Source organism: Bacillus sp. TE9106W, from assembly GCF_054062215.1.
On sequence record NZ_JBSSFA010000020.1, the window covers coordinates 1 to 57,017 of the forward strand.

At 34.9% G+C, this 57,017-nt stretch carries 63 protein-coding genes, 1 pseudogene and 1 riboswitch; of the genes and pseudogenes, 14 read left to right on the plus strand and 50 right to left on the minus strand.

Features of this window, described 5'->3' with window-relative positions; genetic code table 11:
• Window positions 1-126 precede the first annotated feature (126 nt).
• The 6 genes from ACVWY7_RS24680 to ACVWY7_RS24705 all read right to left on the minus strand — a co-directional run bounded on the left by ACVWY7_RS24680 (window position 127) and on the right by ACVWY7_RS24705 (window position 3,802).
• Complete coding sequence (locus ACVWY7_RS24680; RefSeq protein ID WP_101194574.1) at window positions 127-771, minus strand: alpha/beta family hydrolase; 645 nt, start codon at window positions 769-771, stop codon at window positions 127-129.
• 21 nt (window positions 772-792) lie between these two features.
• Window positions 793-1,260, minus strand: a complete 468-nt coding sequence (locus ACVWY7_RS24685; RefSeq protein WP_017561329.1) for an NUDIX hydrolase — start codon at window positions 1,258-1,260, stop codon at window positions 793-795.
• A 364-nt stretch (window positions 1,261-1,624) separates the two neighbouring features.
• Entirely contained in the window at window positions 1,625-1,918 is a 294-nt protein-coding gene (locus ACVWY7_RS24690) for a YfzA family protein (protein ID WP_000202081.1), read from the minus strand.
• A 29-nt stretch (window positions 1,919-1,947) separates the two neighbouring features.
• Window positions 1,948-2,565: an ABC-2 transporter permease gene (locus ACVWY7_RS24695; protein WP_000933348.1), complete on the minus strand. Its 618-nt coding sequence runs from the start codon at window positions 2,563-2,565 to the stop codon at window positions 1,948-1,950.
• Window positions 2,553-3,425: an ABC transporter ATP-binding protein gene (locus tag ACVWY7_RS24700; protein WP_431174692.1), complete on the minus strand. Its 873-nt coding sequence runs from the start codon at window positions 3,423-3,425 to the stop codon at window positions 2,553-2,555. The genes ACVWY7_RS24695 and ACVWY7_RS24700 overlap by 13 nt, the downstream gene beginning before the upstream one ends.
• Window positions 3,413-3,802 (minus strand): GntR family transcriptional regulator, encoded by a 390-nt coding sequence (locus tag ACVWY7_RS24705; RefSeq protein WP_001167463.1) that lies wholly within the window; start codon window positions 3,800-3,802, stop codon window positions 3,413-3,415. Before ACVWY7_RS24705 ends, ACVWY7_RS24700 begins: the two co-directional genes overlap by 13 nt.
• A 195-nt stretch (window positions 3,803-3,997) precedes the next feature.
• Between ACVWY7_RS24705 and ACVWY7_RS24710 the strand changes: the two genes are divergently transcribed.
• Window positions 3,998-4,195, plus strand: a complete 198-nt coding sequence (locus ACVWY7_RS24710; protein ID WP_001269543.1) for a hypothetical protein — start codon at window positions 3,998-4,000, stop codon at window positions 4,193-4,195.
• A gap of 61 nt (window positions 4,196-4,256) precedes the next feature.
• Here ACVWY7_RS24710 and ACVWY7_RS24715 read toward each other — a convergent pair whose 3' ends face one another.
• From ACVWY7_RS24715 to ACVWY7_RS24760, 10 genes are all read right to left on the minus strand, one after another.
• Entirely contained in the window at window positions 4,257-4,688 is a 432-nt protein-coding gene (locus ACVWY7_RS24715; RefSeq protein ID WP_000265813.1) for an SMI1/KNR4 family protein, read from the minus strand.
• 54 nt (window positions 4,689-4,742) lie between these two features.
• The gene (locus ACVWY7_RS24720) at window positions 4,743-5,768 is read right to left on the minus strand and encodes an SDR family oxidoreductase (RefSeq protein ID WP_105989929.1); all 1,026 of its coding nucleotides are present in this window, start codon (window positions 5,766-5,768) and stop codon (window positions 4,743-4,745) included.
• 137 nt (window positions 5,769-5,905) lie between these two features.
• Window positions 5,906-6,577 carry an ABC transporter ATP-binding protein gene (locus ACVWY7_RS24725; protein WP_105989928.1) on the minus strand — a complete coding sequence of 224 codons (672 nt, stop codon included), beginning with the start codon at window positions 6,575-6,577 and terminating at the stop codon, window positions 5,906-5,908.
• Complete coding sequence (locus ACVWY7_RS24730) at window positions 6,577-7,839, minus strand: ABC transporter permease (protein WP_105989927.1); 1,263 nt, start codon at window positions 7,837-7,839, stop codon at window positions 6,577-6,579. Before ACVWY7_RS24730 ends, ACVWY7_RS24725 begins: the two co-directional genes overlap by 1 nt.
• A 5-nt stretch (window positions 7,840-7,844) precedes the next feature.
• Entirely contained in the window at window positions 7,845-8,930 is a 1,086-nt protein-coding gene (locus ACVWY7_RS24735; RefSeq protein WP_105989926.1) for an FtsX-like permease family protein, read from the minus strand.
• A gap of 65 nt (window positions 8,931-8,995) precedes the next feature.
• Window positions 8,996-9,364 carry a hypothetical protein gene (locus ACVWY7_RS24740; RefSeq protein WP_000838690.1) on the minus strand — a complete coding sequence of 123 codons (369 nt, stop codon included), beginning with the start codon at window positions 9,362-9,364 and terminating at the stop codon, window positions 8,996-8,998.
• Window positions 9,365-9,571: 207 nt separating this feature from the next.
• Window positions 9,572-10,519 carry a serine hydrolase domain-containing protein gene (locus ACVWY7_RS24745; RefSeq protein WP_281102610.1) on the minus strand — a complete coding sequence of 316 codons (948 nt, stop codon included), beginning with the start codon at window positions 10,517-10,519 and terminating at the stop codon, window positions 9,572-9,574.
• Window positions 10,520-10,543: 24 nt separating this feature from the next.
• On the minus strand, window positions 10,544-11,434 hold the full coding sequence (locus ACVWY7_RS24750; protein WP_431174694.1) for an AraC family transcriptional regulator: 891 nt from the start codon (window positions 11,432-11,434) through the stop codon (window positions 10,544-10,546).
• A gap of 48 nt (window positions 11,435-11,482) precedes the next feature.
• Window positions 11,483-11,953: a GNAT family N-acetyltransferase gene (locus ACVWY7_RS24755; RefSeq protein WP_073523392.1), complete on the minus strand. Its 471-nt coding sequence runs from the start codon at window positions 11,951-11,953 to the stop codon at window positions 11,483-11,485.
• Window positions 11,954-11,970: 17 nt separating this feature from the next.
• On the minus strand, window positions 11,971-12,378 hold the full coding sequence (locus ACVWY7_RS24760; RefSeq protein WP_000610470.1) for a DUF3980 domain-containing protein: 408 nt from the start codon (window positions 12,376-12,378) through the stop codon (window positions 11,971-11,973).
• A gap of 96 nt (window positions 12,379-12,474) precedes the next feature.
• Between ACVWY7_RS24760 and ACVWY7_RS24765 the strand changes: the two are divergent.
• Window positions 12,475-12,940, plus strand: a pseudogene (locus ACVWY7_RS24765) (NUDIX hydrolase).
• 19 nt (window positions 12,941-12,959) lie between these two features.
• Here the strand turns inward: ACVWY7_RS24765 and ACVWY7_RS24770 are convergent.
• The gene (locus ACVWY7_RS24770) at window positions 12,960-13,871 is read right to left on the minus strand and encodes a DMT family transporter (protein WP_073523381.1); all 912 of its coding nucleotides are present in this window, start codon (window positions 13,869-13,871) and stop codon (window positions 12,960-12,962) included.
• A gap of 126 nt (window positions 13,872-13,997) precedes the next feature.
• On the opposite strand from ACVWY7_RS24770, the gene pdxR reads away from it, so the two are divergent.
• Together pdxR and ACVWY7_RS24780 are read left to right on the plus strand one after the other, a co-directional pair.
• The gene (gene pdxR, locus ACVWY7_RS24775) at window positions 13,998-15,440 is read left to right on the plus strand and encodes a MocR-like pyridoxine biosynthesis transcription factor PdxR (RefSeq protein ID WP_456524023.1); all 1,443 of its coding nucleotides are present in this window, start codon (window positions 13,998-14,000) and stop codon (window positions 15,438-15,440) included.
• Window positions 15,441-15,521: 81 nt separating this feature from the next.
• On the plus strand, window positions 15,522-15,962 hold the full coding sequence (locus tag ACVWY7_RS24780) for a YaiI/YqxD family protein (RefSeq protein ID WP_000708756.1): 441 nt from the start codon (window positions 15,522-15,524) through the stop codon (window positions 15,960-15,962).
• 76 nt (window positions 15,963-16,038) lie between these two features.
• Here ACVWY7_RS24780 and ACVWY7_RS24785 read toward each other — a convergent pair whose 3' ends face one another.
• The 6 genes from ACVWY7_RS24785 to ACVWY7_RS24810 form a co-directional block, all read right to left on the minus strand.
• Window positions 16,039-16,353 (minus strand): DUF3892 domain-containing protein, encoded by a 315-nt coding sequence (locus tag ACVWY7_RS24785; protein WP_105989925.1) that lies wholly within the window; start codon window positions 16,351-16,353, stop codon window positions 16,039-16,041.
• A gap of 80 nt (window positions 16,354-16,433) precedes the next feature.
• Complete coding sequence (locus tag ACVWY7_RS24790) at window positions 16,434-17,258, minus strand: DUF2785 domain-containing protein (protein ID WP_001006687.1); 825 nt, start codon at window positions 17,256-17,258, stop codon at window positions 16,434-16,436.
• Window positions 17,259-17,386: 128 nt separating this feature from the next.
• On the minus strand, window positions 17,387-18,058 hold the full coding sequence (locus ACVWY7_RS24795; RefSeq protein WP_073523367.1) for a nucleoside/nucleotide kinase family protein: 672 nt from the start codon (window positions 18,056-18,058) through the stop codon (window positions 17,387-17,389).
• Between the two features lie 172 nt (window positions 18,059-18,230).
• Window positions 18,231-18,974, minus strand: coding sequence for a metallophosphoesterase family protein (locus tag ACVWY7_RS24800; protein WP_073523365.1), 744 nt, complete (start codon window positions 18,972-18,974; stop codon window positions 18,231-18,233).
• A 13-nt stretch (window positions 18,975-18,987) separates the two neighbouring features.
• A complete protein-coding gene (locus tag ACVWY7_RS24805) occupies window positions 18,988-19,914 on the minus strand; it encodes an aminoglycoside phosphotransferase family protein (protein WP_000392081.1) in 927 nt (308 codons plus the stop codon).
• A 14-nt stretch (window positions 19,915-19,928) separates the two neighbouring features.
• On the minus strand, window positions 19,929-20,726 hold the full coding sequence (locus ACVWY7_RS24810; RefSeq protein ID WP_000943355.1) for a VOC family protein: 798 nt from the start codon (window positions 20,724-20,726) through the stop codon (window positions 19,929-19,931).
• 98 nt (window positions 20,727-20,824) lie between these two features.
• Here ACVWY7_RS24810 and ACVWY7_RS24815 point away from each other — a divergent pair, with 98 nt between their 5' ends.
• Window positions 20,825-21,835 (plus strand): sulfite exporter TauE/SafE family protein, encoded by a 1,011-nt coding sequence (locus tag ACVWY7_RS24815; RefSeq protein ID WP_002003023.1) that lies wholly within the window; start codon window positions 20,825-20,827, stop codon window positions 21,833-21,835.
• A 20-nt stretch (window positions 21,836-21,855) separates the two neighbouring features.
• Here ACVWY7_RS24815 and ACVWY7_RS24820 read toward each other — a convergent pair whose 3' ends face one another.
• A complete protein-coding gene (locus tag ACVWY7_RS24820) occupies window positions 21,856-22,317 on the minus strand; it encodes a GNAT family N-acetyltransferase (RefSeq protein ID WP_000764622.1) in 462 nt (153 codons plus the stop codon).
• A gap of 322 nt (window positions 22,318-22,639) precedes the next feature.
• Window positions 22,640-22,832: riboswitch (Lysine riboswitch) on the plus strand.
• Between the two features lie 112 nt (window positions 22,833-22,944).
• Here ACVWY7_RS24820 and ACVWY7_RS24825 point away from each other — a divergent pair.
• The 3 genes from ACVWY7_RS24825 to ACVWY7_RS24835 all read left to right on the plus strand — a co-directional run bounded on the left by ACVWY7_RS24825 (window position 22,945) and on the right by ACVWY7_RS24835 (window position 25,634).
• The gene (locus ACVWY7_RS24825) at window positions 22,945-24,411 is read left to right on the plus strand and encodes an amino acid permease (RefSeq protein ID WP_001083374.1); all 1,467 of its coding nucleotides are present in this window, start codon (window positions 22,945-22,947) and stop codon (window positions 24,409-24,411) included.
• A gap of 113 nt (window positions 24,412-24,524) precedes the next feature.
• A complete protein-coding gene (locus tag ACVWY7_RS24830; protein ID WP_001026183.1) occupies window positions 24,525-24,830 on the plus strand; it encodes an iron-sulfur cluster biosynthesis family protein in 306 nt (101 codons plus the stop codon).
• A 33-nt stretch (window positions 24,831-24,863) separates the two neighbouring features.
• Window positions 24,864-25,634, plus strand: coding sequence for a DNA alkylation repair protein (locus tag ACVWY7_RS24835; RefSeq protein WP_017561755.1), 771 nt, complete (start codon window positions 24,864-24,866; stop codon window positions 25,632-25,634).
• Window positions 25,635-25,781: 147 nt separating this feature from the next.
• Here the strand turns inward: ACVWY7_RS24835 and ACVWY7_RS24840 are convergent, their stop codons facing one another.
• A complete protein-coding gene (locus ACVWY7_RS24840) occupies window positions 25,782-26,549 on the minus strand; it encodes a MerR family transcriptional regulator (protein WP_000710814.1) in 768 nt (255 codons plus the stop codon).
• A 341-nt stretch (window positions 26,550-26,890) separates the two neighbouring features.
• Here ACVWY7_RS24840 and ACVWY7_RS24845 point away from each other — a divergent pair, with 341 nt between their 5' ends.
• Window positions 26,891-27,652: a class I SAM-dependent methyltransferase gene (locus ACVWY7_RS24845; RefSeq protein WP_073523345.1), complete on the plus strand. Its 762-nt coding sequence runs from the start codon at window positions 26,891-26,893 to the stop codon at window positions 27,650-27,652.
• Between the two features lie 148 nt (window positions 27,653-27,800).
• On the opposite strand, the gene ACVWY7_RS24850 is transcribed toward ACVWY7_RS24845, so the two are convergent.
• Window positions 27,801-28,322, minus strand: a complete 522-nt coding sequence (locus ACVWY7_RS24850) for an NUDIX hydrolase (protein WP_073523343.1) — start codon at window positions 28,320-28,322, stop codon at window positions 27,801-27,803.
• Between the two features lie 157 nt (window positions 28,323-28,479).
• Here ACVWY7_RS24850 and ACVWY7_RS24855 point away from each other — a divergent pair, with 157 nt between their 5' ends.
• Complete coding sequence (locus tag ACVWY7_RS24855; RefSeq protein ID WP_266987284.1) at window positions 28,480-29,103, plus strand: cephalosporin hydroxylase family protein; 624 nt, start codon at window positions 28,480-28,482, stop codon at window positions 29,101-29,103.
• 33 nt (window positions 29,104-29,136) lie between these two features.
• On the opposite strand, the gene lepB (ACVWY7_RS24860) is transcribed toward ACVWY7_RS24855, so the two are convergent.
• Together lepB (ACVWY7_RS24860) and ACVWY7_RS24865 are read right to left on the minus strand one after the other, a co-directional pair.
• A complete protein-coding gene (gene lepB, locus ACVWY7_RS24860; protein ID WP_000806883.1) occupies window positions 29,137-29,658 on the minus strand; it encodes a signal peptidase I in 522 nt (173 codons plus the stop codon).
• Window positions 29,659-29,740: 82 nt separating this feature from the next.
• Window positions 29,741-31,894: a peptidoglycan D,D-transpeptidase FtsI family protein gene (locus ACVWY7_RS24865; RefSeq protein WP_073523342.1), complete on the minus strand. Its 2,154-nt coding sequence runs from the start codon at window positions 31,892-31,894 to the stop codon at window positions 29,741-29,743.
• A gap of 248 nt (window positions 31,895-32,142) precedes the next feature.
• On the opposite strand from ACVWY7_RS24865, the gene ACVWY7_RS24870 reads away from it, so the two are divergent.
• On the plus strand, window positions 32,143-32,724 hold the full coding sequence (locus ACVWY7_RS24870; protein ID WP_017561750.1) for a hypothetical protein: 582 nt from the start codon (window positions 32,143-32,145) through the stop codon (window positions 32,722-32,724).
• Window positions 32,725-32,778: 54 nt separating this feature from the next.
• Here ACVWY7_RS24870 and ACVWY7_RS24875 read toward each other — a convergent pair whose 3' ends face one another.
• From ACVWY7_RS24875 to ACVWY7_RS24920, 10 genes are all read right to left on the minus strand, one after another.
• On the minus strand, window positions 32,779-33,507 hold the full coding sequence (locus ACVWY7_RS24875; protein WP_139242254.1) for an NAD-dependent protein deacylase: 729 nt from the start codon (window positions 33,505-33,507) through the stop codon (window positions 32,779-32,781).
• A gap of 75 nt (window positions 33,508-33,582) precedes the next feature.
• Window positions 33,583-34,230, minus strand: a complete 648-nt coding sequence (pcp, locus tag ACVWY7_RS24880) for a pyroglutamyl-peptidase I (RefSeq protein WP_073523333.1) — start codon at window positions 34,228-34,230, stop codon at window positions 33,583-33,585.
• Between the two features lie 16 nt (window positions 34,231-34,246).
• On the minus strand, window positions 34,247-35,209 hold the full coding sequence (locus ACVWY7_RS24885; RefSeq protein ID WP_029438821.1) for a DUF979 domain-containing protein: 963 nt from the start codon (window positions 35,207-35,209) through the stop codon (window positions 34,247-34,249).
• A 1-nt stretch (window position 35,210) separates the two neighbouring features.
• Window positions 35,211-35,906, minus strand: coding sequence for a DUF969 domain-containing protein (locus ACVWY7_RS24890; protein ID WP_000239804.1), 696 nt, complete (start codon window positions 35,904-35,906; stop codon window positions 35,211-35,213).
• 23 nt (window positions 35,907-35,929) lie between these two features.
• Entirely contained in the window at window positions 35,930-36,691 is a 762-nt protein-coding gene (gene pxpA / locus ACVWY7_RS24895) for a 5-oxoprolinase subunit PxpA (RefSeq protein ID WP_073523324.1), read from the minus strand.
• Window positions 36,692-36,709: 18 nt separating this feature from the next.
• The gene (locus ACVWY7_RS24900; protein ID WP_073523322.1) at window positions 36,710-37,699 is read right to left on the minus strand and encodes a 5-oxoprolinase subunit C family protein; all 990 of its coding nucleotides are present in this window, start codon (window positions 37,697-37,699) and stop codon (window positions 36,710-36,712) included.
• Window positions 37,690-38,403: a 5-oxoprolinase subunit PxpB gene (gene pxpB, locus ACVWY7_RS24905; protein ID WP_073523300.1), complete on the minus strand. Its 714-nt coding sequence runs from the start codon at window positions 38,401-38,403 to the stop codon at window positions 37,690-37,692. Before pxpB ends, ACVWY7_RS24900 begins: the two co-directional genes overlap by 10 nt.
• A 14-nt stretch (window positions 38,404-38,417) precedes the next feature.
• Complete coding sequence (locus ACVWY7_RS24910) at window positions 38,418-39,170, minus strand: IclR family transcriptional regulator (protein WP_073523298.1); 753 nt, start codon at window positions 39,168-39,170, stop codon at window positions 38,418-38,420.
• A 140-nt stretch (window positions 39,171-39,310) separates the two neighbouring features.
• A complete protein-coding gene (lepB, locus tag ACVWY7_RS24915; RefSeq protein ID WP_000662493.1) occupies window positions 39,311-39,862 on the minus strand; it encodes a signal peptidase I in 552 nt (183 codons plus the stop codon).
• Window positions 39,863-39,885: 23 nt separating this feature from the next.
• Window positions 39,886-40,563 carry a copper homeostasis protein CutC gene (locus tag ACVWY7_RS24920; protein WP_046947285.1) on the minus strand — a complete coding sequence of 226 codons (678 nt, stop codon included), beginning with the start codon at window positions 40,561-40,563 and terminating at the stop codon, window positions 39,886-39,888.
• Between the two features lie 169 nt (window positions 40,564-40,732).
• Between ACVWY7_RS24920 and ACVWY7_RS24925 the strand changes: the two genes are divergently transcribed.
• Window positions 40,733-41,209, plus strand: a complete 477-nt coding sequence (locus tag ACVWY7_RS24925; protein ID WP_017561743.1) for a hypothetical protein — start codon at window positions 40,733-40,735, stop codon at window positions 41,207-41,209.
• Between the two features lie 84 nt (window positions 41,210-41,293).
• Here ACVWY7_RS24925 and spoIIP read toward each other — a convergent pair whose 3' ends face one another.
• Window positions 41,294-42,424 carry a stage II sporulation protein P gene (gene spoIIP, locus ACVWY7_RS24930; protein ID WP_105989924.1) on the minus strand — a complete coding sequence of 377 codons (1,131 nt, stop codon included), beginning with the start codon at window positions 42,422-42,424 and terminating at the stop codon, window positions 41,294-41,296.
• Window positions 42,425-42,626: 202 nt separating this feature from the next.
• A complete protein-coding gene (locus ACVWY7_RS24935) occupies window positions 42,627-43,331 on the minus strand; it encodes an ArsR/SmtB family transcription factor (protein WP_105989923.1) in 705 nt (234 codons plus the stop codon).
• Between the two features lie 69 nt (window positions 43,332-43,400).
• On the opposite strand from ACVWY7_RS24935, the gene ACVWY7_RS24940 reads away from it, so the two are divergent.
• Window positions 43,401-43,871, plus strand: a complete 471-nt coding sequence (locus ACVWY7_RS24940) for a DinB family protein (RefSeq protein ID WP_105989922.1) — start codon at window positions 43,401-43,403, stop codon at window positions 43,869-43,871.
• Between the two features lie 196 nt (window positions 43,872-44,067).
• Here ACVWY7_RS24940 and ACVWY7_RS24945 read toward each other — a convergent pair whose 3' ends face one another.
• From ACVWY7_RS24945 to ACVWY7_RS24980, 8 genes are all read right to left on the minus strand, one after another.
• Window positions 44,068-45,216, minus strand: coding sequence for an acyl-CoA dehydrogenase family protein (locus ACVWY7_RS24945; RefSeq protein ID WP_001218389.1), 1,149 nt, complete (start codon window positions 45,214-45,216; stop codon window positions 44,068-44,070).
• Window positions 45,217-45,368: 152 nt separating this feature from the next.
• On the minus strand, window positions 45,369-46,001 hold the full coding sequence (locus ACVWY7_RS24950) for a YdcF family protein (protein ID WP_000662215.1): 633 nt from the start codon (window positions 45,999-46,001) through the stop codon (window positions 45,369-45,371).
• A gap of 330 nt (window positions 46,002-46,331) precedes the next feature.
• Window positions 46,332-46,919: a GNAT family N-acetyltransferase gene (locus ACVWY7_RS24955; RefSeq protein ID WP_105989921.1), complete on the minus strand. Its 588-nt coding sequence runs from the start codon at window positions 46,917-46,919 to the stop codon at window positions 46,332-46,334.
• 600 nt (window positions 46,920-47,519) lie between these two features.
• On the minus strand, window positions 47,520-48,848 hold the full coding sequence (locus tag ACVWY7_RS24960; protein ID WP_456524024.1) for a YjiH family protein: 1,329 nt from the start codon (window positions 48,846-48,848) through the stop codon (window positions 47,520-47,522).
• Between the two features lie 112 nt (window positions 48,849-48,960).
• The gene (locus ACVWY7_RS24965) at window positions 48,961-49,839 is read right to left on the minus strand and encodes an aminoglycoside phosphotransferase family protein (RefSeq protein WP_105989919.1); all 879 of its coding nucleotides are present in this window, start codon (window positions 49,837-49,839) and stop codon (window positions 48,961-48,963) included.
• 3 nt (window positions 49,840-49,842) lie between these two features.
• Window positions 49,843-50,358, minus strand: coding sequence for a GNAT family N-acetyltransferase (locus ACVWY7_RS24970; protein WP_000440841.1), 516 nt, complete (start codon window positions 50,356-50,358; stop codon window positions 49,843-49,845).
• Window positions 50,359-50,384: 26 nt separating this feature from the next.
• Complete coding sequence (locus tag ACVWY7_RS24975; protein ID WP_105989918.1) at window positions 50,385-50,852, minus strand: DUF2691 family protein; 468 nt, start codon at window positions 50,850-50,852, stop codon at window positions 50,385-50,387.
• Between the two features lie 150 nt (window positions 50,853-51,002).
• Entirely contained in the window at window positions 51,003-52,184 is a 1,182-nt protein-coding gene (locus ACVWY7_RS24980) for a YhgE/Pip domain-containing protein (protein WP_456524025.1), read from the minus strand.
• 171 nt (window positions 52,185-52,355) lie between these two features.
• Between ACVWY7_RS24980 and ACVWY7_RS24985 the strand changes: the two genes are divergently transcribed.
• Window positions 52,356-52,973, plus strand: a complete 618-nt coding sequence (locus ACVWY7_RS24985; protein ID WP_001205695.1) for a TetR/AcrR family transcriptional regulator — start codon at window positions 52,356-52,358, stop codon at window positions 52,971-52,973.
• A gap of 55 nt (window positions 52,974-53,028) precedes the next feature.
• Here the strand turns inward: ACVWY7_RS24985 and ppsA are convergent, their stop codons facing one another.
• Both ppsA and ACVWY7_RS24995 read right to left on the minus strand, forming a co-directional pair.
• Entirely contained in the window at window positions 53,029-55,635 is a 2,607-nt protein-coding gene (ppsA, locus tag ACVWY7_RS24990; protein WP_429670184.1) for a phosphoenolpyruvate synthase, read from the minus strand.
• Window positions 55,636-55,787: 152 nt separating this feature from the next.
• Window positions 55,788-56,990, minus strand: a complete 1,203-nt coding sequence (locus ACVWY7_RS24995) for a macrolide family glycosyltransferase (RefSeq protein WP_429670185.1) — start codon at window positions 56,988-56,990, stop codon at window positions 55,788-55,790.
• Window positions 56,991-57,017 lie beyond the last annotated feature (27 nt).

Here is a 57,017-nt window from a genome sequence, read left to right on the forward strand (position 1 = left end):
AGAAAAACTTCACGGCCTTTCCCCGATAGAATATCGGGAAAAGGCCGTGGCATAATACTCTTTTTATGACTGTCTACTTGACAGGGAGATGACCAATTCGCACCTCTTTTTGCATGTGTTGATAGGCTAGTTTGGCCTAACAACTTCTTTAAGTTTTTCTATTACTTTCGCTATCGCTTCAATTGAATTCTCTGTTTCAAATCCTCCAACATTTAAAGAATGGTTTGCGTTTTTGATGACATCGATTTTCAAATTCGTTTTATATAACTGATCAATTTGATTTGCATTATAATGGTGATCTTTATCCCCAATAACTAAAAGCCCGTCGTGACGACTATGTAAGATCGAATCAAAAATGGAATCAAAATTTAGTAAAGGTGTAAGTACTATCATTTTTGACTGCGTGAATTCTTCTTTCTTCATTAAATCATTCGCAATTGGAATTGTTCCGAGTGATTTCCCTAAAAACATCGATTTGCTGTATTGTTCATTTTTCAACACTTCATTTATTACGGGATTAATATCATCCATCATTACTTTCGTTACTTCTTCTATTGGTTTATTCATTACTTGTTCGTCGTAAGAATAATGAATATGCACAACATCTATTTTCTTTTCTAGCATTAACATCGTTGCATAATAAAATAACGGCTTATCGTAATTATATCCTGAACCTGAGAACATAAAGCAAACCGTACTAGAACCTTTTTCGATATGTGTGTAACGAATTACTTTGTCATTTATATGTATCTCTTTTTTAGTTTCCTTCATCGTTTCTCCCTCCGAATACATTTACTTTTGTAATACGATATGTTCTGTGTGAACTGATACATCCTTTACTTTCTCTTTTATAAATGCAGGCTGTAAGTTATATGTATGCAGTTCTTCTACTGGCACCCATCTAAACAAATACGTTCTACCCTCTTCTTCCAAAATATATTGATCCGCTCCATTTGCAGGTAATTCATGTAGCTCTACTTCATAATAAAAACTAATCTCATGAAACTTTCGCTCAGAAAGTGTAAAGAAATTTTCTACTGACCATATTAACCTCTTCCCTTTAATAGGAACAGCTAGTTCTTCTGCAAGTTCTCGTTTTAACGCGTCTTCACTATTTTCTAGCATTTTCACTCTTCCGCCTGGTACATACCAAAAATCTTCACCGTCACCTTGCAGAATAAGTATTTTATGATCCTGTTTACAAATTGCTCCGACGCGGTAGTTAAAACATGTTTCCTCAACTTTGAACGTAAGATCCACAACGATTGCCCCCTATACTTCATTTAAAAATCGCTATAAAACTATTATGTATGTATCGTACAAATAAGATTACTAAATTTTTCTAGTTTGTTTAATAACTTTCGAACTTTCCAAAAATTATACACATTATTTGTCATCACAAGTATAAATACATATGTCACAATTATTGCGCACACTTTGGAAGCATTATGGGGGACGAATGCATCTATCTCAACCAATATACAAAACTGAAAAATCAAATATTTTTTAAGAAATCATTGTAAAAGATAAAGTGAAACATCAATAAATGGAGTTTTTATCCTTTTCCTGTTATTTTTAAATATAGTTAAGACATTATTAAAAAGATGCAAGGTTAACTTATGTGCTAATTAATTCTTTTTCTAGAAAAAGCGTCTTTTATTGCACTTGTTACTACATTTAGGAATAATAAAATAGCCATAACTGCCGTTAGTACATTAAATTGCTTTGTTTTATAAGGAGCGAACCATTCCGTAAAGAACTCTGAATTAACGAGACGATCCCCAACTCCTCCTTCCTTGAAGTTCGGTATCCACGAATTCATGTCAAGGATGATAAAAATTAGTTGCATAACGAAAAATGCTCCAATAGTTTTCAGCCAATTTCGTATTTGACTAGGACGCTCTTTTTTTGATGTCATTTAAACCATCCTCCTTTTAGACATTGCTATTAAAGAGCCTTGTTCTGATAGATACGAATAGATAATATCCATGAAACCCCATAGCACCCCACTGCTATGACAGCAAATAAAAGAAATAATTTCAAATCTGAAATCTCTTTTAAAAAGGTCAGTACGCCATTAGCATATTTATTTAATAAATATGGAGTATTTCGCATTAAATATATAACTCCAATAGATAAAAATATAAAGACTGGTACAAGTGTTTTCACTTTAAATGCAACAAAAAATGGGATGTAAAATGCTGTTATCAGCATGACTGCCAAGAAGCCTAGTATGTAACTTTCTATGGAAAGTTGAAATTCCATGCTGTCTAAAATGAAATATTTTCCAACTAAACAAAATGGGATGATTACTATTGTAAAAAGTAAAGTTCCAACGTATTTTGAACTTATAATTTCCTTCCTAGTATACGGTAATGAGTTTACTAAAATATTAGCATTATCTTTATCATCAGATTGATATGTGTTAATTACAAAAACGGCACTACAAATGATTATGACATATGCTACATCCATGCCGGCCCACAAATAGGTAACTAGAAATAAGAGATAAGCAGGCAAGAAAGTTTTTTGTAAAATCAAATCCTTTTTAATTAAATTAAGCATCTTGAATTCCCCTTTTTCATGAAATACATAATATCCTCTAAACTTGGTTTTTCAATCACCACATCCTTATCAAATAAATTTTCGATAGAATGTGCATTTTCAATCAATCCCTCGAAACCTGTATTTGCCTTACGTACAGAAATAAATTCACGCTCAGTATCAAACTTTAACAAATCTAGTGGTCCTTTGACTAAAACATAATCCTCTGCAATGGCATAAATATCTTTTGTGAAAATATGCTTCCCATTTTGAATAAATGTAATATAATCGGCAATGCGGTCTAAATCCGTTGTAATATGTGATGAGAAAAAGATAGTTTTCTCTCCATCCTGCATAATATTTTGTAGAACATCCAATAATTCTCTTCTGAATACAGGGTCAAGTCCAGATGTAGGTTCATCCATAATAATTAGTTCAGCATGATGTGAAAGGGCAATTGCGAGAGAGGCTTTCATTTTCATTCCTTTGGAGAATGTTTTCATTTTTTTATTTAATGGTAATTCGAACAGCTCTTTATAATATGTAAATTGGTTAAAATCCCATTTTTTATAAGCAGGCGCAATGATTTTAGTAATTTCCTTTAATGTGAGTTCATCATAAAACACATTATCGTCATAAACGAAGCCAATTCTTTCTTTAATTCGTTTCGCATCAGTCGAATAGTTCATGCCAAATAAGGAGACGTTTCCACTATCCGGGTTTATTAGATTCATAATCATTTTAATCGTTGTAGATTTACCTGATCCATTTCCTCCAATAAAACCTGTAACAAATCCTTTTTTTACTTCCATCGAAAAATTTTTAATTTGAAATCCTTTAAAAGATTTACTGACATTTTGAAGTTCTATTACGTTTTCCAAGAGTTTTCCTCCTCGTATAAAATTGTAAGCATTTCTTTTAGCTCATTTAAAGAAACATCCATTTGCTTAGCATTTTGAATCGCTTCACATAACTTTTCTTCAACTGTTTTTAATTTTTCTTCTTTCATAGTTTCAATGTTTTGTTCTGCTACAAAGGACCCTCTTCCGACAATTGAATTAATAAAACCGTCTTTTTCCAGTTCTTCATATGCTCTTTTCGTTGTAATAATACTTACTCGTAAATCTTTTGCTAACTGACGCATTGAAGGAAGAGCATCTCCTTGTTTTAAATCACCTAGTAAAATAAGCTTTTTTATTTGGGCACTAATTTGTTCATAAATAGGTTCCTTTGAAGTGTTCGTAATAGTGATTTGCATGCAAATACCTCTTTTTAAAAATATTGTATATATACTTTATATACAATATATACTATCGTACATTGTAAATCAACAGAAAATTTCCAAAATATAGTCGCAAACACAATCTAATAATAAATGTAATTCATACAACTTATTTTTACGGGTCTTCCTCGTATTTGCTCGATTTTGAGGTGGATGTCTTACTGCTATCTAATGCGGTATAAAGACTACGTTGTGTTTTACGGAGAAATTGGCACAGCTGGTATTGTGAAAGCAAAAGAGTTTGAAACAGAAGAACATTCTGAGGAAGTTGATATCAAGTTAGACTGGTATGAAGATGACGAGGAAGGATTGAAAAAGATGTTTCCTATGCTATGGGAAATGTATGGAGAAAAACCGATTGAGTGGTAGATTTATATACGAAAAACGCCTTGTTTCTTTATTAACAAGGCGTTTTTTCTTGATACTATGTTTAAATTGTTATCTTTCCACTCTCCCACCACACCATAAAAATCTTTAAAGAAGGCGCAACCCACGTTCTGCTATCATTTTCATGATTCCATACATATATATCATCTCTTTGCACGATTCCGTTCAAAATGGAATAACCAAACAAATCACCATTTCCGCCATCAGCAAAAAATAATAAACAGTCAAAAGGCATATATAAATCCTTGAAATCAACTATATTTCTCATATTTATATTTTCAGTTTTAATTTTTGAAGCAGACCATATAAAGTCCCCGTATTCACCTTCTACACCGTTTGTTTCCTGTAATAATTGATGTAAATCATTCGGCAACTCCACATGTAAACAGTTTTGTATATCAGTTAGTTCATCCGTCATAGCTGGTTGTTTCAAACTTAAGTTTGGTGAGATACTGTGAATGGTGTTTTTCCACATCACCTTTTCTCCTCCTTATGTGCAATCAAGTATATTCAAAGAGCTCATCTAAATTTATTGATACCACTTTTCTAACAACTCTTTCTCCCTCTCGCCTGAAATACCTGCTTTTAATTCCCATTCGTCCACACTCTTCATCCACTCATACACGTCTGTAACTGTATGTTCTAACCTTTTAAAAGTAAGCCCTTCTTTCACAGCACTATCTATACTAATAGAAAAACCACCTTTCCACGGCTTCGTTTCACCTTCTAATGAAAAAGTTTCTGGAATCCATAAAGGCATCTCTGTCCAAGGCTGCACATTATGTTCACTCATAAACGATTCGTCTACCCAAACAAATTCAGCATCACTATTCGTAACCTTTTTACACGTATTTAATAGCTCTTCCATCGTCAATTCATCATTCGGACCTGTTACATTGAATATACCTGCTTTATTGTTTTCTGCCATATTTAGTCCCCAGTTTGCGACGTCTTTTATATCAACTATTTGCACTGGACGGTCTTTTCTTCCTGGAACTAACACCTTACCTCCTTTTGCTACACGCTGAATCCAATATGGAAGACGATCTGTATAATCAAATATTCCTGAAAGAAGTCCTGCTCTTACGTGTAAAACATGCCCAGGCCAATACTTCTCTGCTTCTTTTTCACATAATACTTTCAGCGCACCGTAATACTCATAAGGAGATACTTCACCATTCTCTACAGTCTTTATTTGCTCAGCCGTCGGTTCAGGTTGTAATATATAGTCTTCTTTTATATGATGCGGAATCCAATCTTTATATACAGAAAGGCTTGAGATGAATATATAGTGTTCAATATTATCTTTAAGCACTTCTCCAACATTTCTAATGTGATGTGGAGAAAAACCACATGTATCTACGACAACATCCCATTTTCGATTTTCTAAACTTGATACATCACCATTTCTGTCACCGATAAGCTGCTCCACTTCAGGAAAGATTTCTTTGTTTGTTCCGCGGTTAAATGATGTAACTTCATGCCCTCTGTTCAAAGCCTCTTCTACAAATGCTCTGCCTAAAAATCGTGTACCACCTAGTATTAGAATTTTCATGGTTCTCCCCCATTCATCATTAAAAATCCTTTCTTTTGTTAAACGAATTTCTATCATAAAAAGTTACGGGGGATTTGTTGTTTTACTTTAATTCTACAAGTAAAAAGCAATTGTTTTGATGTACCTTGGTTGAATTACTAAACCCGTACAATTTCCCCATCAACTAACTCAATGATTCTATTACACTTATTCGCTACTTCCATATCATGCGTTACAATAATAATTGTTCGTCCTTCTTCATTCAGTTGTAATAGCAAATTCATAATTTCTTCTCCTGTTTTTCTATCTAAATTTCCGGTCGGTTCATCTGCCAATATTAATTCTGGTTCACCTACTAACGCTCTTGCAATTGCGACGCGCTGCTGTTGTCCACCTGATAGCTCGTCGGGTGTTTTATACATATGTTCTTTTAAACCTACTTTTTCTAAATAGAACTTCGCCTTATTTTCTCTTTCTCGTCGCTTTAGCTTTCTATATGTGAGTGGTAGCACTACATTATCCAGTACAGTATGTTCTTTTAACAATGCAAAATATTGAAAAATAAATCCGATCATTTCATTTCTTGTTTTATGAACTTTATTTGCTCTAATTTCAGTTAATGATTTTCCATTTAACGTATATTCACCCTCATTTGGCATATCAATTAACCCGATAACATTTAGTAATGTACTCTTCCCTGAGCCTGATCGCCCCATTACCGCTATAATTTCGCCCTTATATATCGTTAAATTTATACCGTTTAACGCGAACGTATTGTGATTCTTATTACTATACACCTTCTTAATATCTTTTAGTTCAATTAACCCCATTATTCCATCCCACCTATTAATGTTTTCGGTTCAAGCTTTCTAATAAACAAGAAGACAGTTACATTCGAGACAATGATAATCAATAATAAGAAAAGAAATACTAAAAACAATATAGGCGTATCCAATTTAAAGTCTAATACCGTTGCTTCCTTTAAATCCTTCGACATTTGTAATAGAACCCCATACCTCCATGAAAAGTAAGCTATTGACATTCCTAAGCCAGTTATTGCTACAATAATGTTCTCTAAAACAATTTGAATAAACATACCAAATTTACTTTCGCCAAAAGCTATTTTTATACCAAATTCCCGCTTTCTCATCAAGATAGAAACAATGGTCGTTACTACAATTCCGACAATCGAGAATACAATGAATAAGATTCCTACTATAAGTTGAGGTATTTCAGAATAGCCATTAAGAGTAACATCTTCATTTATTTCATCACCTAAACTTTTTAAATGAAACGTACCGCCGTTTCCTTTAAGCTGAATTGATTCTTCTAGTTTCTTTACATCTGCACCTTTTTGTAAATATAAAACTGTACTTTGATGTAGCCTTAAAAACATTGCTTCATATTTTTCAAATCTATCAAATGACATAGGCATTATCATTGCGTAATCCAACTTCAAATATGTGTTCGTCGTATTATTATTTACGATAAATTTATTTTCTGGCAAAAACCCTGTAATTGTATATTGATTATTAATTGTATCCCCAACTTGAAAATATTTCTTAAAGTAAGAACCCATTAAAACTTTTGTTTTTTCTTCACTATTTTTTTGAAAGTCATCATAGGAGAAACCTTCTTCAGGTTTTAAAGGTAAATGTAACATTTTATAGTAATTTTCATCTACAAAAATTGTTTTAATAGTAGGTCTTTCGTCGTGAAACGTTTTATGTTTCAAATCAGTAATCATACTGTTTTGAAATGGTCTATTACTTGACTCTATTTCAATAACTCGCTCCTCGTATGTACCATACGAAATCACATCTTTATTTTGATGAATTGTATTATAAACCGCTTGAATTTTCTCTTTATTAAATTGATTGCTTTGTAATCTATCTATCGTCCTTTCAAAAGTAACTAAATATGTTTTATCCACATTTAATACGGAGCTGGATTTATCGTTTAGATGGTGTAAATTATAAAATACATTAATTGAACTCGTTATAGTTGCTAATCCAAACGTAATCTGTATTAGAAGAAGTACGGAAAATAGAAATCTCTTTTTTAATGCTATGAACGCACTTTTTATTCTCATCGTTTTTACTCCTTTAATGCTTTAGCAGGTTCACTTTTAAGCACATATACAAATGGTATGACAGAGAGAATGAAAGCTATAGTAAGTGAAAGAAATACACACATTACAATATGAGTAGACTGTAAACTAATATTATAGCTTGTAAATTCTATAATATTTTCACTCAAAATGCTAAAAATCCATTGTATGCATATTGCACAGGCTGATGCAGTGATTGCACATAAAAATAATTGACTAAATATAAAAATAAAAAGATTTATATTACTTGCTCCCAAAGCTTTCCTTAACGACAAACTTTTTTTCTTCGTATAAATCCAATAATAACTTACTATGATACTAGTAATGAAAGCTATACATAAAAGCCTATATGGAAAACTGAGTAACTCTTCTACAGCTTCACTTGAGTTTTTTTCCTTCTCATAGTTCTCTTTTTCACTAATTACTTTGGCATTTATATCTTTATTGTTCTGTTTCATATGCTGTATGAAAGTTTCTATTTCCTTGATAGGGTTTGCGTTAGAACGAACAATCATTTGGAATGTATTATCTTTTTGTATCATCTGTTTCACTTCATCTGGCATGTCATTTAGAGAGACGTAAATTTTAATATTATACTCATATCCAGTATTTTCTCCAGCTACGCCTTTAACTGTATATTCCTTATTAAATAATTTTATTGTTTCCATATCCTTATAAATTTTCTTCCCCACTATTACACTATTTTTTTCATCTTGTCCTATCTGAGAACCTTTTAGCAAAGGTGGAGACCAATTTTTATTAAGGAGACCATTCATTATTACGTGGCCGATATCCGGAATAGTAATACGAATATCATTTGTAATCACACTAGCGTTTTTAAAATCAGATTCTACTAACGTCTGAAATTGTTCGAAATTAATTTCCCCCATATTAGTAAGTTGAACAGAATAGTAATAATTAAAATAACCATTTTTACTATCATAAAATTTCTCATCATAATAATCTCGCGTCGACATTGCGATCAGGATTGGCCATATTGTCAATACAAATCCAATAAATAACATAATGAATATTGTTTTGTTCACCACTATTTCTTTTAATACTAGATTCATATATCCTCCTCATTTTAAAAACCGTGAAAAAGGTATTTATCCTTTTTCACGGTTTTTGTTGATTTTCATTTAATTACCATTTCCTTAGAAGTGTACGCACTATCCCCTACCATTATCCATTCATGACCCGAATAACCTCTGGTCACCGGTCCTTTGGATGCAACGCTAACGTTTATACGATCTGACGTTTTAGCATCATACAATGCTAACTCTTTAGAAGTCCCATCATCAAAGCTAGCTCTTACAGTCATCTTGTAAAAATGAGGTTCGTTCTTTTTCGCAGTATAGGCAGTTGCCTTAGCTTTTGCTCCGCTTCCTGTCCACGTTGCATCATTATCCCAACTAATCGAAGCAAATGAAACGGAAGAAACCATACCTAATAAAGAAGCAGTTAATCCTGTAACAGCTAAAGTTTTTTGAAGTAGGCTTTTCATATATTCTTAATCTCCCTTTTTAAAATATTCACTTAAATATTTAAGTATTTTTAGGCCTTGTCCTCATTATACATAAAAAAAATAACTACATATCTATAAAACCTAATATTTACATTTATTAACGAAATTCTTACATTCCCCTGAACTTTCCGTCATAAAATAAAAAGATGATATGAAACTCCAATTCACACCATCTTTTTACTAAAATTATTTATTTAACCGTATACAAGGAAGAATATATTTCACAATCAATTCCCATCTATCCCGTGCATTCGGCATAGCTTCAGAAGCAATTACTACAACCAATTCCTTCTCTGGAATACAACAAATCATATTCCCACCGTCACCCATAGCACAGTATGAAAAGATTCCATCTTCTTCTCGTAACCACCATAAGTAACCATATTGATTTGTGTTCATTTCTGTTGATTCTTTTATCCATGATGTTGATAGAATTTGTTTTCCATTATGAGTACCTTCATTCAAATACAGCTGTCCAAACTTAGCCATATCTTTAACTGTTAACGCTAGTCCCCATCCGCCCGTTGAAATACCATTTGGATCGTGAACCCATCCCTTTACACCTTTTCCAAATAAGTCATCGAATCCAAATGCTTTCATATTGTAGTTTGGAATTTCTCTCATACCGAGTGGCCGAAATAGCTGTTCATTCGCAAATTCACGCGCACTTTTTCCTGTTGCACTCGTGATAATTGCTGATAGTACATGCGCTCCTGCAGATGAATATTTAAAAGTTCCAATCTCTCCGCCGTTCCCCATTCTATGAAGTGTATACTGTACCCAGTCTGGTTGTGTACATAATTCTTCTAACGGTTCCTGCCAGTCTACAAAAGGATATGGAGCTGTCATTGTAAGTAAGTGTCGCACTGTTATTTCAGATTCCTTACGTTTATATTCAGGAAAAAACTCTATTACTTTTTGATCAACGCTTTTTATATAGCCTTTATCTATACATATCCCAATTAGGGCCGAGATTATCGTTTTTGTGACTGACGCTACATGAAATGCATCATCTGGACCATGCCCGTTATAATAGTTTTCAAAAATAACATTACCTTTCTGCACTACTAACATACCATTCATGTTTTTATATTCTTCTTGTATAATCTGATCTAACTTTTCAGCAGTTTTCATTATTCCTTCCCCTTTAACCTATAATTAAAAAGGTTCAATAGGTACATATATATCAACTATATGTTTATTTTCTGGGTGCTGCCTTGGGTCATTTTTATACATTTCAAAAGGATACGCATCTCTCGGTTTATATCCGCTATTTGGTAGCCATTCACCGTATAAAAAATTCCATGCTCCTTTATATTCATCTTGTTGTATTTCAAAATGACTTACCGCATACTTTCCAGAAGGTATTACCATTATTCCAATGTCGCTCGTTTCTACTGCGGATTCATCCGGAATTGTTATACATAAACTAGTCCTTAACTGATAGTCCTCTGTAAATTCATGATGATCGTGGTAAATGGTTAATACTTTCGTATCCTCAAATACATGATAGTTTTGCTCAACTGCGTAATGAAATAGTTTCTCTATCATTTTTGGAAAAGCTATAGTTAACTCTTCATATGTACCTGTATGTCTTATGTATGCGACGTTTATATCATCCACTGTTACAATTTCAACATTCCCTCGAACCTTCTTACATTCATTGTATTGAGAAGTTCTTCTTACGTCTTTGCAATTCTTGCTATTATAGTTTCGATATTGAGACGGACTTACTCCGTAATAATTTTTAAATGTACGGGAGAAAACTGCCGAATCTGTGAAACCAAAATGGTAAGCGATGTCAGTAATCGTCATATCCGAACGGTATGTAAGAAGGTTTGTTGCCCTTTCCAGTTTCAATCGGTTTACATACCGAGATAATGGTTCATCTACTATCCCTTTAAAAATTCTATGAAAATGATACTTTGAAAATCCTGCTATATCCGCTAACTCTTCAATGGATAGTGAATCATTTATGTGTAATTCTATATAATTTTGTACTTTGTATATGCACTGGAAATACTCATTTCTACTTTGTTTATTCTCCATACTTCTATCTCCTCACAACAAAAAGGCTAACTTTGTGCTAGCCTACTTTTACACATGTTTCAAAAATAAAACTCTACTACCGCCGTTCCCGTCATAATTTGTATGTACTGATACACCCTCTATCTCATCATCCCCAGCCTCTATTCGAAAGCCTATCTCCCTATGAAACTGTATCGATTTTTTATTAACTGGTGATGTGATTGCTTTTACAACTTTACGGTTATTTGCACGAGCGACATCAAAGAAATAAGAATACAATGTCGATGCGATTCCTCTTCTTCTATACTTCGGATTTACCCCGATAAAATGAACGTACGCTTCCTCTTTATGCGTTTGCGAAAGGAATCCGCATAAGAAACCTAACGTTTCGCCATCTTCTTCAATGATAAAACTCGTTTCTTGAAAGTGAACGAAAAACAATTTTGGCAACATGTCAGCCATGTCTCTACCGCCCCACCAATCATTTAAAATAGAATGAATCTTTACATAATCTTCCCCTTGAATGTTTCTTACTCGCATATGTTTCTCCCTCTCACTCACTTCATTTTTTCATAAATTTTAATGACCGTTTCTACTAAAAGGATGAATACCCATATCCCGCAAAATACGAGAACTGATTGAAATATAGAACCTAGCATAACAATACTTATTAAACCTAATTCTGATCCTGAAATGGATATTTCATCAAACCCAAGATTATGTATAAATGGACCAGTAGAAAAAGCCATTAAAATAGATCCTATTAAATAAATCACACTCATTATTTTTAATATTTTTATAGAAAGATATGAAGTTTGTTTTTCTTCCACTTGTGATAATTCGATTTCTCCACTCGCAATTCCTTTTTGCAAACAGTCCTCACATAGAAATTCTTCCTTAATTTTTTTACCACCATGCAATGTACCTGTTATTTCTTTACATCTTTCACATTTTCGATTTATCATGTTGTTACCACTCCAATCTCGTAAGATTATACTTATACAATTCTATTTTTACCTTATTATCCCTTTTATGTATTTTATAGAAAGGTGACGTGTTTTATGATATCTAAACTTATTTTTGGCTATAAAAAGCCTACTGAGCAATATGTATTACGACCTAGTTGTTATGCAATTATTTTTAACTCCACTTCTTCAAAGATTGCTGTTATCCAAAAAAGAGACCGCTACTTTTTACCCGGCGGTGGTATAGAAGGTACTGAAACAAAAGATGAATGCTTACATCGTGAACTACTAGAGGAATTAGGATGGGAAATTGAAATTGATCAGTATATCGGTAATGCAATGCGATATTTTTTCCGAAAAAGAAGATACTTATTATTTAAATGACGGGTTCTTTTATATCGCGAACATGGTGCAGAAACAAACTGAAAACTGTGAGGAAGATCATGTTTTAAGATGGATGTCTCCATTGCATGCTGTGGAACTTCTCATTCACGATCATCAAAAATGGGCGATTGAACAAGCACTTTTATTACGAAATGAAAAAGGATCTCCTTCTATATGAAAGAGATCCTTTTTTACTGTTAACTTACTTTTTTCAAATTGAGAGCTGGCTTTTTGATTCCGCCCTTTTTCACAACATATAAGCCGATAAAGATTATAAGTCCGCCAACGAGTTGCATCATATTAATTTGCTCTCCGATTGTTACTGCCGCAAAAATAACTGCGAACAATGGCACAAGATACATATAAACCATTACTTTCGTTGAGCCTATTTGACTAATACCGACATACCACATTGCAAGTCCGAAGATAGTCGCAAAGATGATGGAATATGCTAGAGACCCCCAGCTTAGCATGTCTACTGGCCACGTTAATGTGTTTACGTTGAATAAACAATATATAACGAGAGGTACAATTCCAATTAAAGTAGACCAAGATGTGACTCTCATTGCGGAGTATTTTATAATAAGAGGTTGTGCTAATATTGGATACCATCCCCACGCAATTGCTGCAACTAATCCAATTATATTTCCGAGCCACGCATACTCGTAAGTAGCTCCTCCTGTATGACCTGTTAATAAAACGAATGCGGCACCAATAAAGGCTACTATTGAACCTATTTGTACTTTCATCGAAAAGCGTTCTTGTTTGTGCAATACTGCTAATATCCCTGTAAATATAGGTGACATCGCAATTAATAATGAGGCGTTCGTTGCTGAAGTATATTTCACAGATAGCATAAACATCGTTTGATACATTGTCGTACCAACGATACCGACTGCTACTAATCGTAGCCAATCTTTTCTTTCAATACGTAATGAGCGTTCCATTATAAAAGTAATAAGTAATAATACAGGTGATGCTACTAAAAATCGTAAACTATTAAATTGAATGGATGACATAAATGCCACGCCATACTTTCCTATTGTATAATTTGCTCCCCATACTAATGCAACTGATACTAGGAGCCATTCCATTTGCCATCTTTTCATCCGAATCTCCCCTTCCATATTTAGCATAGTAAAATTGGCTGGATATAACACCGTCCAATTGGCTGTTTTTTTACCCAGCCAATTTGCTATACTGGATGTATATAAGAGATACGGAGGCGTTTTTTTATGGAATGGAAGCTAGATAGTGACAGTAAAATCCCTATTTATCAGCAAGTTGTTGACTTTATCGAGAAACGTATTACATACGGGGAACTTCCTCCAGGTAGCTTCCTACCTTCCGAACGGAAATTAGCTACGCAGTTAAATGTAAACCGTAGTACAGTAACAACTGCTTATAATGAACTTCGTGCTATGGGAATTGTAGAAAGTACGACTGGTAAAGGAACACGCGTGAGTACACATATGTGGGGCGTTTCTCCAACATTAACGCCGAACTGGAGGAATTTCGTGGAAGGCGGTACGTTCTTACCAAACTTGCCGTTACTTCGTCATATTCGAGCAGAAGTACAACAAAATGAAAATATTATTGATTTTGCAAACGGAGAACTCGGTTGTAATCTCTATCCTCATGATCAACTACAAACGATTTTACGAGAACAACCGTTAACGCACTCATTAAGTTACGATCATCCGCAAGGGTACCTCCCGCTAAGACAAGCGGTAGTAAAATATATGAAAGAATATTTAAAAGTTGAAGCTACTGAACAATCGATTATGATTACATCTGGCGCACAGCAAGCCTTGCACCTTATCGTACAATGTTTATTAAATCCGGGTGATGCTGTCGCTTTCGAAAGTCCATCACACTGTTATTCCTTACCGTTATTCCAATCAGCAGGTATTCGTATTTTCCCATTACCTGTTGATGAACACGGTATTAATCCGGATGATGTGCAAGAGCTATATCGGAAGCATCGTATTAAAATGATCTTTTTAAATCCCAACTTCCAAAATCCTACGGGCACAATGCTGCATCCAAACCGTAGAAACAAACTATTATCACTTTGTGCAGACTTACGAATTGCGATTGTGGAAGATGATCCGTCTAGTTTACTTACGTTAGAAAAGAAACAACCTTGCCCTACTTTGAAATCAATAGATGAAAATGGAACTGTCATCTATGTACATTCTTTATCAAAAATGATTGCACCGGGATTACGAGTCGGCTGGCTTGTTGCCCCGCAATCGGTAGTAGAAAGGTTATCCGACGCAAGGCACCAAATGGAATTAGGTATGAGCATTTTCCCGCAGTGGCTTATGCAGCAATTTTTCGAAACTGTACCTTTTCAGTCTCATATCGTACCGTTACGAAAACAACTAGCAGAAAAAAGAGACGTTATCGTCCGCGCTCTAACCGAGCAACTTCACGATAAAATCTCTTTTTCAAATCCGACCGGTGGTATATACATATGGGGGAAATTAAAAGAACCGATCAACGAAAAACAACTCATTATGCAAAGCTTAAAACAAGAAATCGCCTTTATGCCCGGTAGTATTTTCGGTGCGAAAGATGGTTATATTCGTTTATCTTATGGAAAAGTGAATATTAATCAAATTGAGGAAGGGATTTCTCGCTTGCGTGAGGCTATTTTGGTTTGTGAAAAGTAACTTATGATAAAAGGATCTCGTTTGACAAAACCTAAATCTACCATTATCATCAACACGAACCTAGTTATAGGAGTGATACCAATGAAAATCTATGTTGATGCAGATGCTTGCCCTGTAAAAGATGTAATTATTTTTGAAGCTACGAAGGCAGAAATTCCTGTTACCCTCGTTACAAGCTTTTCTCATTATTCTAATGCTGAGCAGCCAAAAGGCGTGGAAACAATTTATGTTGATTCTGGAGCTGATGCTGCGGATTACCGAATTATGCAGTTAGCCCAAAAAGAAGATTTAATCGTAACACAAGATTACGGTCTTGCTTCGCTTGCTTTAGCAAAAGGCTGTATCGTGCTACACCATAAAGGATATAAGTACACAAATGAAAACATTGAACAACTATTACAAACACGATATTTAAGTGCAATGGTTCGAAAAAGCGGTAAGCGTACAAAAGGACCGAAACCATTTACAGCAGAAGATAAAGAGAAATTTAGAGCACTCTTTAAAAGTATGATCGCACTGTAGAAATGAACCGTCTATTTGTAGAGAAAGAAAAGAAGAGAATATCCAAATGAACATTCTCTTCTTCAGGTTTACCCGTTTAAAATGCAGGTAAATTATCTAAGTTATTTTCTTTTATTCCATCCGGTTCGCTACGTATAATATCTCTACCATACTTATGAAATACATCCACATGAGCTAATTTCCCTGATTTGGCTTCATTAAGAGCAGTCATATAATCTAACTCTCTTCCGCTACTTGTTTTAAACGCTATTAAATCCCCATCACCATTTTTACGAACGGCAACAATTTGTTCTGCTCCTGTATTAACTTCATGGCCTACTTCAAATTGAGCTTGCTCTTCTCCTTGATGTAAATAATCATTATACACTTTTTCAAAATCTTTTTTGTCCATTAAACTCACCTCCAACACATTTTATTAGTATGGTTGAGGAGCGTTGGTTTTATGTGCTTTTCTCTTAGCAAAATGTATTTTTAGTACCTACGCAAACCCTTCAAAGTTTCCAATATATCATCTGTAAAGGCTGTGCTACCCTCTGTCTCTAAAACTCTGAAATATAAACTTCTTAAGAAAGCTCTAATATTTTGTACTAAAATGGCATGCTGCGGATGGCGGATGTCTTCAACAGTTGCTATACTATGTAGCCAGTTGCTCCACTCTTCTTCCGTTAAAAGATTTTGGTTACGCAAAGACATAATTGGCTTTACTAATCTCTCATCCTCAAAGTGTACATATACGTAATCACTCAATCGAACCTTCTGACGAACAGCAGCTAATATTGCATATGAAAACTCACGATTTTGTATTGTACGAGCTAACGCATCGAGCGCATCCGCTGCATGTGCAGTAGAGTGTGCCCATCCTTTTCCTTCTACATAACCTCTTACATCTTCTTCTAAATATACATATTCCAGCACTTGTTCTGCCACACTGTACAGTTGTTCTTCTGATAACAACGGTTCTCTTTCATGAACAGATAAAATAAGTGGTGGAATTAAAACAGAGAACGCACGTTTAAAAACAGAGTCTGTTCCCTTTTCACCAATTTTATAAAATAAATAATCAGGACTAATTGCTTGTAGCATTAATCCTCGTAATTCTTTTTGTCTAAACACATCATTTGTAATCCATGTGTGAAGCGTACTATAAATTAAATCATCACGTAATTCAGCATCAGGTGATCCGATATAATCTAGCATCCACTGCGCATATGGATATGCATCTACGTCTTCTGGTACAGCATAATTATTATTTTTAATTTGTAGTAGTTCTTCTTTTAGTTCTAGTACTTCATTCATTCTATTTTTTCTCCCCTTTTTGCGTTTCTTATTGCCTTATCCCCCGCTTTTCACTTTCTAAAGCTAATATAATTATACGAGAATTATAACTATTAATAAAAGGCTATACATATACTTTTGATTGTGTATTACATTCGCTCTTGAAATATAACTTCTGGATTTGCTAAATCACTATTCCGAAATACAACATCCGCACACTCTTTCGGATTATGCTCATCTATATACATCTTACAGGCCGCATGATACCTGCTCAAAAACATCTTCTCTGCTTCTTCATAACTTCCAAAAGCTTCAGTTTCCCGCTTAGCACCACGTTTTCTCGCTATCTTAAAATCTGTATCTACAAAAATTTTGTAATCAAATAAATGCTCAACGTCTTTTTTTAATAGAAATGTTCCATCTACTATGAGTACCATATTGGGTTGAGCCATTAACGGCTCATTATGTACAGGAATATCAGTTTTTAAATTATGAGAGATCGTTTCATACTGTAAATTCCCATTAGGTCCTAAAGGTTTTAATAGTCTTTCTTTGAAAGCTGTATAATCGTGTGCGTCTTCATAATACCCTCTTGCAGATTCTTTACCTTGTGTATAACGAATCACTTTTGGGTTATGAAAATCGTCAATGCTAGCGCACGTTACTGGTAACCCTCGTTTTTTTATTTCTTCCGCTACTTCGTTTGCAAATGTTGTTTTTCCTGATGCTGTAATACCGCTTACTCCAACTCTTGTTGGATGCGTTACATTTAACGTTAAAATATGATTAGCAATTTCTTTTATACTTTGTTTTCGGTTCATGATATTTCTCCCTTCATTTAGTTTACATAACAAAATTATAATTAACTTTTATGTCACTATTTGTCGGTAAGTCGATATCCTTTGTCGAATCGTTGATATATTGAAAAAATCGTTGATATATTTTAAGTTATGATAGATATATTTGAAAAATCGTTGATATATTATGATTGGCTTACTTTCCCTTAAACCCTCGATATAAAGCAGTCCGTAACTCTTGTTTGTATTCTTCAATTTCTGGCATATTGAGCTCTTCTGCCAGCCTGATAGCTAATTCAATATCGTACGGTACACGTACAAGTTGGATGGAAAAGCTTGCTGCTTCTTTTTCATTGTAAGTTCCTTCGAATATTAAATAAGAAGCTTGTGTAATTTCAAGTGGATTTCCTACGCTACCAGTGTTACATAACGTTTTGCCTCTAAAATTTTGAACGAATGCTTGGTGAACATCACCGTAGCAAACGACATCTGGTTTTCTTTCCCCTTCTATATTCTCTGTGAGATCACTATTTTCGAACATACTAATACGTTCTTCTCTTGAAGCGTGTGGTTGAATTCTTTCATATAAACTTCTAGGTGAGGCGTGGAACATACGAATGAGTTTTCCGCTCATAAAAAATTCGATTGAAAATGGTAAGCTTCTTAAATAGTCATTTTGTTCTTCCGATAATTGTTTTTGATGCCATTTTAATGCTTCAAATTCAGTCGGTTTTGTTATAAAATCATCCCAGTTTCCCATTACGACTCCTTCACATTCTTTACGAATGATTTCAATTGCTTCACTAGAATGAGGGCCTTTTCCGACTAAATCTCCAAGACAAATTATTCGTTCGATTCCTCTCAATTTAATATCTTGCAGTACAGATTCTAAAGCTGGAATATTACCATGTATATCTGAAATTACCGCAATTTTGTCCATATGTATTCCTCCTTTATTTATTAAATTCACTTGATTGGTACCATTTTGGAATATAGGATGAAAATTGATTATGATCTTCTAAAATTTGGTTCAACCTTTCCTTCATATCATCTACTAAATGCGGCGTGCTTCGGTTTGTCCAAACGATATCCGCTGGGAATGTCATTGCTGCATATAATGAGTACAGTTTCCAAAAATGAAGTGATGGTTCCCCTCCGCAATAACCGTGAACTTGTCCAACCGCAAATAGTTTGCTTATTCTTATAGTAAAAATCGCTACGTTATAAAAATCGTGTATGGGATCGCCAAAACCATATCCACCAAAATCGATAACGATAAATTCCTTATTATGAATCATACTATTTGCTGGATGGAAGTCATCGTGTAAAAATGTGATTGGACGATTTTTCAATAATTGTTTATGCTCCCCTACAAATCTTAAAACTGGCTTTAAATCAAGGAAGTCTATTTCATAGTTTGCTAACGCCTCTACGTATCTTTCGTATTTATTCCATCGAACCGTTTCCCAGGTATCACTCGCACTTTCTCTTTCTAGTGAGTGAATCCTCTTTAATACTTCTCCTGCTTTTCTTCCTGCATGATACTGTTCTTCCGCCGATAGCTTCCTTAAACCTTCTTCACCATTTACACCTTGGATCCATTCAAATACTTGAACACATTTATTTAATTCCTCAAGTTTTATGAAGTGAATTAACTTCGGCGTTGGAATATGTAATAACTCTAATTGTTTCATATACGTATATTCTTCTTGTTTACTTTCAAAATGAACAGCATCACATACTTTTACAAAATATGTTACTCTATTTTCTAATTTTATTTTATATTTCTTTTCATGTGAAAAACCTTTTGAAATAGCTGCACACTTTACAATACGAGGCCACTCTAGTTTTCTCTCTATCTCTCTAAGCATTTCTTCCAAAGCGTTCACCTCTATCAATATATGTACAAACTACCTAACACTTCATACTCTCGTTTATTTTCCCCTTTAAATTCTACTGCAAATGGATATTCGCCATGATTCTTCAAATATTGTAGTACTAACCCTTTCCCAATTGGTTCACAAAACTGTACTTGAATGTCACCAAACGATACACTTTGACACTCCGCATTCCATTCTTCATTTTTCACAACCGAGCTTGCAGTTAACTCCATTACTTCTTTCCATTTCTGCACCGTTTCTCGAACATTTTTCACCGCGTAATGAACCGTTTCAATTTGTTGTACCTTGTTTTTATGTTCCGTGATTGTTCCAATGTTACGTAAATCTTTTCTTCTTTCTTCATCTGTTTCATTCCACTGTATAAAGAAAGGTAATTTCGGCCCGTTCTCTTCTTGCTTTACAAATAACATTTTCCATTCTAAAAGGCGGCCATCTTTTCTCATACGTTTCCCTTCAAATGGTCCTATTGTTTGTAAACCGTATTTACTAAACTTATCTGCTAACTCTTCAATGGCATCTGTTCGAATTGCGATTTGTAGCATCCCTTCGCCATCTTGTAATTTCACTACCGTTTCTTGTACTAACGGATTTTCTGCTTCTTTCGCTTTTTCTTCATGTTGAACTGCTAAAAATTCTATGTATGATAAATCAAAATAACTTAAACTATTCCAAGTACCCCAAATAGTATGCTCTCCGCCTAGTGCGGTATGAAATCTAAGTTCCTGCATTTGTTTTGCCGCTTCTTCCGGTGTGCCATGAACTGCGTGAACGAGATGATCAAATCGTAACATGTCTTTCTCCCCTTTCTCTCCATCCCTTTATTGTATATTTTATTTTTATTTCGTTCAATTCAAAAAACTTTAAAACCTAGTTGATTTATACGATTAATATGTATTATAATGAAACAAATTTCAATATTGCTGATTGGAAAAACCAAAGGCACTTTTCTCACACGGGAAAAGTGCCTTTTTCATTTACTATTACAGGGGGATTTTTTATGCAGAAATTAATTGTCTTTGCTATTATTGGATTTTTCGCTCAATTAATCGATGGAGCGCTTGGAATGGCGTACGGGGTAACATCTACCTCACTTTTACTAATGTTTGGTATCGCACCGGCTGTAGCTTCTGCATCTGTTCATTTAGCTGAAGTTGTTACAACCGCCGCTTCTGGTGCATCTCACCTCAAATTTGGAAACGTTGATAAATATACCGTTTCCAGGCTTACATTACCAGGAGCAATTGGTGCATTTGTTGGGGCATGTTTTTTAAGTAATTTACCTGGCGATGTCATTAAACCGTACATTTCCTTATTTTTATTTACTTTAGGAGTTTATATTTTATTACGATTTATTATTCAAAAACAAATTGTTACTTCAAATAAACGTATGTCAGCTAAACAACTTGTGCCGCTTGGCTTATTCGCTGGATTCGTTGATTCAACTGGTGGCGGTGGCTGGGGACCGATTACGACACCTGTTCTTCTAGCAAGAGGAAATGAAGCGAGAAAAGTTATTGGATCTGTAGATACGAGTGAATTTCCTGTTGCATTAGCTGCAACAATTGGCTTCTTCATCTCGCTTGGCTGGGAACAAGTAAGCTGGTTTTGGGTATTTGCGTTAATGCTTGGTGGTATTGTCGCAGCTCCAATTGCTGCATGGCTAGTACGCATCGTACCATCTCATTTACTTGGCGTATTAGTTGGTGGTCTTATTATCTTTACAAATATACGTACACTACTTACTACTTTTAAAGTAGATCCAACTATTATCTCACTTTCTTACGTGGCAGTTGGTCTTGTCGTTATTATTTCTATTTTCATTGCTGTTCGTAATCATTCCAATCGTTCTAACGCATCAACAGCCCAATATCCGAATGATCAAAAACAGATGCTACCTTAATTACTAAAAAACCGCTCAACTTACTTCGAGCGGTTTTTTTCTATTTTCCAATTCATCATTGTTTCTGTCGAATCTACTCTTTTCATATGTAACTTCTCTAACACACGAATCGAACCATAATTATCAAGGAGCGTCTCTGCAATAATCGCTTCTACCTCTCCTGTCTGAAAAGCCCAATCTATTAGTTCTTGTACAGCTTCTGTCGCATACCCTTTATTCCAGTATTTCTCAATAAATCCGTAACCAACTTCTACTGTATGTTCCTCATTTGGTTTCCCTTTAAAACCTATATCACCTAGAACGATGTCATCTTCTTTTCGAATAACATACCACGCGCCCCAAGGTAATACATCCTTATTTTGTTTTACATTTTCTACATGCCCTACAATATGTGGGCCACTATTATATCCTTGCTCGTTAGCAACGTGAATACTCTCTTCTGTACACGGTACTATATAGAGCCTTTCTGTTTCTAATTTCATTTTGATTTCCCCTTTTTTGCTTACACGTTACTCTAATTATATCAAAAAATATGACCTGATTATGAATGTCGAATTATATTTTCTGAATTTTCTTTTAATTTTTGAAGGGTTTTTCAATATTTTTTGCGAAACATTTGTATAACAATTTTTTCTTTGCTTATTGTTACATAATAGTAGGTTCGGGTGGAGTTTTGCAAGCGTTTCCTATACAATAACCGATATTTTTTGCTTTTTTCCTACAAAATATCTTGCAATATATTCAGAAACTCATTACAATTGCCATATATTAAAAATCTTAGCAATATATAAATCCTCATCAATCCGATGAGGTAGAGGTTGCGACTTTTAAGAGTAAAACGGACGAGATACAGAGAATGTCTAAGACTCCGTTTGAAAGGAAAAGTTGCCGAAGTTTATATTTCTTCTCTGGAAATATGAGCTGGGGCTGTCTCCGAAAGGAACAGAACTGTCACGTTTACAAAATTACCGTGTAAACGTGGGGTGCTATCTTAACGGAAGGGTATGATGGGGTGGTTATTTGTGAAACATTCCGCCAAATTCCTTTGGCGGTTTTTTGTATTTTTCTCCCCCGCTCCTTCCTATCTTACAAGAAAAGGAGTGTTGAACATGAATAGCGCAACGAATCAAGCTACCTCTAAAACAGAAGCTACAAAAGGAAAAGGTGAATTAAGACGCGGTCTAAAATCAAGGCACCTTACGATGATTTCTCTCGGCGGTACAATTGGTACCGGACTATTTCTTGCCAGCGGTGGTGTCATCCATTCAGCTGGACCTGGCGGTGCATTAATTGCATACGCCGCAATTGGAATTATGGTTTACTTTTTAATGACAAGCTTAGCTGAACTCGCAGCTTACATGCCTGTTACTGGATCTTTTAGCACGTACGCAACAAAATTTGTTGATCCATCACTTGGCTTTGCACTTGGATGGAACTATTGGTATAACTGGGCAATTACTATCGCTGCTGAACTAGCGGCTGTAACATTAATTATGAAATTTTGGTTTCCAGATACTCCTTCCCTCATTTGGAGCGGATTATGTTTAGCTATTATTTTCCTTTTAAACTACTTATCTGTTAAAGGATTTGGTGAATCTGAATATTGGTTCGCACTTATTAAAGTAGCTACAATTATTATCTTTTTAATTGTCGGGTTTATGATGATTTTCGGAATTATGGGCGGCGAAACTGTTGGATTTAAAAACTTCACTGTTGCAGATGCACCATTTAATGGCGGCATCATGGCAATTATCGGTGTATTTATGGCAGCTGGTTTCTCATTCCAAGGTACTGAATTATTAGGTGTAGCTGCTGGTGAAACATCTGATCCAGAGCGTAATATTCCGAAAGCAATTCGTTCGATCTTTTGGCGTATCCTTTTATTCTATATCCTTGCGATTCTCGTTATCGGTTTATTAATTCCTTATACAACTGAAAGTCTTGCCGCAAGTGATGTAACAGTAAGTCCATTTACACTTATTTTTGAAAAAGCGGGCGTTGCCTTCGCTGCTTCTGTTATGAACGCTGTTATTTTAACGGCAGTACTATCTGCTGGTAACTCTGGTATGTATGCATCAACTCGTATGCTTTGGGACTTAGCTCGCCAAGGGAAAGCACCAAAGTTTCTTGGTAAATTAGATAGCCGCGGCGTACCTGTTAACGCATTAATCGTAACATCGATTGTCGGTAGTATCGCTTTCATTGCTTCTTTATTCGGTGACGGTGTTGTATACATTTGGTTATTAAATGCATCAGGAATGTCTGGCTTTATCGCATGGGTTGGAATCGCAATTAGTCATTACCGTTTCCGTAAAGCATATATCGCACAAGGAAAAGATTTAAATGACTTACCTTATAGAGCAAAATGGTTCCCATTCGGACCAATCTTCGCTTTTGCACTTTGCGTCATCGTAATTTTAGGTCAAAACTACGGCGCATTTATGGGCGAATCAATCGATTGGAACGGCGTACTCGTTTCTTACATCGGTTTACCACTCTTTTTAGTACTTTGGTTAGGATACAAATTTACGAAAAAAACAAAAGTCATTCCACTTGATAAATGTGAACTAAAATAAAGTGAAACGAGCAAACAAATTTGTTTGCTCGTTTTTTATTGCAAACCTCTTTGCTTCCCTATTGCCCCTGTTTTTGCAATAATAAAGGAAATATAAATAAAGGTTGGGATACAATGAACATTCGTATTACTGATGAGGCAAAAGCAGCTATACATAGATTAGAACGTGAAGATAAAAAAATCATTCGCATTAGAGGGACAATGACAAATTCTTGTAGTATTTTCGTTGATGTCGATTTAATTTGGGATACATATGTTGCAGATGATGTGGTATATGAAGATGCAGACCTTATCGTACAAATGGATACATTTACGAAAGACTACACTGGTGATACGGTGAAGCTTGATTATAAGACGACAGGTTTTAGTATTACGACTCCGAGTGAGACTTTAGTTTATGGATTGTCGATTAAAAAATAAAACTTGTTTTCAACTGACCAATGAGGTGAAAAAATGGGTAAATATGTTCCGCTAAAATTTTTGTTTAACGAAGAATTAGCAGAAAAAATGGCTGATTCTATTTGTAAACACGATCCTACTTTCTCTAAAAGAAACTTTGTGTCTTCCGTAACATGTAAAGTTGAAAATTTAGAGTTAAAGCAGCGTATTGAAGTAATGGCAGATGAATTACACAATGCTTTACAAAAAGATTTTAATGAAGCAATACATATATTACTGAAAACGTTAGGCCCAGAAAATACAACAGAAGTAGGCACATTTACAAACGGATATATGCACATGCCTATCGCAAAATACGTTGAAAAATATGGGCTTAACGATTTTGAATCCTCTTTCAACGCCATGTATGAAATAACAAAAAGGAATACTGCTGAATATGCCATTCGGCCTTTTCTTGAAACATACCATGAAGACACACTAAACATATTACAAAAGTGGATTCATGATAAAAACAGCCACATTAGAAGATTAGTTTCTGAAGGTACAAGACCAAGGCTTCCTTGGGCTAAAAAAATAGGAGCTCTGAAAGGTGACTTTCAGTACAATTTACAGCTTCTTGACCCTTTAATGGATGATCCTTCTAAATATGTTCAAAAATCTGTAGCTAATCATATCAATGACATTACGAAAGAAGATAAAGAACTCGTTTTTCAATGGTTACAGCAATTACGTGATAAACAGCATCCAGTTAATCCTTGGATTATAAAACATGGGTTAAGAACGGTAATAAAAAATGATACTTTACCAAAAGATTTTTATTTTTGAGTATTTTAAACAAAAACGCGTATGCTTCAAAAATAAAGCATACGCGTTTCTTTCTTTTGAATAAAGCAATAACAAACATATTCCCCTTCTTCAATGAAAGGTCTATAGCATTATTTCGATGAAGCTAAACACTCATAAAATCTATTCCTATCCCATTTCTACTTGCTTCACATAATATTCCATCGCTTCATTAAGCCATTTTTGTTCATCTTCTGTGAAAGGGGAAGGTATCATATTTTCAAGTTCTTGCATATCCAGTTCTTCCACACTAGTATTAGCTAATTTTTGTATCAAATCTTCACTAAGAAATGAAAAAGACTCTTCTATATATTCCTTTACCATCTCTTGTACTTTCGAATCCTCGACTGGTTTACCATATAATTGCTTAACCTTTTTAGACAATTGAATAAACGTTTGATCCAAAGCAATTTTATCTTCTTCTCGTTTCTTTGATAACTCTTCCACGATATCCGTTAACTCATGACGTTTCATCCATTCTTTATGTGTATGTTCTGTATTCATACCGTAAATAAGACTAAATAATACTGTACTATCTATTTCACATTCCTCTTCGACTAACTTCATTACTCTTTTCATTGCTTGCATTGATTGCTCAATTTGTTCTTTTTCTCTTTCTAACACTTGCAAATGGAGAGACAAACTTTCATTCAAATCAACACCAAAACTTGATTCGTGTAACAAATTAGCGACTTTATCTAGACTATAGCCTAGAAATTTTAAACTTAGAATTTTTTGTAAGGTTATAATATCTTGATACTTATAAATGCGGTGCCCTGAGGAAGGATTCTTTTCAGGTTGTAATAACCCGATGTCATCATAATAGTGCAAAGTAGGAATTGGTATTCCCGTTTTTTCTGAGAATTCTCCGATAGAAAACTTTTTATCCTTTTTCATCTAAATCCCCCTATTAAAATTATAAATTTATTATAAAACCTAAAGTAACTAGAGGTTCAAGAGATAATTAAAGAAAATTCAAAAATATGAAAGTGCATATAATCAATATGTATTGCGCTATCCCATTTTATGGCCCGATTATTGACTAGCATAACCTTCCCTCACAAATTCAAAGGACTTTCACTTACTTATCCCGAATATATAAATAACCATTCTCACAAGGAGCGAATTTATATGAATCTATTCAAACATGAAACGTAAAACCGCTTATCTTTCATAAGAGGTCCTCCCTTTTTCTTTTCTCATCATATCATTCATTTATGAAATAGGAGAACAAATTTATGAAACGTGATCCATTATTTTTAACTTTATTAGAGAGTGCAAATACAAACTTTAGTGGCTGGGATTTTTCTTTTATTTCAGAAACGGGCCGAATGAAGAGCGAGCCTTTATCATGGTCATACGGCAGTACTGCTTTCCAGCTTATGCAGCGTGCAGAATCAATGCTTGATATGGGTACTGGCGGCGGAGAGTTTTTATCTATGTTACAACCATTCCCGCCAACTATTTATGCGACTGAGGGTTATGCTCCAAACTTGCCAATTGCTCGAAAGAAATTAGAGCCTTTAGGAGTTACTGTTGTCGAAGTGATTAATGATACTGCTTTACCATTTCAAGATGAACAGTTTGATTTCATTATGAATCAACATGAATCCTATTCTGCTTCTGAGGTAAACAGAATTCTTTCTCCTAATGGAATGTTCCTTACACAACAAGTTGGTGGTCTCGATTGCGCTGAACTTAATGAACAGTTTGACACACCACTAAATAGTGAATTTGCAAGTTGGTCGCTTGAAACTGCATGTCGTGAGTTAGAGGAAAATGGATTTACTATTTTAGAAGCAAAAGAAGCATTCCCTTTCCAACGCTTTTATGATATTGGCGCTATCGTCTACTACTTAAAAGCAATTCCGTGGCAAATTCCTGATTTTACTGTTGAAAGATATTATGAGGAATTATATCGTATACATGAAATCATCTTACAAAAAGGATATTTTGATGTGAAGCAACATCGCTTTATCATTAAGGCGATTCGCAGCTAACAAAAAGGAGATTGGCTTTGCCACCTCCTTTTTGCCCCGTTTACGTATGTTCTCTACTCTTTCATGATAAGAACAGTTATATCATCCCACTTCTTATCTAATTGCAATCTACTAGATTATAAAAGTGATTGTTGTCATATTTTTTCTATTAAGAAACGAGTTGTTTTTCATACCATTTGTTCACATCATCATCTGTCAAAAATGAAGTTGTGTAATGAATAATATTCCCGTTATCGTACGTGAATATATGCTCTAACTTATTTTCTTCTGTTAATACTATCGGTAAGTATTTTGGTAAATTGCTAACTACACCTCTATTATCCTTATTTAATATCCAATCAATTTCTTTCCATTCTAATAATCCTTCCGCCGTACTTAATGGCGTGTCCATATGTACTCCATCTGGCAGATCAGCAAGGAATACATACATTCCTTCACTACCTCGAGACTCGTCCTTACTTTTAAAAACCACATTCCCTTTATACGTTACACTTGGAAGATCTATGCCTGTTTCTTCAAGCGTTTCTCTAATTATTCCTTCATATGGCGTTTCATTATCTTCAATTTTTCCACCAACACCATTCCACATTCCCATATTTGGCTTTTTATTTCTATTTAATAGCAGTATTTTATCGCTTTTTCTAATAAAACAAATTGTATACTTGTACATACAATCATTTCCTTTCATTTTTACATGAGTTATTTGGCTTATTTTTAAGTAAAAACACTCGCCTTACAATTCCTTACCACATAGTATATAGTACAACTTTCATGCGTAAACACTTTACGTCAAACGAGAGAATCCTTTATAGAAAGGAGAATTTAAAATCGATAATATAAGCAATGAATTTCTAAACCAATATTACGACAGCCTTGTGTGGTTTAAAGATACACACTGGTTCGGTGTTCCAATTTGTAAACTTCCCTCTGATCTCTTTTTGTATCAAGAAATCATTTACGAATTAAAGCCCGATTTAATTATTGAATGTGGGACATTTCATGGTGGTAGTGCACTGTATTTAGCTTCTATGTTAGATTTAATTGGAAAAGGTCACGTACTTACTATTGATATAACTCCGCAGCCAAATCGACCATCACATAATCGGATTACGTATTTAACTGCTTCTTCTGTTTCTGTACAGGCCATCCAAACAATAGTAAGTATGCGCAAACCTGATGATGTGATTTTAGTTATTTTAGATTCTGATCATAGTAAAGAGCATGTATCCAAAGAACTTTTACTATATAAATCTATCGTCACTACTGGAAGTTATATGATTGTAGAAGATACCTCTATTAATGGAAATCCGCTTCTTCCCGATTGGGGTCCTGGACCGATGGAAGCGGTTGAAGAGTTTTTAGCTAAAAATAACAATTTCATAATCGATGAATCTAAGCATAAGTTTTTCATATCATTTAATCCAAAAGGTTTTTTAAAGAAGATAAAGTGAAACGTTAATAAGTGGGGATAGAGAAAACCCCACTTATTCTATGATCTTCATTTTTGAAAAAGGATAGTATACAAATTCCACTTTGCCTATTATATTATCTTCTTCAATATATCCTAAACCGTTTCGACTATCTCTACTAAGTTCACGATTATCTCCCATTACAAATAATTTATTTGGTGGGATTTTTGTCTTTTGAAAGTTATAAAACACTTGCGTATTATTGAATAAATCTTTATTTGTATACGGTTCTTCTTGTTTTTTATCATTTACATATACAGATCCATTCGTTATGTTAATTACGTCACCAGGAAGCCCTATTACTCGTTTTACATAATATTTCGATTCATCCTCTTCCTTTATAATGACAATTTCTCCATGCTCTAAATCGGAAAAATGTACTGCTGCTTTATTTACAAATACGTAGTCTTCTTCATATAAAGTCGGTTGCATTGATTTCCCTTCCACTTTACATAAAGTAAAAGAATGATAAGCTACTACCAAAACAAACACGAAGAGTATGTATTTCCCCCAACCTCTTTTAATCTCCTGTTTCATATCCATTCCCACCTTATTCAAACGCTTTTTAAATCAAAAAATATATCACTGCACCATATATATCCATGCAGTGATACTATTTTTACTGGGCCTTGTTCGGCTGCTCTACTGGGACTGGATTTCCACCTGCTCTTTTCGCTTTCAATTCAAAATACGCATCCAAAATCTCTTTACCAATCGCGGAATTAATTCCTGATTTGTCATCATTCACCCATGGTACAACAACTGAAAAAGCTACTTCCGGATCAGCATCATACGGCGCATAACCGGCAAGAGTTAAATTATAACATTTTTTTCGATTATTGTTTTCATCTCTTCCAATTTCACTTTCTCCGCCATACACAGTTTCAGCTGTCCCTGTTTTTCCAGCTGGTTTATACGGTAATCCTTTAAACGTTGCAGTACCTGTTCCGTCATTCTCTTGAAAAACTCTTCTAAATCCTTCTTTTACATGATTAATGTATGAAGTGTTCATATCCACTCGATTTAAAATAACTGGTTCAATAGATCGAATAACTTTTCCAACATCCTCTGGTCTATGTGGTTGCTCTCTCACTTCTTGCACAATTTGCGGTTTCATTCGGTAACCACCGTTTGCAATGGTTGAAATATATTGAGCAAGTTGAAGCGGCGTATATGTATCGTACTGTCCAATCGCATAATCAAGTAAAAAACCAGGTATGTTATCCGTTCTACCCATTTGACCAATCGATTCATTCGGCAAGTCAATACCAGTCGGTACACCTAAACCAAATTGTCTAAAATAGTAGCGCATTTTATTAAATGTTTCTTGTTTAATGTCTAATGGATTGTTTGGCACATAATTTATACCTGCCATTTTTAATGCTGTATTAAACATATATACGTTTGATGAAACTTGTAAAGCTCTTAAATCATCAATATCACCAAAGTCTTTCCACGATTTCTTCGGCTTAGAGCTTCCTTTAAAATACATGGGTGCATCAAAGAAATGCGTATACGGCTTAATTGTGTCAGTTTGATAGCCGGCTAATAATGTAGCCCCTTTCACAGTTGACCCTAACTCATAAGAACTTGTCATCGTCCCTAAAGCATAGTCTTCTATTTGCATCCCGCCATCTTTATTTACAATTTTCTTTCCTGCCATCGATAAAATTTGACCGTTTCTGGGATTCATCATTACAACAAATGCACGATCCATCATCGGCTCTGCAGAATGAAATGCTCGTAAATTCTTTTCAAGACTTCCCTCTACTTTTTTCTGTAACTCCATATCCACTGTTAACATTAAATTATTTCCACTTTTTCCTTCGGTTACTTTTTCTGTCCGAATAATATTTCCTGCTTTATCTGTAATGCTTCTAGACTGTTCTTTCGTTCCATGTAATGCGTCTTCATATTGCTTTTCGATGTAGCTCTTACCAATACGGTCATTTCGGTTATAATCACGCACTAAATAATAATCTAATTGTTCCCTTGGCAATCCTTCATTTTCAGTAGAAACGCTACCAAGGATAGAACGAAGTATTTTATCATTTGGGTATTCACGTTCCCAATCCACCGTCGTATCTACTCCAGGCAAGCTTGCCAATCTTTCACTTACGACTGCATATTCATTTTGACTTACATCTTTTTTAACGATTTGCGGCGTCATTTTATATCCCGCATTCATTTTGCTTTTAATAGCTAGTACTTCTAGGTCTTCTTTTGAAAGTTCGCTTAATTCTTCTTGTGTAATTCTTTCCCTACGTAACTCTTCCACTTTTTTATCTAATTCTTTCCCTTCTATCTCCTGCTTCCTAAATTTACTCTCATCTTCTTTCGTTACTTTTTCTGCTGCCCGCTTTTCATTTAACTGCATCCAAAAATCTTTTTTATCTGTTTCTGTTAACTTGTCTATATCCTCTGGCGACATTTCAATTAACTGGGCTAACTGTCTTGCTACTTGTAAAACTTCTTTCGAAGCTACTCCTTTCATTTTCGTATATGTAACGGTTCGTAGTGGTTTGTTATTTACAATCACCTGACCTTGTCGATCAAACATTTTCCCTCTAGGAACAGGTGTACTTACCGTTACGTCTTCCTTTTTGTTCACTTCATTTCTATACGTTTCTCCATCAATGATTTGCACTTTACCTAATTGAATTATAATAGCTGAAAATAAAAGAAAGACAATAAAAAATAGTACATTTAACCGAAAAGGAATATGAGTCTTTTTCTTTTTCGATTGTTTCTTCTGCTCCTTTTTCTGTCTCATTTCGCTCCCTCGCTTCATTCTATTAACATTTCTACATAGAACCATTATGTATCAAATTTATTTATATGATATATATAGAATTTTATATTAATTATAAAAGAAATAAAAGATTTAATTTTCAGTTTTTTAATTTTATATCCTATTTATTACCATTCCCTTATTAAGGAATAACATGAATGTTATTCTAAAAGAAAGGTTGTATACTTAAGAAATAAATCAATAAAAGACATTACTAAGGAGAAAATGAAATGACAGATTCATTCACAATTCATACTAATGCGTCTCATTGTTTAAACTTTATGATTTACATTCAAAATATTTATCTCAACCAAAAAGAGAAAACAGGGAATTTACGTTTTCCTTATATAGCAAGACAATTCAATTTCTCTACTAACTTTGAAGCAAATTTCAAAGAATTATGGCATACACTTCGCAAACAAATTGCTAATGAAAAATATGATTCGCAAATTTTTTATGATGAAAATCATATGTTTTATGAGAAACTTTTTGATAATCATTTATGTAATGAAGAATTATTCAAAGAATTAATATGTAGTTTTAAAGTATGGTGGACTAGCATAGCAGGTCAGCTTTCATTAGAATGGTCTGTAAGTGAGCATAGTACGCAACTTTATAATGACTTAGTCTTATACTTAAAACAAAATGAAATAGAACCTTTACAACAGCTACATATTAGCTTACTTTATGACGACTGTATATTCGCTAAAGAAAACATTTCTTCCTATTCGGCTATTTTATCTACGAAACACATTTTTATAAATTATAAAAATGTAGTTACTACATTATCGACATGTTTTCATGTTGCTTAAAACAGCAATTACTCAAATAAAAAACTGAGGTGAATACCTCAGTTTTTTGATAACTTATTTCATTAAAGATAATCCCTCAACAAATTCACCAATCTTATTTTGAAAAACATAATCAAAGTTATATTCTTGTCCTGTTAACTCTTCATTTACTAAAATCGTTGTTGCTCCTACTTCTCTCTTTGCGATTTGCGGGAATGAAGCGACAGGTTGTACTTTTAATGACGTTCCCATAACGATAAGCACATCTGTTTCATATAAACGTTTTATCGCATTTTGATATTGCGGCAATGTATCTCCGTATAAAACAACGTCTGGATTTAAAATGAAATTACACTTCTGACAGCGCGGCACTTCATGATCAATCATATACTGCAAATCATATCCCGTTTTACACTTCGGACAATGTGCTGTTTGAAGCGTTCCATGTAAATCAATAACATGTTTACTACCACCTAATTGATGTAAACCGTCAATATTTTGCGTTAAAATCGTAATATCTTTCCCTTGCTCTTCTAGCTCTGCTAAAAAACGATGACCACGATTTGGTTTATATTGATGAAACGTATTGATTTGAAAGATTTCTTTATAATGCTTCCAAAATTCTTTCGGACTTCGGTTATAGTACCCTCTTGATAAGTACATCTCCACATTCGCATCAGCATACAATCCATTTGCTGAACGAAAATCTGGTATACCACTTTCCGTACTTGCACCAGCACCTGTTAATACTGTAATTTTCTTTGCTTTTTCTAAAATTGAACGTACTTCTTCAAATTGTTGCACAAAAATCACCTCTATGTATATTGCTATACTTATTATACCAGTTGTTTACAGGAGGTGTCGTACAATTCATTCTACTTAATGCGTCGCGCCCCCAATTTCCACTATATCTACCTCAACTGTCGTCGTTACTTCAACTGCCAACTCTATCCCTTTACGAATAGTAGAAAGTGACATACTCGGTTGCCCTGGATAATTACTCGCTTGCTCTGGTAAAAACGGAATATGAACAAATCCGCCTTTCATTTTTGTATCCTGTTTCTCTAGTTCATGCATGAGACCATAGAATAAATGATTACAAACGAACGTACCTGCTGTTTGTGAAACGGAAGCCGGTATGCCCTCTGCCTGTAGTCTTTTTACAATTGCTTTCATCGGAAGTGTAGACCAATAAGCAGCTGGTCCTTCTTCTACAACCGGTACATCTACTGGCTGATTTCCTTCATTGTCAGCAATTCTTGCATCATCAATATTTATTGCGACACGCTCTATCGTAATATCTGGTCTGCCCCCAGCCTGTCCGATACATATAATTATTTCTGGATTTAGTTCATCTATATATTCTTTTAAAACTTGTATTGATTTATGAAATACAGTTGGGACTTGCTTACTAATAATCTTGTATTCTCCGATTGTTTTTTCATGCAAACTTTTTGCAACTTCCCAAGCTGGATTGATACTTTCTCCGCCGAACGGATCAAATCCTGTTAATAATACTGTTTTCATAGTTTTCTCCTCCTAATTAGAAACGATATACTAGGCCGTACATGATAAACATATTTATGATGAAGATTGAAAGAGCGATTGGTACTTGCGCTTTAATAACGGCATTTTTATCTTTTAACTCTAAAAGCATTGCCGGTACGATATTAAAGTTTGCTGCCATTGGCGTAAGCAGCGTTCCGCAATATCCAGCAAACATACCAAGAGCGGCCATAATCGCTGGGTTTCCGCCGTGCATTTGTACAATTAAAGGTAAACCAATTCCGCCAGTAATAACGGCAAACGCTGCGAAAGCATTTCCCATTACGACTGTGAAAAGCATCATTCCTAAACAGTACGCCATAACAGCAACGAATGGATACTCTGTCGGTAATACTTGGCCGACTAAATCAGAAACGACTTGTCCAACGCCAGATTTCGCGAAAATACCGCCAAGTGCTGCTAACATTTGTGGTAAAATTACGGCCCAGCCGACTGCCTGTAGTAATCTGCTTCCTTCTTGTACAGGCGTTGTTATTTTCGATTTTGTAATACGCATTGCCGCAACGAATGCAAGTAATGCTCCTAATGCTAATGCTACTAGCGTTACTTTATCTGGATCAACAAGGGAGACATTTCCCCATTTAATTTTTCCTAACGTTAACGTACCGATAATTGTAAAAATAGGAATTAATAGTGCAGGCATAAAAATTTTATTTTTTAATTTCTCCGCATGTTTTACACGTTGTTGTACTGGAACTTCTTTCTCCTCTGATTTTGTTACTTTATTTAGTGAAGCTAACACAACCATAGCGAGTACAATACAGCCAACGTAAAACGAAGGGATTACATTTCCGAATAAAAATGTAACTGCAAATAACGCCCAAAATAGGCTAGAACCAAATCGATTTGGATGTTCACGATCAAATGCGATACGAACGGCGATAAAGGCAACGATTATACCTAATACGTAATAGATTGTATCCATTGTGATGATATTCACTTTATATTGCCTCCTTCTCTTCTTTTTCTTTTGATGTCATCGTTTTTGCTATATATTTATCAAACCTTCTAAATCTGATCCAGCTTACGATAAGTGCAGATATTGCAGTTGGAATACCCCAAAGTGCCATATCCCACACACCGACATGCATACCTACTGAATCGAAAAATCCTTTCATTAATAGAATGGCACCCGTTGCGATAAAAATGTCTTCTCCGAAAAACCAAGCTGTATTTTCCGCAGCGGCTGCATTCGCTTTAATCTTTTCTCTTAACTTTTCAGGAAGCTTACCGTATTTACCTTGCGCAGCCCCTTCTGCCATCGGTGCAACGAGCGGTCTTACTGTTTGTGCATGACCACCAATATTAAGACCTAGTGCTGCTGATGATTCTCTTATCGTAAAATATGACATTAATACTCTTCCAGTTGTTGCACCTTTTGATTTCGTTATAAGTGCTTCTGCTCTTTCTTTTAAACCGTAACGCTCTAAAATTCCGATTACCGGTAAAGTTAGTATGATAGGCATAGACATATATCTATTTTCTATGAAAAATTTACCGAACATGCTGATCACATCATAAAAGCTTAATCCTGAAACCATCCCCGTAACAATACCTGCAACCATAACGACTAATAGTGTATTTAATCTAAATAAAAAGCCCACTGCAACTAGTAATATCCCGATTAATTTCACCAATTCCAACACTTCCCCTCATTTTTTTATTTCGGTGCACATATAGAAATTTTATTATGTTCGAATGTTCTGTATATTTTTCTCGCAAATTGTACTGCTTTTTCTCCATCACCATGTAAACAGATTGTCTGCGCCTGAACTGCTACTTTCTCACCATTCACCGAATTTACATAGCCTTCTTTCACCATTTGAAGCACTTGATTTATCGCTTCATCTTCATTTTTTATAAGCGCATTTTCTTCCGTACGACTCGTTAATGTTCCATCTTGCTTATACGTACGATCTGCAAAAGCTTCTTGTACGAGAGTTATATTGTATTTTTCCGCAGCCTGTATAAACGCCTCGCTATTTGCTAATCCGTAAAGTGATAGACTTGGATTACTATGATAAATTGCCTTCGCAATTGCATCTGCAATTTCCGGATTAGTTGCCGCCATATTATATAGGGCTCCGTGCGGTTTCACATGCTGCATCTTCCCACCAGCTGCTTTTACAAAAGCGTCTAATGCACCAATTTGATATAAAACATAATCGTATACTTCACTTGCTGAAACGTTCATGTTCCTTCTACCAAATCCAATTAAATCTGGAAATCCGGGGTGTGCCCCTATCGCTACGTTATGCTGCATTGCCTTTTCAACCGTTTGTCGCATAACGGACGGATCACCCGCATGAAAACCACATGCAACGTTTATAGAGGAAACGAACGGAAGAATTTCATCATCATTCCCCATTTTATAAGCGCCAAAACTTTCTCCTAAATCACAATTCAAATCAATTGTAGTCATGATATTTCCCTCCTGCACTCAGCTTTGTAAAGCGATGAACTTTTTTAATAGATTCATATTTACTTCTTTTTCTATGTACAATTGTTCCGCTTCTTCAAGCGTAATATTCTCAAACGATACATAGTCCCCTGGTTTTAACTGGGCAAGAAGAGGTAAATCTACTGAAATGATATTTCCCATTCTCGGATAACCACCTGTCGTTTGCCTATCTGCCATTAATATAATCGGCTGTCCGCCATTTGGAATTTGAATGGTTCCATATGTAACTGGACTCGATAAAATCTCTTTTTCAACGGCTCTATTTAAAATTTCTCCTTCAACCCTATAACCCATACGGTCAGCGTAATTAGATACTTTATACTCTTTCGTAAAAAATGCCTTTTTGCTTTCTTCTGTAAATTGATCATATTCAAAACCAGTTATGACGCGAAGTTTAGGATACTTCTTATATTTTGGTAGTACGCTACTGCTAATTGCCCATTTTGTTTTTATGCGCTCACCCTTTTGTAAGTCTTGCATGAAAGGATGAGCCATTTCTGATCTTTCCCCAAGTTGAAAATAGTCTCCTTTTTTCAGCATTCTCCCTTCCATACCACCAATCGCAGCACGTATGTAAGTACTTTTGCTTCCCATCGTACGATCAATATAGATACCACCTGCAAAAGTCACATACGCTCTGCAACCCGTTTTCACTTTTCCAAAGCAAAGCATGCTACCTTCTTCCGCTAAAATGGGCCGCCATAATGGAATACGCTCACCATTTAGTAACGGTTCCATATCCGCACCGCCAATTGCGAGTAACGTCGTTTTCTTTATTAACAATTTCGGTCCCATAATCGTCATTTCGAGTCCCGCTTCATTTTCTTCATTACCAACTAACATATTGATCATCCGAAGTGCACTTTGATCCATAGCCCCGCCAACTGGCACACCGTATTTTTGATAATGAGATCGTCCTAAATCTTGGACTGTTGTAAACATACCTGCATGCAAAACTTCTACATCCATTCTTTAGCCCCCTCAAGTGATACGTACTCTTCCTTCGTTATTGGGATAAATCGTAAATACATACCACTTTGAATAAAGGTCGGTGTTTCTTCTTCCGGATTAAATAAGGAGATTGGTGTTCGGCCAATAATATTCCATCCACCCGGTGTTTCAAGCGGATAAATACCTGTTTGATTTCCGCCGATTCCTACCGAACCAGGAGAGATTTGTAACCGCGGTATTTCTTTTCTAGGTGTTTCTAGTTCTTCTGATAGTCCTCCTAAATACGGGAACCCTGGTGTAAAGCCTAACATATATACAAAATACGTTGTTTCACTATGTATGCGAATCACATCTTCTACTTGTAAACCGTGATAATGTGCCACCTCTTCTAAATCAGGTCCATATTCTCCCCCGTAACAAACGGGTATAGAAATATGTTTCACATCTCGTTTCAGCTCTTCCTTATACGTATCTAACATTCTAGCTATGTATTGGCATACGTAATCATACGGTCTTATCTTTCTATCATTTCCCTTCCATACTTCATACAAATTATAGTAAACGGCCAATGAAGTAAATGACGGAACGCATTCGATCATTCCTGTAAACGGATGTTGCTGCAACGCTTGAAATAGTCGTTGTACTTTTTCGTATACATCCATCCCGATTTCTTCACCAAATGTAACAATAATTGCTTGATCCCCTAACGCAGAAAATTTCATCCTACTCCCTCTTTCTATGCCAAAAAGCCGAGTTCTTTCGAAATGCGATTCGCTGTCTCTTTCACCTTAGCGATAAAATATGGAATGTTACTTTCGCTATACTCAATTGCTAATCCCGAAATACTAATGCCTGCTACAACCGTTCCATCATTTGCGAAAATGGGCGCTGCTATAGCTGCTGTATGATTTTCTAACTCAGAATAGCTAATTGTATGTCCTTCCTTTTTCGCCATTTGTAACACTTCTAGCAACTGTTTCTTATCTACGATTGTTCCATCTGCAAACTGTTTGAAATCCGTTTCCTCTATGTATTTTCGTTTCTTTTCCTCAGAAAAATACGATAGTAAAATTCTCGGACATGCACCAGCATAAAGTGGCGCTCTTCTTCCAACCGCCGTATATACACGTACAGGCTGAACACCTTCCATCTTTTCCACATAAATCGCGTCATTACCATCTTGAATAATTAAATTAACTGCCTGCCCTAAATTATCTCTAAGCTCTTTCATATATGGAATCGCAATATTTCTTACTGATAATCTTTGCGAAACAAGTTGACCAAACCGTAAAAAAACGACTCCTAGACGATATTTCCCCTTTTCGTTTTTTTGTAAAAACTCCATTTCTTCTAACGAGCCAATTAAACGATAAACAGATGTTTTCGGCATACTTGTAAGCTGAACCATCTCTGTTAAACTGAGTTCTTCATGCTCATAAAACAACTTTAAAATATCCATTGTCTTAACTGCCGTTTTATTTATACTCATTCTATCTCCTTCTTGTTCCGAATTTCGGAACTTAAATTCCATTTTCCGAAACAAACATATAATTTAAAATTATAAAATATTCTTTTAATTCTATCAACAAAAAAAGTATGGAAGAATATATATTCTCCCATACTTTTTCTTTATAACGCTCTTACTTGTTTCAACGGCCAGAAAACAGCTTGTCCTTTTCCGACAATTTCATCTTCTGAAATAAATCCAAACATACGACCGTCTTTAGAAACTTCACGATTATCACCTAATACAAACACTTGGCCTTCTGGCACTTTCGTTTTTCCTGTAATTTGTTCTAACGTAAAGTCTGGAGTTAATACACGACCTGCTGCTTTTTCTTTAAACTCTTTTAAATATGGTTCTTCCATCGCTTTGCCGTTTACATATAAAACATCATTTTTATACTCAACTGTATCGCCTGGTAAACCAATTACTCGTTTTACTAAATCATATCCTTCTTTTCCATGGAAAACGATAATATCAAAGCGTTCTAATCCACTTATACTATAACCAATCTTATTGACGAGAACTCGTTCGTTATTTTCTAAAGTCGGCATCATCGATTCGCCTTGTACTAATGACGGTGTAAATAAAACACCGCGAATAATTGCGATTAATACAAGGGTAAATCCTATCGTTTTCGCCCATGAGAATAATTCTTTCTTCGTATTTTCCTTCATCGTTTCTCCTCTTTCTTAATTGTTTATTGTATGATTTGAACTAATTCTTGTACTAAATTAGGATCAATTTCAGCAAAACATGATTTCCCTTCTCTTACCGCTGTACCGACATGAGCTTGCGAAATTCCAGTTTCATTTAGCAATTGCTTTATATTTTCTTTCGTTACACCAGCTCCAACAACAAGCTGAATTTGACCATCGCTTACCTTTTGCATATCTGTAAGCACCGGAATATTATCAACTATATTCCCTTGTCCACCTGAAGTTAAGACGTGAGTCACTTTATGAAACTTCTTTAACGTTCTCATCGCTTCTACTGGATTTTCTATGTCATCTATTGCACGGTGATATGTGACATTTATCCCATCTACCACAGATAATAAATTCGCTAGTTTCTCTTCAGCCACTTCATTTCTTTCATTTAATACACCTAATACAACACCAGCTACTCCTAATTTCTGAGCAACTACAATATCTTCTTTCATCATTTCAATTTCTTCTTCCGTATATGTAAAAGACTTCGCATGCGGACGAATCATAACATGAATCGGTATTTGTACTGCTTCTACCGCTTTTTTTATAAATGCATAACTCGGCGTTAAACCGCCTTCTGTATAAGATGAAATTAATTCAATTCGCTTCCCGCCAGCTCGTTCAATTCGTTTCACATCTTCTAAACATGTTGCAATAACCTCTAACATGAGATGACCTCTTTTCGTGCTTTTTTCTTATTATACAGTAGGTGAAATAAGAAGCATAGCATTCTCCTATAAAACGATAAAAAGAAGAATGAAAAGAAAGATTTTTTTAATTGATAACATTTATTGGTAATGTTATATTTTTTATATATTACAAAAAGGAGAAATCTATATGCTTCTTACAAAGAAACATGCCATTATTTCTAGTTCATTCATTCTTATCGCCTCACTTTGTACGGTTACTCTATTAACAAAGCAAAATACACAACCAGATTCCACTCCTACTAACATAGAAGCAAAAGAAACGATTACTCTCGCATCAAGTGAACCAAATGAAACCCCAACATTTCGTTCATCATTAGTTAATAATACACATACATTTCGTGGGGACATGGGTACCGTATTTGACTTTAGTGGTCTCGGTGATTTAAAAATCACAATTGCAAATATCGGTACAAATGCATTTACATATGCAATCAAATCACAAGATGAAGAGCAACTAGCCAGACATACAATACAACCAAATGAAAGTAAAACATTTACTTTACGCTCATTCGTTTCCTCTCCAGAACCGGGACCATATTATTTATCCGCTTATAATGAAGACGGGTCTGAAAGTAGTATGAGACTTCTGGTACAGCCTGAATAATAGGAAAAAGGAGTAACCTCTAGAACTTCATACTAGGTGTCACTCCTTTTTATTTTATAAAAATACTAGGTTTCCCCTATATATTTAGTTATTTTTCTTAACCACTTCATTATAATAGTGGCTAAAGGCTTCTACTAATGCGTCAACGGAAGCATACAGTTCTTCTGGTGTATTATCTACCCCTCCCATTTCAATAAGTAATGCATTTGGAGAAAGGTCTTGATTATATACTCCGTTCCCGCTTTTACGATCTTTAATAAAAATTCCTCGGCTTAAACCGTAATACTTCTCGTCTAAATATGAATTTATTGCCGTTACTATTTTTTTGTTTTTTTCAAAGCTAGGATTCTCTCGTCCTAAAATAAAATAGAGCCTCGCATAATTCTTTCCGTTAATATTTTTGGTTGTAATATTTTTTCTTGCATCATCTCTATGAAGGTCCATTGGAAACATAATATTTTTATCTTGTGCTAATTTTTCTTGTAATATTTGACGAGATCCTTTGTAAGATTGGGCCCAGTTTAAATTTTTATTTCGCAGAAAGTCCCTCATATTTGTCGTATCATGTGAAACGCCTATTCCTTTTTCTTCTAACTTTTGTTTTAAATAGTTTCCAACAAACGTAATATTCACTTCATTATTTGTACTAGAGGCATCATTAGGTTTAGTAGCACCTGGAATGAGAGGAATAAACGACTCCCAACTATGTGTATGATAAATAAAAACTTTATTTTCACCGTTATTTTGTGTATTTGAATTGTTTTCTTTCTCACTCTTTGGATGTTTAACAGCAGTACCTTTATCTTGAATATTCTCTAAAGGAATGCTGGATTCTTCAGGAATGTTCGTATAATCTGTCCCTTCCCCGGCAATTAATATTTCCGAATAAAATTGATTCATATTTGGAAGTTCTCGAGTTAATAAGCTTCGAAGGTCATTTACATTAATATTTGTAGAAAGTGAAAGTAAAAAAGATTCCAAAGACGCTCGTCCTTTTTCTTTATGAAATTCTTCTGCAAAATAACGATTTTCGCTGCCTATCATATACATAAGACCTTTAGTAGAATTCGTTCCTAGTAATTGGTTAATATAATAAGATTTAAATACGTTCGAATTACTAGAAATGAAGAATGAAGTGAGAATACATATAATTGTGAATAAAAGACATATCATGACATACTTTATATTAAATATTTTCAGTTTCACTTTATTCATTTTATATCTCCCTTCATTTACTATATTCTTACGCATAATTTTTAAGTAATATGATTAATAATTTAATAGAACTTCCTCAACTGCTATGTTTTCATTTCCCCTCTTCCCATAAAGCGATTGAGGTGAACTTTGCCGTGTGCAAATATCATCTAAGATTTTTTAAAAATGAAATAACCTGAGTCTATATAACTATAGACTCAGGTTATTTCATTTCTTCATTTTCCATGTCAATGCCTAATTGGTCTTTCAATAACTTCATACCTTTTCTTGTAAGATGGACAGCCCGATTCTTATCCGTTTTTGTAATCCATTCCTGTTCAAAAAATAGTTTTGCTATTGCAGATCCTAACCAACCAGAAATATGGTAGCGTCTTTCACTCCAATCAAGACAAGGTTTTGCAAATACTCTCCTTTTTATATTTGCCTTTTCAATATTTATTCCAAAATTCAGAAACCATTTCTTACCTTGTTCCGTTACAATATATTCTCCTTCCTCTAAAATGATAAATTTCCTATGTAGTAATTTTTCAGCTATCTCTACACCAAGTTTGCCTGCAAGATGATCATAGCAAGTTCGAGCATAACGAACTTGTTTTAGTTGATCCGATTGTTTTAAAGAACGAACTTGGACTGTTGGTGCGATTGTTCCTAACTTTTCAAGCACTTCTGCTACCTCTTGATTAGCAAGTCGATAGTAACGATGTCTACCATGTTGTTCAACTGTAAGTAGATTCCCCTCTATTAATTTAGAAAGATGAGAACTAATCGTTGGATTTGAAACTTTCGCCATATAAGCCAATTCGCTAGCAGGTAGTGCCTGGTTATTCATTAAACAATCTAAGATAATTGCTCTTGTAGGTTCAGCAATTAGTTTAGCTATATATGAGATATTCGGATATACATTCATATTTCGATGATACCCTAACTATTAAACTGATACAATTATTTTAAGTTTAATAGTAAAGGAGAATGTATTATGAATGCAATTGATCTTAGTATATTAAATTTGAAAGAAACGAGAAGGCGCTCAGAAAAATTATGGAATTCTCTTCCCGATAATTTTCTTAATTGGAAGCCTGATCGTGAGGCCATGTCCTTTGGTGAGATGATTCGTCATGTTTGGAGCTCAACTTTTTACTATCATATGATTTTAAAAAACAACGGCTCAATACATGATATACATTTCCCGTATGATGACGAGCCGATTACTTGTGTAAAAAAAGAAATTGAATTGGCACAAGTATACTTTACTGACTTCATAGAATATGTACAATCACTAAGCATAGCTGAGCTAGATTCAACCCTTATTGATCGAAGCGATGTTGGCTATCAACGATATTTAGGCGACATGCTATTACGAATTGCCTATCATGACGCGGTCCATGCAGGGCAATTTTTACAATATTTACGAATGATAAACTTGGAAAGACCTTTAATATGGGATTAAAAGTTGCCAAACGAACATTACAATAAATATTCTTTCAGCCAATAACAATCCAAAATCATGATAACAATTTCTATTAAAAATCTCATCTCAACTTGGTACGTCGTACACATAAAAAGCACGGGTTTGATTAGTAATCAAACCCGTGCTTTCGAAACAACTATAATATCCATAAACAATAAAATGTAAGCTTTAAAAATTACGACCGAAACGCAGCATCCGCCAACATAGACAGTGTTGCATCATCCATCGGCGGATTGTGTAGTCCTGCCCTAACGTTTAAATAATAACGATGAAGCGGATTTTTTTCTGATAAACTTTTTGCTCCTACGATGCGCATTGATTTATCCACTATGGATATCGCCGCATTTGTTACGGTGTATTTCACTGCCGCTAATTCTGCTTGCAGTGACAGTTTATCTTCTGCCTCATCGTATTTTTTCGCAATTTGATATAAAAAGACGCGAGCTTGCATAAGCTCGAGTTCTAATTCTCCAACTAATCTTCTAATATTCGGTAATAAACTAATAGAATGGTTTAAACTATTTGGTTTGTATGATCCCGCAAACTGAACTGCATAATTTCTTGCTGATTGTGCAATTCCTAAATAACATGCTGGTATATGTAGCAACCAGCCAATACCCTTTTGTTTCACTTTCCCGCCCTTTACATCTGTAAAAAAGCGGTTTTCTATCTCTACATTTTGTAAGACAAGGTCGTGGCTAGCAGTCCCTCGCATCGCAACACTATCCCACGTTTCTTCAATGGATACACCGAGTGTATTTCTTGGAATAACAAACTCACCAACTTCTTCACGGCCTTCCATACTCGCTGAAATAATAAAATAATCAAGTACTGGCGCCATCGTTGTAAAAGTTTTTCTTCCATTTATAATCCACTTCTCGCCTTGTTGCACCGCTATTGTTTCTGGTTTACCGCCACGCGTCGGACTCCCTGTTTTCGGTTCTGTTGCTGCTCGGTTAAAGAGCGCACCGCTACGCACTTCTTCGCAAAACCATTTGAACATCTCATCATTCCAAGAGCGATTTTCCGCTAGTTCTTTCACAATGCCAAGATGCCAGCCAATCGATAATGCAGTAGCTCCGCAGCCTTCCGCAATTTTCTCTTGAAATAGAACGAAGTCATATAAAGAAATCGCACTACCACCAAATTCCTTCGGCAACGTTAATTTCGTATATCCGATATCTTTCAAATCATTTATATTTTCATACGGAAATGATCCTAATTCACTTAGTTGATGCTCCCTTTCCATGAACTTCGGAATCAATTTATTTATTTGTTCAATAATGAAAGATTGTTTTTCTGTTTCAACAAATGAGAGTGCCATACTATAATCTCCTTTATGCTCGATTCTTAAACCGTTCATTTTGTCATTATGATTATATGAAGCTACCTCTCTATTGTTTCACTATTCCGATAAAAATACAATGTTTTTGACTAACAAGAAAAGTTCCTATTGAAAGATAGGTTCTTTCCTTATTAGTCTCCCTTCAATGCCTTTAATGGCAACGAGGTTACATATCCAATATACGAGAATAATTCTTTAAAGAAGAATGGTATTTCTGTATCTAACGTTTTATATGCTGATGTCGGCGTTGGTGAAGCATATGCTTCAATATTAATATGTTTTGCGATTCTCATTGCGCGTTTCATATGAAGTGGATCACTTACAATCGTGTATGTCTGTATTCCGTTCTCAATTCCAACTTGCTTCGCATTTTTTAAATTTTCTTCAGTGAAAAGAGATTTTGTTTCAATTAAAATATCTTCCTCTTTTACACCTTGTTTCATTGCATATACTCTTGCAGTACGCGCTTCCTCAAGTTCTGCCTCGAACTTTGTACCACCTGTAAAAATAATCTTTTTAATATTTCCGTTCTTATATAAAGAAATCGCATGATTAATTCTTTCTTTAAATACAGGAGATGGTTTTCCGTTCCATGAAGCTGCTCCTAGTACGATACCAGCATCCGTTTTCACGTCATCATTTGCTTTAAAACGATAACTCCAAATATCGTAAGCTGCATAACTTACATATAAAATAGCAGAACAAATCATTAGTAAAAATACTTGAAAGATTCGTCTTTTCTTACTCTTCTTATTTTCTTTCATTTGTAATTGCCTCCGTACATCATCCATACTTCTATAAAAAAACATTTATATCAAATCGTTTTGTTTGAGTTTGTTTAAAAGAAGGAACTTTACTTTTTATTTATGTATAAAAGGGTTTTCATTTAAAATTGAGGATTATCAATTCATTTTCATTTGCGGTTTTCATTACATGTTTTAAATTCATAAGTTTATTACCATACAACTACATTGTAACGAATTTTTTCTCAGAAGGGAACGATGAAACAAAAGGAATTAAAATAAAGTAGCATTTTGTAAGAAAAAAGGTATATTTTTCATGCCTTACGAACAATATACCTTTCAAAACACGAATTATAGCTTTTCTTTATACAACTCTAACTTTTCTAACAATTGTTTTTTCACGTCTGGCCATTCACTCGAGATAATACTGTACACAACTGCATCTCTCACATAACCATTCGGTAATTTTCTTTCATTCCTAAGCACACCCTCTTTTACTGCGCCTAACCTTTCAATTGCTCGTTGTGCTTTTTCATTTCTTGCATCCGTCTTAATTTGTACCCTCAGCATATGCAGTTTTTCAAAAGCATACTGGAGAAGCATATACTTACACTCTGTATTGATACTGGTACGCTGGACACTTGGATGATACCACGTTTGTCCCAACTCGACTGTTTTATCTTCTACTGAAATATTATATAGACGTGTACTTCCTACAATCGTATTCGTCTGTTGATCCACTACAACGAAAGGTATTTGCGTACCTTTTCCATAACCCTGTATCGCTTTTTGAACATATTGCTGCATATCTTGCACACTATCCATTTTAGAAATTAAATACGCCCAAATATCCCGATTTCCTTCTACAATCGAAAACAAAGTTTCGACATCATCACTATCTATTAACCGTAACTTTGCTCTTTCGTGAATCATTTCCATTTGTAAGCCCCCTTTTTCTTACTATATCATAGAAATTAACATTCTATTATATAGATAACAAAATTATTAAATTAACTTTTAAATGTACTTAAAATTCATTTTTTAATACCTTCTTACATAATAATCTGTAAAAACCTCTAACAAATACCGTGTCCATCCCATTATATCAAGCTACATTTATATTGGTTTCATTTCATGTAAGGTTTTTCTTTTTCTAAAGGTCTAGTGTGCATTATTGAAAGATTTGCACACCAAAAACGCTATTATTTCTACAAAAAGATTATTTTTTCAATTTGGTAGTATGGATAATTCTGGATTACACCCAAAAAATACTATATAATAATAAAGTGAAAGTTTTACAGTTAATTAATATGAGGGAAATGGGAGGATATAAAAATGCTAGATCAAATTACTTGGGGAACGCCAGGCAGCTTATTATGCTTAGGATTCTTTTTTGCAGGATTAGGAATTTTCTTAAGAAGTATTACGTCATATTCGAACAACAAATAAATCTTCAAAAAGTTGTACATTTTCACCTGAAGATGTACAACTTTTTCTTTTTAGGGTATTTGCCTGTATTAGCTTTATCTTTTTAAAACTTTAAAGTAACAAATAAGCAATTGGGGTAATAATAAGTAACGTTAAAATCGTTCTTTGTACGTGAAGAATAATAAGTTCCCATACTTTTAACGGAATATCTGTCGATAAAATACAAGGAATGGAAGCTGAGAAAAACAATATAGATGATACCGAAACCACCGCAATGACAAACTTTGTCACAAGTGGTGCACTTACAACTAACAATGATGGTAAAAACATTTCTGCAATACCAACGGATGCTGCTTTAGCAGCTAAGCCTGCTTCTGGTAATTGTAAAACCCATGTAAATGGATAGAAAATATAACTGATCCAATCAAATATTGGCGTGAATTTCGCTAAGACGATACCAATTAAACCTACTGACATAATAGATGGTAAAATTCCCATTGTCATAATAAATCCATCTTTTAAGTTCACCGTAATATTTTTCATAATACCCGGTGCAGACTTTGATACTTCTAACGCATCTTCCCAAGCGCGTTCTAGCATTTTCTCTTTATAAACAGGCTCCGGGAATCCTTCTTCTGTTACATATGTATCTGGTTTTCTACTAAGTGGCGGGATTCTTACGGTGATAGCAGTTACGATGAATGTTACAACGAGAGTAGTCCAAAAATAAATATTCCATAAATGCATAATGTCTAATGTTTTTGCAATGATGATCATAAATGTAGCGGATACTGTAGAAAAACCTGTAGCGATAATAGCTGCTTCTTTTGTTGTATACTTTCCTTCTTTATAGACACGGTTCGTAATTAATAAGGCTAAGGAATAACTTCCAACGAAAGAAGCAACCGCATCAATTGCTGACCGTCCCGGCGTTTTCCATAATGGTCTCATAATGGGTCTACAAAATGTACCGATAAATTCTAGTAATCCGTACCCGACTAATAAAGCTAAAAAAGCCGAGCCAATTGGAACGAGTAAACTTACCGATATTACTAATTTTTCATACAAAAACGGCCCAACGTCTGGCGCAAAGAACCAAGCTGGTCCTACTTTCAAACAATATAGTACGCCAAAAACGACGCCGACTACTTTTAAAATAGAAAAACAAATGTCTACGAGGGATACATTCCATTTTTTCGTATAAAACGGATAAATCGCACCCATTATCATAACAAGTAGTGCGTAATAAGGTACGACGCTCGGAACCGAAGTCCGAATCCATGATACGATATGATCAATCATAATGGACGAAGCACCGTTTATCGTAACTGGTACGAAAAACATAAATACCCCAACGAGACTAGCGAGTATAAACCGAAGAATAATCCTCTTCTCACTCCCTGTCTTAATTACATTCCTTTTTAATTCAATTTCACTCAAAATTCGACACCTCCTATTTATCTAAATATTCTGTATAATTATATCAGATTCCTCCTTTTGATTTCTAATATTTAATCATATGAAAAAGCCTATTTTAAATAGGCTTTTTCTATTACCTCCCATAATCATTCACAATTACTTGAATGACACGATACGATTCTTCTGCCACTATCTTATTACTAATCTTATTTGCATCATACGTAATTAACGCCTTCCAAAGTGCCCATCCTCTCGCTCTATTCCACGTTTCTTCATCTATTTGCAGCACTTCTTTAAATATCTTTCTACTACTTTTATCAAAAAATGTCCATGACATCGCTGCATCACAAGCCGGATCCCCTACTCCTAAAATACCAAAATCAATGACGGCACAAAGCTTTCCATCCTTAACGAGTAAGTTCCCTGGCGCAACATCTCCATGAATCCAAACTGGCTTACGCCTCCATGTTGACTGAAGTGCTAAATCCCAAAGATGCTTTAATACTGTTTCATCAAAAACGTCCTTATTATTTTCGATAGCACCTCTCGCCTCTTCATCATATACAGATATAAGCCCGCCTCGGTAAAAATTATGCGCTCCAGCTATCGGTCCTTTGCTCGCATCAATGGATTGCAATTCCACTAAAAATGATCCTAAGTGTGCCGCAAATTTACTTAAGTCACGAACATTTTGTTTCGTAACTGTTTCTCCCTCTATCCACTTATTAATAGACCAAGGCCATGGATACGCTTCAGATGGATTTCCTTTCGCAATTGGTGTAGAAATCGGTAAAGAAAGCTCCTTACTTAATATAGGTAACCACTTGTTTTCTTTCTCTACTTGCGGTGCATATGCCGCATCACTTGGCAATCTTACACTCATCTTATCACCTAGGTGAAACGTTCTGTTATCATGCCCACTAAACTTTACAGGTTTCACCTCTAAATGTGCCCATTCAGGAAACTGTTCCCCTATTAACCTTTTAACTAAACCAGTATCAATTTGATTCATTCACTACCCCCTTTTCTTTTGAAACTTACTAAGTCCATCTGTACTGCCAACATAATCAAAACCATTTTTCTTATAAAAATCATTCAACGTACGATTATGTCCAACGCAATCCAGCTTCAAAAACTCTTTGTCATGTTGTACATTCTCTTCTATCCACTGTAAAATCCATTCTCCTATTCCGTTACCTTTATACTTTCGTTTTACCGCAAATCTATGAATATATAATGAATTAGAAACTTCCTCTTTACCAAAAATATGTTCATCCCATTCATTTTGTTTAGGAGATACTGTAACTGTACCGATAATTTCATCTTCTTTCGTAATCACATATGTATATTTCTCTCTTATCCCTTCTAGTATTTCATCCGTAGCCTCTCCGCCTAACAGATACTGCCACTGATCCACTTCTTTATGTTGTAGCCACTGCGCTACTTCCTTTAATAGCGTGATAATGCTATCGCTTTCCTCTTCCGTAGCGGTTCGAATTGTATATTCTTTCGTTATGGTGTTTCTCTCCATACTGCCGTTCCCCTTTCAATTTACTACTATACTGACAAACGTGTTCTACCGTCATTTTCGTCTGTAACGTATTCCACATAAAATCCCTGATTCCGTGCGTTTTCATACATCAGTTCAATTGCTTTTTGATCTTTTGCATAAATTTGTATGTAATTGCCATCCGCTACTAATACGACTATCTCACACTTACTTTCCTTAAACTCTTCATATGTTTCAATATCTAGTACTATTTCTCTTTTAGGATATGCTTTTAAATCTGCAAAAATGAGATAGTATATGTTGTCTTTAACTAGCTTTTTCAAATCTAATCCTTCCACTACACTTGGTTCCTCTGGAAATAATGCCTCATCCAATCCACCACGCGCTATTAAGTAGGACTCCTCATTCCCCACTCGCCAATTAAATGAAGCAATATTGATTGGCTTTAACACTTCCCAAAGTAGATTGTCATTTGCATGTCCATCTAGAATATCTACTGTAATTCCTCTTTTCATTTATTTTCTCCTTTCCTCTATATTTTCATTTTTGTGTTATACATTCATTATATAACACCATTAATTCCTACTTTTAAATATCTCTTCTATGCTACTTAGCTTACATCTAAACAAAAAAACGCTTCACTCCTAGTGAAACGTTTTTATCTTTTATACCTGTAATTCCGTTTTATGTCCCTTTACTGCACTACGTTTTAAAGCAGTCGCTAAAATAATAACGATACTTACCGCACCAATCCAAATAAGCACAATAACAGGTGTACTCCAGCTTAACCCTTTTCCGAAGAAGAATATTTCTCTAAGCCCTTCAATCATAAATCGCATTGGTAACCATGCGTATACCCAATCTTGATAAAATGGCGACAACATTTCAGGTGCTAATGATAATAACGGTGCACCGAAGAATAGTAAGAGTGCGAATACACCAATTCCTTTTAGTCCAACTAGTGAAAGTACCGCTGATATCATTAAGAAGAAACTAAACGATGTAATGGATAGAAATAAGGCCGTATCCGTGAAATTCGAAATATTTAAACCTACCATGCCATCTGCGATCCATGTAAGACCGAACCCAATTACAAGTGTCGCAACTGCTCCTGTTATGATCTGTTTTAGTTTTAATACGACGTTTTCTTTTCTTGTACCTACTGGTATCTTACTTATCGCAATAAAGATAATTGCTGCGCTCGCTAAACTGGCAATCCATAACGGCTGGAATAAGGACATCGGCGAGTTACCGTTCACACTATTTTTGCCGGTTTCATTCACGTTTGTTACTTTCTTTGCAATCGGTGTGACTACATTTGTAACTTGATCTGCTGTTACTTTAGCTCCTCTTGCTTTCAATCCTTCTAATAGTTGCGCACGAACAGTATTGTTCATATTATCAACTACGCCATTTAACATTTGCCCTGCCATAGTTGATGCCGCTGTATTCATTCCTTGATTGATAAATATTTCTACCTCTGGCGAAGATGGCTGTGGTGTTCGTAATGATGCTTGTTTTGTACTAAAGTCTTTTGGAATAACTAATGCTGCGTAATACTCTTGATTATTTAAGCCTTTTTGAACTGCCTCTTTATTTTTCACTTCTACCCACTTCACCGCAGGTTCTTCATCTGATTTTGATGTCTTTTTCATATTATCAACAATCGTTTTCCCCATGTTCATTTTCGGTTGATTCGGAATTTCTACTCCTTGATCCTCATTTACAATTGCAATTGGCAAGTTTTTCGGCTGAGGTTGAACAGTTGGAAATAATGTTAATGAAAAAATAAAAACTACAAGTAGGGCTATAACTGGTGATAACAATAAAAGTTTATTTTTAAACATATTCTTTTCTCCTCCTATCATTTGATTTATAATAACCAACAACGTGTTGTTTATTTATATTTTGAATTATATGTTCGGATTGAACCTTATACAATAATCAAAAATCGTGAATGTGTCGGTTATAAGACACATCCTTGAAATGTGTTGGCTAAAATGAAGGAGGGACATACTTTGCGTGATAGTAATTTAGATTTACGTGTTGTTCGTACGAAAACTGCCATTCGAAATGCATTGGTGGAATTAATTGAAGAAAAAGGTTTTGACGCCATTACTGTGAAAGATATTACAACGAAAGCAAACATAAATCGCGGTACTTTCTATGCGCACTATCAAGATAAATTTGATTTAATGACGAAATGCCAAGAAGAAATTATGTATGAGTTTTCTAGCATTGCAAAACAGAAATTTCCAGAAGTGATTGCAGATCTTGGATCAAATCCTTCTCCAACAATGCCATTTCTACTTATCACTTCTATTCTTGAATTTCTAAATGAAAATAGTGATTTTATGAGAGCTGTACTTAGCCCAAAAGGAGATTTATCTTTCCAAACAAAACTGAAAGACTTTATGTGGAAAACACTATTTGAAGATACGAATGGCGCTCTCATTAATAAAGAGAACTTACTCGTCCCAAGCCAATACTTAGCTTCTTATATGGCATCTGCTCATATTGGTGTTATTCAGCAATGGTTAAATAATGGACAAAAAGAAACACCTGAGGAAATTGCTCGTATTTTATCAACAATTGCAGTTCATGGCCCTTTTTATGCGGCTGGGTTAAAGAAATAAGTCAACTACATAATAAAGGATCATCCACTATAATAGCGGATGATCCTTTGTTTCATTACAACATTTCAATATACCCTTCTGTTCCATGTACCCGAATTCGTTGTCCGTCTTTTATTAGCTTTGTAGCATTCTCCACCCCGACGACTGCTGGTAATCCATATTCACGTGCAATCACTGCCCCGTGTGTCATGAGCCCGCCAACTTCGGTAACTAACCCTTTTATAGAAACAAACAACGGCGTCCAGCCAGGGTCCGTAAATGCCGTAATCAATATATCACCCTCTTCTAAATTCGCTTCTTCCATGTTTAAAATAACGCGGGCTCTCCCCTCAACTACTCCGGAAGAAACAGGCAGACCTACAATCGCGTCAGCTGGGAGGTTTTCTCGTTTATATTTACCTGTAATGATTTCTCCATCAGACGTCATTATACGAGGAGGTGTTAATTTTTCATATAATTTATAATCATTTTTTTGTTTTTGGATAAGCTTGTAATCTAGTTTATTCGTGCGAACAACTTCGTGAAGTTCTTCAAAAGTTAAATAGTATATATCATCGACCTCACGAATGACACCGCTTTGTACAAGTTGCTCAGCTTCTTTCAATAACGCCTGCTTATATATGAAGTAACGATTAACCATGCCATATTTTGGATATTCACGATAACCAATAAAATTACGGATATTACGAATCATTCGCTTCGTTTCTTCTATCTTTTGTTTTCCGTCCGGCAAGTGCTGCAATCGCTCTAATAACTCTTCTTCTTTATTCAAAGCTTCCTGCAGTCCTTTTTCAAACTTCTGCTTACTAGCACCCGCTTCAAAGTCTCTTATATTATTTAATATCATTGGGATAATGGTTGTTGGCTTCTCGCTCCAGCGCGTTTTCGTAATGTCGATTTCGCCGCTACATCTCATTCCGTATTTATTTAGAAAAGCAACGATTGTATCTCGAGCTTTTTCTCCGCCTTTATACTGAACAAGTTCATCTAAAAAGCTACCATCTTCTACATGTTGTACATACGTAATAACTTCTGGATACGGACGAATTGCATCAGCAACATCCATTAATGCTAAACCCATTTCTGATGTAATATTATTTTGTACCGATTGAGAAAGCGTGTCTGCTGCATTCTTTTCGCCTAGCCACTGCTCCATTTTTTCATTAATCCACGTTGAAGCGTTCATACCTGCCATGATGACAGCTATACTTTGCGGGTTAAATAATACTTTCTTTAATTGCTGGATGTCTTCCAAAATAAAATCAAATACATCCACTCCTGATTTCAGTTGCATATTTTGTTTTAACTCTTCAAGTGATGCTTCACTATTCCTTATTAATTCCGTAACGATTGCTGGATCTTTTTCGATTTCTGGTTGCGAACTTACTGGTGGCTTACTTTTACTAGCACTCTTTTCTTTTTCTTCATCCGGTAATAATGTAATAAAATCATCTCGCTCGATTATAGTCGTTAATGCATCTCTTACAAGTGGATCCGATTTCCCTAAAGTGTTTATTAAATAATCTCTGCTAGCAGGTAAAGCTAATTGTTGCGTAGCATCTACAAACAGCCTGCCTCCCGCTTTACGCATAGGAGCATTAGTCGTTAACAAGAAAAAGGATAACCCTAGTGGTTTCATCGCATCGGTCATCATTTGTTGGTGACCAACTGATATATATACATGATTTTCCCCATCATTTTCTTCTGGAATTGGATATAAAGTCGTAATCGGTCTGCTTTGGACAATATAAAATGTGTTATCGACTAAACACCATTCAATATCTTGCGGACAGCCAAAATAAGCTTCAATCTGTCTTCCAATCTGTGCGAGTTGTAATATTTGTTGGTCAGATAGTGTTTGAATTTTTTGCTGAACCGGATCATTCTGTTTCGTCTCAGTTCCGCCCTCTTTTAAAGCATAAATAGCTAATTTTTTAGTTGCAATCATCTTATCGATGATTTCGCCTTCTTTTACTTTATAATTATCGGCAGAGACGAGTCCCGATACTAATGCCTCGCCAAGTCCAAAACTGGCATCGATTGATAACACCTTCCGGTTAGAAGTAATCGGATCAGCGGTAAATAAAATTCCTGAAGCCTGCGGGAAAACCATTTTTTGAACGACAACACATATAGAAACTTGATTATGTTCAAAACCATTTTGCATGCGGTACATAACTGCTCGCTCAGTAAATAAAGACGCCCAGCACTTTCTTACATGCTGTAAAATTGCGTTTTCTCCGATAATATTTAAATACGTATCTTGTTGACCAGCAAACGAGGCATACGGTAAATCTTCAGCCGTCGCACTAGAACGTACGGCATACGCATGTTCATTTCCAAAGCGTGAGAGATAATGAGCTACTGCTTCCACTACATCCGAAGGGATTTGTACTGCCATAATGACTTCTCTAATCTTCTTGCTGATTTCACCAATTCGAACTCGCTCTTCACGTTTCAACTTTGTTAGCTGTTGCAACAAAGCTTGAAGCCCTTCATTTTGCTCGATGGCCTTTTCATATCCTGCCGTTGTAACACAAAAACCTTCTGGCACTTGTATCCCTTGCATGTTAGATAACGCCCCTAAATGCAAACCTTTTCCACCAACGAGTGAAAGCTGCGTTTTTTCTATTTCTTGAAAATCGAGAACGAAAGAACTCATGTAACATCTCTCCTTACTATGCATGTGTTCTTGATTGTAGCAGTAGTACATGAGAAGAAACAGTCTATTTCGAATGTTATTTACGTGGTATAATTAAGTTAAGAAGAAAATAATAAGATGCCCCAGCTGCTCTGTTTTGCAACTGGGGCATCTTATTTAATACCCATCTTTAACTTAAATATTTCTATTATGTCAGCGGCTTTATTATATCCACCAGCATCTTTTAAAGTACATTTGATTTTATGAGTATTTTCTAAGTATACATCATTCGACAATATCTCCATTACTGCATTATGTAATATCACTGGCGTAAGCTTTTTTAGATTTAATTGTATGCCAGCTTTTAAATCTTCTATTCTTTGAGCCACTATCGGTTGATCTCCCATAACTGGTATAACAATCATAGGAACACCAAAATATAAGCTTTCACTAGAACTATTCATTCCCCCATGTGTAATAAAAAGATTAGCATGTTTCAAGACCTCTAACTGAGGCACATAATTATAAACTTTGAAATTAGGTGGGACATTTTTCATTTGGTTGATGTCGATATGTTTTCCTACGGACAGTATGATAGTAGCTGGGAAGTTTTTAAATGCTTCAAAACATATGTAATAAAAATCCATCTGTTGATTAAATACAGTTCCCATAGAGATATAAATGAGTTTCTCTTCTTCCTTTTGTTTAAAAACAACTTCTTGTACGTCTTTCCTTGATGTAATAGAGGGTCCAACAAAGATATAAGAATCATCCAATTCCTCCACATCAGGTTGGAAAAATTCAGATGTATATACGATAGTAATATTTCCAGCACACGTCATTACATTTTTCTTTTCATTCATAGAAAAAACATATACCTTTTGCCACTTTTCTAGAATATGCGTAACTTCTTGATAAAGAGGTGACATTTTGTCTCCTTCATTATGATTGTTCATCAATGCGTTAAATAACTTTTTCGTAACTGCAAATGTTGTACATGAAGAGATTTTAGGCAAATTTAATGCTTCAGCTACAATCCATCCAACTGCAAAATTGTTATCATATATTACGTAATCATATTTTTCTTCTTTCAGCTCTTCTATAACAATCTTTATTATGTTGTCCATGGATTTTACCATATGTAACAATAGTTCAGAGGGATTTATTTTTCCATTCATTCTTTCCAACATGTCTACTTTTTCTAAAAAATTTTCATATGGACGAAACGAAGCTCCTGTTTTTTCAATCTTCCCCTTATACTCTTCTACACAATAGTAAACGACTTCTTCTCCTCTTTTTACTAATTCTTTAATAAGAGCAAGAGTTGGGTTTACATGTCCTTCTCCTGGAAAATTAAACATTAGTACCTTTGCCATATGATAGTTCCTCCTCTCAAATTAAAA

What these genes read in the sequence shown, in the direction of transcription:
- ACVWY7_RS24760 (WP_000610470.1), bottom strand. Translation starts at nt 12,378, where the DNA reads ATGATAAATCGAAAATGTGAAAGATGTAAAGAAATAACAGGTACATTG.
- ACVWY7_RS24925 (WP_017561743.1), top strand. Translation starts at nt 40,733, where the DNA reads ATGCTTCTTACAAAGAAACATGCCATTATTTCTAGTTCATTCATTCTT.
- ACVWY7_RS24735 (WP_105989926.1), bottom strand. Translation starts at nt 8,930, where the DNA reads ATGAATCTAGTATTAAAAGAAATAGTGGTGAACAAAACAATATTCATT.
- ACVWY7_RS24830 (WP_001026183.1), top strand. Translation starts at nt 24,525, where the DNA reads ATGAACATTCGTATTACTGATGAGGCAAAAGCAGCTATACATAGATTA.
- ACVWY7_RS24750 (WP_431174694.1), bottom strand. Translation starts at nt 11,434, where the DNA reads ATGGAGAATAAACAAAGTAGAAATGAGTATTTCCAGTGCATATACAAA.
- pxpB (WP_073523300.1), bottom strand. Translation starts at nt 38,403, where the DNA reads ATGAAATTTTCTGCGTTAGGGGATCAAGCAATTATTGTTACATTTGGT.
- ACVWY7_RS24725 (WP_105989928.1), bottom strand. Translation starts at nt 6,577, where the DNA reads ATGGGGTTAATTGAACTAAAAGATATTAAGAAGGTGTATAGTAATAAG.
- ACVWY7_RS24810 (WP_000943355.1), bottom strand. Translation starts at nt 20,726, where the DNA reads ATGTTACGATTTGATCATCTCGTTCACGCAGTTCATGGCACACCGGAA.
- ACVWY7_RS24780 (WP_000708756.1), top strand. Translation starts at nt 15,522, where the DNA reads ATGAAAATCTATGTTGATGCAGATGCTTGCCCTGTAAAAGATGTAATT.
- ppsA (WP_429670184.1), bottom strand. Translation starts at nt 55,635, where the DNA reads ATGAGTTCTTTCGTTCTCGATTTTCAAGAAATAGAAAAAACGCAGCTT.
- ACVWY7_RS24835 (WP_017561755.1), top strand. Translation starts at nt 24,864, where the DNA reads ATGGGTAAATATGTTCCGCTAAAATTTTTGTTTAACGAAGAATTAGCA.
- ACVWY7_RS24920 (WP_046947285.1), bottom strand. Translation starts at nt 40,563, where the DNA reads ATGTTAGAGGTTATTGCAACATGTTTAGAAGATGTGAAACGAATTGAA.
- pcp (WP_073523333.1), bottom strand. Translation starts at nt 34,230, where the DNA reads ATGAAAACAGTATTATTAACAGGATTTGATCCGTTCGGCGGAGAAAGT.
- pxpA (WP_073523324.1), bottom strand. Translation starts at nt 36,691, where the DNA reads ATGACTACAATTGATTTGAATTGTGATTTAGGAGAAAGTTTTGGCGCT.
- ACVWY7_RS24705 (WP_001167463.1), bottom strand. Translation starts at nt 3,802, where the DNA reads ATGCAAATCACTATTACGAACACTTCAAAGGAACCTATTTATGAACAA.
- ACVWY7_RS24695 (WP_000933348.1), bottom strand. Translation starts at nt 2,565, where the DNA reads ATGCTTAATTTAATTAAAAAGGATTTGATTTTACAAAAAACTTTCTTG.
- ACVWY7_RS24820 (WP_000764622.1), bottom strand. Translation starts at nt 22,317, where the DNA reads ATGAAATTAGAAACAGAAAGGCTCTATATAGTACCGTGTACAGAAGAG.
- ACVWY7_RS24680 (WP_101194574.1), bottom strand. Translation starts at nt 771, where the DNA reads ATGAAGGAAACTAAAAAAGAGATACATATAAATGACAAAGTAATTCGT.
- ACVWY7_RS24715 (WP_000265813.1), bottom strand. Translation starts at nt 4,688, where the DNA reads ATGTGGAAAAACACCATTCACAGTATCTCACCAAACTTAAGTTTGAAA.
- ACVWY7_RS24740 (WP_000838690.1), bottom strand. Translation starts at nt 9,364, where the DNA reads ATGAAAAGCCTACTTCAAAAAACTTTAGCTGTTACAGGATTAACTGCT.
- ACVWY7_RS24955 (WP_105989921.1), bottom strand. Translation starts at nt 46,919, where the DNA reads ATGGAAATGATTCACGAAAGAGCAAAGTTACGGTTAATAGATAGTGAT.
- ACVWY7_RS24720 (WP_105989929.1), bottom strand. Translation starts at nt 5,768, where the DNA reads ATGAAAATTCTAATACTAGGTGGTACACGATTTTTAGGCAGAGCATTT.
- ACVWY7_RS24790 (WP_001006687.1), bottom strand. Translation starts at nt 17,258, where the DNA reads ATGAATGAAGTACTAGAACTAAAAGAAGAACTACTACAAATTAAAAAT.
- ACVWY7_RS24840 (WP_000710814.1), bottom strand. Translation starts at nt 26,549, where the DNA reads ATGAAAAAGGATAAAAAGTTTTCTATCGGAGAATTCTCAGAAAAAACG.
- ACVWY7_RS24900 (WP_073523322.1), bottom strand. Translation starts at nt 37,699, where the DNA reads ATGGATGTAGAAGTTTTGCATGCAGGTATGTTTACAACAGTCCAAGAT.
- ACVWY7_RS24870 (WP_017561750.1), top strand. Translation starts at nt 32,143, where the DNA reads ATGACAGATTCATTCACAATTCATACTAATGCGTCTCATTGTTTAAAC.
- ACVWY7_RS24785 (WP_105989925.1), bottom strand. Translation starts at nt 16,353, where the DNA reads ATGGACAAAAAAGATTTTGAAAAAGTGTATAATGATTATTTACATCAA.
- ACVWY7_RS24865 (WP_073523342.1), bottom strand. Translation starts at nt 31,894, where the DNA reads ATGAGACAGAAAAAGGAGCAGAAGAAACAATCGAAAAAGAAAAAGACT.
- ACVWY7_RS24815 (WP_002003023.1), top strand. Translation starts at nt 20,825, where the DNA reads ATGTATTATAATGAAACAAATTTCAATATTGCTGATTGGAAAAACCAA.
- ACVWY7_RS24800 (WP_073523365.1), bottom strand. Translation starts at nt 18,974, where the DNA reads ATGGACAAAATTGCGGTAATTTCAGATATACATGGTAATATTCCAGCT.
- ACVWY7_RS24970 (WP_000440841.1), bottom strand. Translation starts at nt 50,358, where the DNA reads ATGGAGAGAAACACCATAACGAAAGAATATACAATTCGAACCGCTACG.
- ACVWY7_RS24710 (WP_001269543.1), top strand. Translation starts at nt 3,998, where the DNA reads ATGCGGTATAAAGACTACGTTGTGTTTTACGGAGAAATTGGCACAGCT.
- ACVWY7_RS24825 (WP_001083374.1), top strand. Translation starts at nt 22,945, where the DNA reads ATGAATAGCGCAACGAATCAAGCTACCTCTAAAACAGAAGCTACAAAA.
- ACVWY7_RS24730 (WP_105989927.1), bottom strand. Translation starts at nt 7,839, where the DNA reads ATGAGAATAAAAAGTGCGTTCATAGCATTAAAAAAGAGATTTCTATTT.
- ACVWY7_RS24770 (WP_073523381.1), bottom strand. Translation starts at nt 13,871, where the DNA reads ATGAAAAGATGGCAAATGGAATGGCTCCTAGTATCAGTTGCATTAGTA.
- lepB (WP_000662493.1), bottom strand. Translation starts at nt 39,862, where the DNA reads ATGAAGGAAAATACGAAGAAAGAATTATTCTCATGGGCGAAAACGATA.
- ACVWY7_RS24850 (WP_073523343.1), bottom strand. Translation starts at nt 28,322, where the DNA reads ATGTACAAGTATACAATTTGTTTTATTAGAAAAAGCGATAAAATACTG.
- ACVWY7_RS24795 (WP_073523367.1), bottom strand. Translation starts at nt 18,058, where the DNA reads ATGAACCGAAAACAAAGTATAAAAGAAATTGCTAATCATATTTTAACG.
- ACVWY7_RS24755 (WP_073523392.1), bottom strand. Translation starts at nt 11,953, where the DNA reads ATGCGAGTAAGAAACATTCAAGGGGAAGATTATGTAAAGATTCATTCT.
- spoIIP (WP_105989924.1), bottom strand. Translation starts at nt 42,424, where the DNA reads ATGAATAAAGTGAAACTGAAAATATTTAATATAAAGTATGTCATGATA.
- ACVWY7_RS24950 (WP_000662215.1), bottom strand. Translation starts at nt 46,001, where the DNA reads ATGAAAGAAAATAAGAAGAGTAAGAAAAGACGAATCTTTCAAGTATTT.
- ACVWY7_RS24845 (WP_073523345.1), top strand. Translation starts at nt 26,891, where the DNA reads ATGAAACGTGATCCATTATTTTTAACTTTATTAGAGAGTGCAAATACA.
- ACVWY7_RS24935 (WP_105989923.1), bottom strand. Translation starts at nt 43,331, where the DNA reads ATGAATGTATATCCGAATATCTCATATATAGCTAAACTAATTGCTGAA.
- ACVWY7_RS24690 (WP_000202081.1), bottom strand. Translation starts at nt 1,918, where the DNA reads ATGACATCAAAAAAAGAGCGTCCTAGTCAAATACGAAATTGGCTGAAA.
- ACVWY7_RS24940 (WP_105989922.1), top strand. Translation starts at nt 43,401, where the DNA reads ATGAATGCAATTGATCTTAGTATATTAAATTTGAAAGAAACGAGAAGG.
- ACVWY7_RS24745 (WP_281102610.1), bottom strand. Translation starts at nt 10,519, where the DNA reads ATGAAAACTGCTGAAAAGTTAGATCAGATTATACAAGAAGAATATAAA.
- ACVWY7_RS24945 (WP_001218389.1), bottom strand. Translation starts at nt 45,216, where the DNA reads ATGGCACTCTCATTTGTTGAAACAGAAAAACAATCTTTCATTATTGAA.
- lepB (WP_000806883.1), bottom strand. Translation starts at nt 29,658, where the DNA reads ATGAAACAGGAGATTAAAAGAGGTTGGGGGAAATACATACTCTTCGTG.
- ACVWY7_RS24980 (WP_456524025.1), bottom strand. Translation starts at nt 52,184, where the DNA reads ATGTTTAAAAATAAACTTTTATTGTTATCACCAGTTATAGCCCTACTT.
- ACVWY7_RS24965 (WP_105989919.1), bottom strand. Translation starts at nt 49,839, where the DNA reads ATGAATCAAATTGATACTGGTTTAGTTAAAAGGTTAATAGGGGAACAG.
- ACVWY7_RS24910 (WP_073523298.1), bottom strand. Translation starts at nt 39,170, where the DNA reads ATGAGTATAAATAAAACGGCAGTTAAGACAATGGATATTTTAAAGTTG.
- ACVWY7_RS24995 (WP_429670185.1), bottom strand. Translation starts at nt 56,990, where the DNA reads ATGGCAAAGGTACTAATGTTTAATTTTCCAGGAGAAGGACATGTAAAC.
- pdxR (WP_456524023.1), top strand. Translation starts at nt 13,998, where the DNA reads ATGGAATGGAAGCTAGATAGTGACAGTAAAATCCCTATTTATCAGCAA.
- ACVWY7_RS24975 (WP_105989918.1), bottom strand. Translation starts at nt 50,852, where the DNA reads ATGAAAAGAGGAATTACAGTAGATATTCTAGATGGACATGCAAATGAC.